Raw genomic sequence first — 50807 nt, 5'->3', positions numbered from 1 at the left:
CAATAATATATTAAATGTATCAATGGAATGAAAAACAAAAAAGCTTCTGATCTCTCAGAAGCTTTTTTAGTGCGGATAATAGGACTCGAACCTACACGCCTTGCGGCACCAGATCCTAAGTCTGGCATGTCTACCAATTTCACCATATCCGCTCAATTGTGAGCGCAAAGATAATCATAACTTCTAATTTTCAAAATCCGATAGCGTGGAAATTCTTTCCGTGCCCACTATAAATAAAACAGAAAATTAGCTAAGATAGACCAACACAAAGCTTTACGCATTTTGCGCTTAAAATGACTAATCAATAAGAAAAAGACATAAAAAGACCATTTGATGATTTATGAAATAAAAATCCTATTTTTGAAAACAAATAAACACTGCCATTTATCAAACATATCGACCCAATTTAGTGTAGGTAAGACAGATATAGTCAGACATATATACAAGTCAGCACCAATATTTACAAGAAATGTAACATTGAATCAAAATTTTAGCAAATACTAAAAAAATGAAAAAACTGATTTACGGAATTAGTATCTTATTCCTATTCTCTTCTTGTAAAACTACTCAAGAAATCAAAAAAACAGATCCGATAAACGATCCAAGCCTATTTATCGGAAATCATAAAGCGAAAGCAATGGTTTTAGGAGTTTTCCATTTTAGCAATCCACAATTGGACAGTTATAAACCAAAATTTCCCTTCGACATTTTAGAAAAACAAAGGCAATCGGAGTTGGATATCCTTTTGGAGAAAATAGCAGAATACAAACCAACAAAAATATTGCTGGAACTGAATCGCATTGAAATGGACAGTCTGACGAATGAAAGCTATCAAAGTTATCTAAAAGGCAAATTCCTCATTGACGACAAAACCAATGAAGTTTATCAAATTGGTTTCAAACTTGCAAAAAAATTAGGTCATCATCGAGTGTATTGTTCCGACGCAGATGCGAAATGGTTTGGAGTTAATTTAGACTGGAACAATTACGATGCAGAAGCCTATTTAAAATCCAAAGGACAATATGAAAAAACAACCCGATATGATTACGAATCACTTTATAAGCTTCAAGATTCATTAAAAACTATCCAATCATTAACCAAAACGCTCAACATGCTGAATAATCCAGCGGGCAGACTGAAAGATCATCAAGCCTATCTAACGAATATTTTAGAAGGAGCGGGTGATAACTATTTGGGAGCAGACAATGTGGGTCGGTGGTACAGACGGAATTTGAGAATTTTTTCAAATGCATACGATTTCACCAATTTTAATAAAGAAGAAAGACTTTTGTTAATTTATGGTTCAGGACACGTTTGGTTGCTACGACAATTTTTTAAGGACTCACCTGATTTTGAATATGTAGAAGCAAACGACTATCTGAAGGATTAATATTGTTGCTAACATCGCATTGGCAATAAGCAAACTTGTGCTTCACATTAAACTTTTGAGATCATTCTAAAGTCTCCCAACTTTTTATTCATAGTCTTATTCTCATTTGATTATTTTATATTCAGGAAACAATATTCTAAGAAATAAGTTAAGAGTTTGAACCTAATAAAGGTTATTCTACTGGGCAATCTTTTTGGGCAATATCCTAGACTTATTCTTCCCCCTAAAAACCAATAATTTACCCAAATTAAAAGCATAAAAAAAACCCTTAAAACTATGTTTTAAGGGTTTTTAAAGTAAGTAGTGCGGATAATAGGACTCGAACCTACACGCCTTGCGGCACCAGATCCTAAGTCTGGCATGTCTACCAATTTCACCATATCCGCTCAATTGTGGGTGCAAAGATAGTTATAACTTTGACATTACAAAGCATTTTTGAAAAAAAATATTAATTCTATTTTTCGTATTTTTGAAATTCTATAAAAATCAATTTAAATGGACACTATAAAAGCATACGTTCAAGAACACAAAGAACGCTTTATCAATGAATTAATAGAATTATTAAAAATTCCTTCAGTAAGTGCAGATACTGCATATTCACAAGACGTAATTGACACATCCGAAGCTGTAAAAGCAAGTTTAGAGAAAGCGGGATGCGATTTTGTCGAAATTTGCGACACTCCGGGCTACCCAATTGTATATGGAGAGAAAATAATCGACCCAAATTTACCAACCGTATTAGTTTACGGACATTATGATGTTCAACCACCAGATCCAATTGAGTTATGGACATCTCCACCATTTGAACCAGTTATCAAAAAAACCGAAATTCACCCTGAAGGAGCCATTTTTGCTCGTGGTGCTTGCGATGACAAAGGACAAATGTACATGCACGTAAAAGCATTAGAATATATGGTACAAAGCAACACTTTGCCTTGTAACGTAAAATTCATGATCGAAGGTGAAGAAGAAGTAGGATCTAAAAGTTTAGGATGGTTTGTAGAGCGCAATCAAGAAAAACTAAAAAATGATGTGATCTTAATTTCTGACACAGGAATGATTTCAAATCAGCAACCATCAATAACAACAGGATTACGTGGCTTAAGCTATGTAGAAGTTGAAGTTACTGGACCAAACCGTGATTTACATTCAGGATTATACGGTGGCGCAGTTGCAAACCCAATTAATATACTTGCTAAAATGATTGCTTCACTTCATGATGAAGACAACCATATTACCATTCCAGGATTCTATGATAACGTACAAGAATTATCACTAGAAGAAAGAGCCGAAATGGCAAAAGCACCTTTTACCTTAGAGAAATATAAAAAAGCCCTAGACTTAAATGATGTTTATGGCGAAAAAGGATATGTAACCAACGAACGCAACTCTATCCGTCCAACATTAGATGTAAACGGAATTTGGGGCGGATACACAGGTGAAGGAGCTAAAACAGTTATTGCAAGTAAAGCTTTCGCAAAAATATCTATGCGTTTGGTTCCAAATCAAGATTGGGAAAACATTACTGAGTTATTTACAAAACATTTTACAAGCATTGCCCCAGCTGGCGTAACCGTAAAAGTGACTCCTCATCATGGTGGTCAAGGATACGTAACACCTATTGATAGCATTGGTTACAAGGCTGCAAATATGGCGTATACTGAAACTTTTGGAGTTCCTGCAATTCCTGTTCGTTCAGGAGGAAGTATTCCGATTGTGGCTTTATTCGAAAAAGAATTAAAAAGCAAAACAATCCTAATGGGATTCGGACTTGATAGCGATGCAATTCACTCACCAAACGAACATTTTGGAATCTTCAATTACCTAAAAGGGATTGAAACTATTCCGTTATTCTATAAATATTTTGTAGAGCTTTCTAAAAAATAAGCTAATTACAAAGTGAAAGTTTACCGCAAAGAACGCTACGTTTTTTCGCTAAGTTCACAAAGCTTTCCTAAATATTTTTAAAACCTGTTAGGTATAAAAATCCAAAATCCGTTCAGCAATGAGCGGATTTTTTTATGCGTTTACACTAAACCCATGACAAATCTTTGTCAAAATTCTAAACTTTGACAAAGACAACCCTCCTAATATACAATGTTATTAAGTTTAAGAATATTTCTGCAAAACTTTACTTAATAAATCTCTCGCTAAGCCGCAAAAGCACAAAGAAAACGTGTATAAACTTCATTCGAAAATTAATCGTTCAAAAACTTAACTTAATAACATTGCGTTCGCGTTAGCTAAAAAAAATTCCACGCTATCATTAAGATGCACTGCAGTGCACCTCTACAGAAAACCTTTGTCCCTTTGAACCTTTGTCCCTTTGAATCTAAAACCTTTTAACTCCTAAAAATCAAAATATTAAAAAATAATTTGCATATTAAAATTTTAACTCTACATTTGTAGAACACAATCTATAAACGTAGAACGATATGAATCACAAAATAGTTCTCTTAATACTACTTTTATCCTGTTTAGGCTGTAAGCCAGAACAGATCAATCAAAAAATCGACAAGAAAAAAGAAGGCAAATGGATTGATACGTATACACAAGACAAAACTCAATACAAATCAATTGAATATTACAAAAACAACGAACCCACTAAGAAATGGAAATCGTACATAAATGGAAAATTACATAAAACCGAGAAATATAAAAACGGAATCTGTTATACGAAGAACTATTATGAAAACGGAAAAATCGAGTCAAAAGGAAAAACAAAAATAGATTTCGATTCAAAATTAGCACATTGGTATTATTTCGGAGATTGGAAGTATTATTCAAACAAAGGAAAATATGTAGCTACAAAAGAATACTTTGAAGGAAAATTAATATCAGAACGATTCATTACACAAGAAAAATAGATTGCATAAAAAATATTTAAAACAAAAAAACTAAACCTTATATTTTATAAAAAACCTAAAAACCAATACGGATAATGAAAAAATTAAGTCTTTTTATTTTAATAGTAATCAATTGTACAACATTACAAGCACAAAGCTACGTTCAATATATCCAAAAAGCAGATTCATGCTACAAAGCAAAATCGAACAAAGCTTCTACAGAATATTATGAAATGGCATTTAAAAAAGAACATAAAAACCCAACCCATCTTTATAACGGAGCCTGTGCAGCAACGCTCGCTAATGAAACAAAAAAAGCATTTAACTGGCTCAATTTAGCCATTGATAATGGGTACGAAAATTTCAGTCATCTAAAAAAAGACAACGACCTAAGCCAATTACACCCTCAAAAAGAATGGCAAAGATTAATTCTTAAGATTCAAAAAAAACAAGATATACTCGAAGCCAATTATGACAAACCTCTACAAAAAGAATTACTATCGATTTACGAAGACGACCAAGGCATTCGAAAAGTCTTTATGGAAGTATATAAAAATCCAAAATCTAGCAAAAACAAAATTGACAGTATAGGCAAAATAATGAATCGCAAAGACAGCCTAAACTTAATTAAAGTATCAAAGATTCTAGATGAAAAAGGATGGGTCGGAAAAAACAGCATTGGCTCACAAGCCAATCAAACATTATTTCTGGTAATCCAGCATTCCGATTTAAAAACACAACAAAAATACCTTCCTATGATGAGAAAAGCAGTTAAGGAAGGAAACGCAAACGCAAGCTCAATTGCTTTACTAGAAGATCGCGTTGCCTTAAGAGAAGGACGAAAGCAAATTTACGGAAGTCAAATTGCAAAAAATCCAACAACAAAAAAAGAATACGTTTCGCCCCTGGAAGACCCCGACAATGTAGACAAAAGACGCGCAGAAGTTGGTCTAGGATCATTAGCTGATTATGTAAAAAACTGGGGTATAACCTGGGATGCAGAAGCTTACAAAAAAGAGCTACCCGAATTAGAAAAATTAGAAAAAAAATAACTCATGATGCAACTAACCAACTCCGAAGAACAATTGATGCAACACCTTTGGCAACTCAAAAAGGCGTTCATGAAGGATTTGCTTGAAGCATATCCCGACCCAAAGCCAGCAACAACAACAGTTGCTACTTTGTTAAAGAGAATGATTGATAAAAAATTCGTTGCTTACAACGAATTTGGAAACTCTAGAGAATATTATCCATTGGTTAAAAAAACAGATTATTTCTCAAAACACGTAAACGGATTAATTAGCAATTTCTTTAACAATTCGGCATCACAATTTGCTTCATTCTTTACAACCGAAACCAACTTATCAACTTCGGAATTAGAAGAACTCAAAAAAATAATTGACTCACAAATTCAAAAAAAGAAAAAATGATAACGTACATCCTAAAATCGTCAGTACTGCTTCTTATCTTGTTTGTAGTATATAAATTATGGCTAGAGAACGAAAAAATGTTTCGTTTTAATCGCGTTTATTTATTAGGCAGTTTGCTGTTTAGCTTGATTATTCCGTTGCAGCTATTCTCCTTTGATACAAAAATAGCAAAGGCAATAAACAGCATCCAATTACCAGAAATGGTACTTAACAACAATTTACAAAACCCGAACACTTTTAACAATAATCAAACAATAATTTACGGAATATCAGGACTGTATCTTTTCATAGTTCTATTATTAACTATTCGTTTTGTATTGAATTTATACGCGTTTCACAAAAAAATAAAATACAACGAGTCGCTAATCATCAATAACCAAAAAGCAGTTTTGATACAGGAATCCATCTTACCACATTCGTTTTTAAATACCATTTTTATAAACGAAAATGACCTGAAAAACGATTTAATTGATCCGCAACTAATTACTCATGAAACGGCTCATATAGAACAAAAACATTCCTTCGACATCATCTTTATCGAGCTAATCCAAATTCTATTATGGTTTAATCCAATCATTTTACTTTACAAAAAAGCAATCAAATTAAACCATGAATTCCTAGCTGATGAAGCGGTAATAACTCAATTAGACTCTGTTTCTTATTACCAAAATTTATTACTAAAAATGGCTTCAAACCAAAGTCAGATTGCTCTTGCAAGTGCTATTAATTTTCAAATAACCAAAAAACGACTACTTATGATGACAAAACAAGAATCCCGATTAAGAATACTATTAAAAACGGCTGCAGTAGGCTTTGTATTCGCTATGTTATTTTTCGCTTTTAGCAATACTACAATTGCACAAGGAAACAACAGAAAAGCAGAAAATGAACCTCAAAAATTTCTTTCTAATTCAATTCAAGACACAACACAACCAGAATATCCGGGTGGAATAAACGAATTTTACAAATTCATTGGAAAGAATTTCAAAGTTCCAGAAGAGGTTACAAAAAACAAAATCAAAGGCAAAGTGTACATACAATTCTTTGTTGAAAGGGACGGCTCATTATCCGATTTTACAATCAAACAAGATTTAGGCTACGGCTTAGGCGATGAAGCTATTCGTGTAATAAAACTTTCTCCTAAATGGAAACCAGGTACAATAAATAACGAACCCGCAAAAGTAATGTACGATTTACCAATAACAGTTCAATCAGCACCAGAATAAATAAACTGATTTTAATTAGAGAATGATTCTAAAAAAAAACATAGCATTTCTCTATTGAAAACATAAAATAGTGAAAAATAAAAAAATCCGCTTCTGTTCTAGAAGCGGATCAAATAAAAAAAACTAAAAAAAATTCTAAAAAAAATTTTCAAAAAAAGGTTAACTAAGAAGTTTATCAGGATTGTATCCAAAATAAGGCATTGCCTGCTCATGAAATACAACACCATATTCTTCTAATTCTTTTAAAATAGGCAAATACACTTCTTTATTTATCGGTAATTGAACTCCAGGAGTTGTAATCTTGCCATTTAATATCAATAAGGTAGCCATAGCAACAGGCAATCCTACCGTTTTAGCCATTGCCGTATAAGTTTGATCATCACCAATACAAACCATTTTGGAATCTATTTGCGTGTCAACACCATTTAAAACATATCCAAATTTGTGATACATTACAATCATATCTTTATCATGAGGTTGCAATGTCCAATTATCCGAAAGTATTTTTTCTAATATTTGAGCAGGAGTAGCCTCTTTTAATCCAACAAATTTATTAGGATTAAACAAGTCAAGCTCAACAAGCTTATCCCACATAATATCATCTTGATCTATTTTAAGAATCAAACGCATTTTTATCTCAACAGAATCTGTAGGATGATAAGGTAAAAAAGAATTCACAAACTGACGATAACTCATTGTCTCAGAATTCTCCATAACATAACTATCATCAGTCATTCCTAATTGCACAAACATATTCCATGCTTTAGAGAATCCAACACGTCTAATCGTTCCACGGTATAAAGTAAGAATATCTTCAAGACCGTAAATCGTTCTATATTTTAAGGAATCTCTATTAGAATACGCTTCAAATTTACCGTAGCCCTCTACTTCTAAAAATTCGGTTCTACGAAACAAATTACAATACGGAATGTATTTATACGTTCCTTCCTGAATAAATTTAGCGGCACCACCCTGCCCTGCCAAAACAACATTTCGGGGAGCCCAAGTAAATTTATAATTCCACAAGTTATTATCTGATTCAGGAGCTACAAGTCCACCACAAAAAGATTCGAACAACAGCATATTACCACCTTTCTCTCTAATTTCATCAATAACTTTCATGGCACTCATATGATCAATACCAGGATCTAGCCCAATTTCATTCATAAAAATCAGATTACTGGCTTTTGCCTCCTTATCTAATTCCTGCATGGCATCACTTATATATGATGCTGTAACCATATGTTTTTTATAAAGCAAACAATCTCTGGCAACTTCTATATGCAAATGAGCGGGCAACATCGATACAACAATGTTTGCTTGCTGTATAGCCAGTCTTCGCTGTTCTTTATCAAAAATATCTAGTGCAATAGGAGTAGCATTAGGATGACCATTCGTTTTCTTTTCGGCAAGTGCCAAAGACAAATCTCCTATAATAAGATGCAGGTTTTCTTTTTCGGACTTATCTAATAAATACCGTATTAATGACGATGCCGATCTACCTGCTCCAATGACCAAAACTACTCTCATATTTTACATATATAACACAAACATACAATATTGTTATATTCATAACAATAAAATAATGTTAAAATATTGAACTAAATATTATTTTAAACCAAAAATAAGCAGAATTTATCTTTTTAAAAACAACATAAATTTTTTCAAAAAGTTCTCTTAATTTTTTTCAGATTGAAAGTATTAAGCCTATTTTTGTAAAGACTAATCTATTTTTGTGATGAATAAAAAAATAATTGCAACGGCTGCTTTTTTAGGAATGATAGCTATCATTTTAGGAGCGTTTGGAGCACATGCTCTAAAAAAAGTTTTATCTGTAGAGGAGTTAGTTACCTTTGAAACTGGGGTTCGCTACCAAATGTATCATGCCTTCTTTTTGTTTTTTGTAGCTACACGAAAAGAACTTTCTCAAAAAACGCTTAAAGTTATTTATAATCTGGCTGTGGCTGGAGTGTTATTATTTTCAGGTTCTATTTACCTACTAGCGACGAATAACCTTACATCTTTCGACTTTAAAATTATAGGATTCGTAACTCCAATAGGCGGACTCCTATTAATTCTTGCCTGGAGCGTTCTTTTTGTTAAAATTATTAAACAAAAGTCATAAAATTAGTTATATAAATCTATATCTAAAATATAATATCTAATTTTACAGTCTATAAAATAAAACACAACAACTTAAAAAATTTATGGACAATCAAACGTTATCTACGCAATCGATTTCGCTAAATGAGTTAGGGATTAAAAATGCAACAATACATTATCAGTTATCGGCTGACGAATTACACAACATCACGATACAGTCTGGTCAAGGTGTAGAGGACTCAACGGGTGCATTAGCAATTAATACTGGTACATTTACAGGACGTTCGCCTCAAGATCGTTTTATTGTAAAAGATAGTATTACTGAAGACCAAGTATGGTGGGGAAAAGTAAATATCCCTTTTGAACCAGCTGCCTTCGAAAAATTATATGACAAAGTCACTCAATACCTTTCTAACAAAGAAGTATTTGTTAGAGATTCATATGTTTGCTCTGATCCTAATTACAGATTAAATGTACGTGTTGTAACTGAAACAGCATGGTCTAATTTATTCTGCTACAATATGTTCTTGAGACCAGAAGCAAGTGAATTAGCAAACTTTACTCCTGAATGGACAGTAATTTGTGCTCCAAGCTTCATGGCTGATCCAGCTGTAGACGGAACAAGACAAAGCAATTTTGCAATCTTAGATTTTACAAAAAAGATAGCTCTTATTGGCGGAACTGGATATACTGGGGAGATGAAAAAAGGAATTTTTTCAGCTTTAAATTTCATCTTGCCTGTATTTAAAAACACATTACCAATGCATTGTAGTGCTAATGTTGGTAAAGATGGAGATACAGCTATTTTCTTTGGTTTATCAGGAACAGGAAAAACAACCTTATCTGCTGATCCAGACCGTAAATTAATCGGAGACGACGAACATGGCTGGACAAATGAAAATACGGTATTCAATTTTGAAGGTGGTTGTTATGCTAAAGTAATTAACCTAACTGAGGAAAACGAACCAGACATTTTTAGAGCTATTAAAAGAGGAGCCTTACTAGAAAATGTTGTTTTCAAACCAGGTACAAATGTGGTAGATTTTGATGATATCTCAATTACACCAAATACAAGAGTTAGTTACCCAATTACCCATATTGATAACATTCAACCGGGTTCTATAGGTAAAAACCCTAAAAATATTTTCTTCTTAACAGCAGATTCATTTGGTATTTTGCCTCCTATCTCGAGACTTACTCCAGGGCAAGCTGCTTACCATTTTATTTCTGGATATACTGCTAAAGTTGCTGGTACAGAAGCAGGTATAGACGAACCTCAACCAAATTTCTCAGCTTGTTTTGGAGCGCCATTTATGCCGTTACACCCAACACGTTATGCAGAAATGTTGAGCAAAAAAATGAAAGATGCCAACGTGAAAGTTTGGCTTATAAACACAGGATGGACTGGTGGAGCATACGGAACAGGAACACGTATGAAACTAAAATATACTCGTGCTATGATTACTGCCGCTTTAAACGGAGAGTTAGACAACGTAGCATACGAAAATCATGTTGTTTTTGGAATTGCAAAACCACAAACTTGTCCTAATGTACCTAACGAAATCTTAAATCCTAGAAATACTTGGGCAGATCCAAAATTATACGATATTAAAGCAGTAGAATTAGCAGAGAAATTCAAAGCTAATTTTGCAAAATTTGAAGAGTTTGCTAATGCCGAGATTATGGCAGGAGCACCATTAGCATAATAAAAGTCTTACTTACTAATTCAAAAAAGAAAGAGCTGTTCAATTGAACAGCTCTTTTTGTATTTATACTCGGTTTTAATATCAGTATACAGCCAGTCTTCACTCTCAGTGTACTCACTACTTTTAAACAGCAAGCTGTAACTTAAGTGTAACGGAAAACTGAAACTGCAACTAAATATTTATTTCTTCACTTGCTCATCAATACGTTTCTGCACAGAATCCCAGCTATAATAATGAAAAGTCATTCCGTTACTCATTGCCACAAAAAGACCATTTTTATAAGGGCCTCCTAAATTTACATTCGTCACATCGGCACCATCACACTCTATTGTCGAAGTAGGTATTTCAGCAAGCAAAGGATAACTATTTAAATCACCATTAGCTCCCTCACGTGGATAAACCATGAAAGTATTTGCTTGTTGGTTAGAAACCAAAATATATCCTGTTGTTGCCGTTTTTTTATAAATAGCAATTCCTTCATTGTCTGCTTTAAAATCACCTTTACCAAAAACAGCAAGTTCAACATCGCTATGGTTACTCGCTGGATCGGCTACGTATTTTCTAATTCCAAATTGTTCATCGCAATAATAAACTACGCCTAGCTCATTATCTACAGCAATAGCTTCTATTTCTTTTTTACCACTATAAGAGCCGAATTTACGAACCACTTTCCCACCAACTACTCCGTTTCCTGCATCAGATAACTCATATTGCCACAAATAGCTCCCCGATGGTCCTGATTTTCTTCCTACAATAGCAAATATCGCATGATCACTAGGTCGGGTGTACAATGCAATTCCCATTGGATCACGTAACAACTCGCCATCAAATACAGAAATCCCTCCATTGTCTATAGGCTTTAAATCCGGTAAGCTAAAAACTCTGATTTTATTACTTTCTCTTTCCGTAGTAACTGCCACATCAACTTTTTTTCCATTAATAAGTAAACCATAAGCTATATCAACATTGTTTGGTCTTTTTAATGTTTCAGATTTAACTAAGATTTTACCATTTAAATCAAAAGCATACAATGCTCCATCGGTATCTTTATCTGTACCTACAATAATACTTTTTGATGGATCTGTAGGATGGATCCAAATTGACGGATCATCAGTATCATGCGGAAGTGGTTGTGTTACAACTATTGGTTTTAAGGCATCTTTACGAACAGGGGCTAACTTGCTTCCACAAGAAATCAAAAAAGCACTCGCTATGAGTAGTATAAATTTATTTTTCATGTTATTGTTGTTTTTAAAAGAATTGACAGGAATGCATTATTCCTGTCAATCATCACTAAATTCATTGTAATTATATATTAAAAATCAAATTTCAATCCGAAATTGTAACGCGCTTGGTAATATTCTACCTGCTTAGTATGCGATTTTACACCTTGGTAATAACGTAACGGCTGATTAGTTAAGTTATTTGCTTCTGCAAAAACACGAATCTTTGGTGTAATTTTAAATGAAGCATTTGCATCTACAAAAAACTGCTTATCATAATAACTATCATTGTAATCATTTGATCCTAATTCATCTAAATAATCTGAAGTAAAGTTAGTCGAAACTCTTGCCGAAAAACGCTTATTCTCCCATGATAATGAACCATTAAACATATGTGGAGCTGTTCCCGGAAGACTTATATTACGTCTTTCATTTCCTTCGGCATCAGCAATACCTTTGGCAGTTGATTTTGTATAGGTATAATTTAAATAAATCCCAAATCCTTTCAAGAATGGACTTGTAAAGAAATCCAATTGGCGTTGCAATGCCACTTCAAATCCATAAACATCAACATTATCACCGTTTCTTTGTTGGATAAGTGTCCAATTATCAGTTGCAGGAATTGGGTTTTGTTGGTTAGGAAAGTCCGTTGCAAATTTTGCTGTCGTGTATTGATTATCACTATAGGTATAGATGAAATCATTTAAGTTTTTATAGAAAAACCCTCCTGAAATCAAACCAACTGATTTAAAATAATTCTCGGCCATGAAATCATAATTATATGAATAGGTCGCTTTAAGATCTGGATTACCTGCTAAGATTTGAGAATCGGTAGCAATATTATTAATATATGGAGCCAATGCATAATAATCAGGTCGTGCCAATGCTGTTGTCGCAGCAGCTCTTAACACCAAGTCTTTAGTAGCATTATATTTAAACGAAATTCCAGGCATTACGTTTGTGTATGAATTAGTCGTATTAATCTGTCCTTCTAATGCTTCTTCATCCAAAACACGATTCCCAGTATAATCAATATGCGTGTTCTCTACACGGAAACCTAAAATCATAGATAGTTTATCATTAAAATCCTGATCCCATCTTACGTAAGCCGCATAAATATTTTCTTTGGCTTTATAATTTACAGTCAAAAATTCAGCAGGATTAAGCTCTTTATTAAATAAAGCAGGATTATTTAAATCTAAACCTCCTAAATAAGAACTGGAAACAAATGTACCTGGTACATACTTGCTACCTGCATTAAAATCGGCACCATCATAATAGCTAGTTCCAACATCAGCAAGAGTTCCCATTCCACTTAATGGCTCATAAGAATAAAAAATATTATCTCTCGATTTATCTTTCATACGTAATCTAAGTCCCGTTCTCAATCTTCCTTTTTCTGAAGGGATTATTGTAAAAGGGAATCGAATATTTACTTTAGCTCCAAATTCACTCTCTTTAGTTTCATTAGTGTTTTCGGTTGCTGAATCAAATTTAAATTTATTTAAAGCTTCTCCAGTTGTTGTAACCAAAGGAAATTCCATATCCGACAAATCCTGAGCTGTGTTCAATCCTTTCTGACGGTATTCAATATAACGCTCTTGCGGACGGTACTCTCTTGCACTAGAATAATTTGCAGACCAATCTAAATCTAAATTAGAATTTATCAAATGCTCTCCACGTAATGCATAATTCTGTACACGTTGATCTTCAAGTCTTCGGTTTTTATTACGATTATCGTCAACTCCTCCTTTTGTCTGACGCTTTACTCTTCCTGTAAAACCCGAAATTTCTTCGCCATTGTAAATAGGTTTTATATCGTCATAAGTAGTTCGATAGCGATTTTCTCTATCATCTCTCCAATTGTAAATTGCATTAGCAAAAATAGTATTGTTGTCATCAAATTTATAATCTAAGGCAATAGCTCCACTTCTGCGAATACGTTGCACATCATATTTTCTAATTTCGGATTTGCTTAAATACTCATTTCCAAATTTGTCTTTCGTCCAAACAGCCTCCATGTTATCGGAGCCGTAATCTACATTATTATAAGAACCACTTACCACAGCACCAAGTTTATCATCAAGAAAACGGTTACCATATACTAATCCTGCTGTATAAATAGCTTTATCCCTAATTGGTGCATAACCACCCGCAACTGTTGCTGAGATTCTTTCGCCATTTGGTGTTGCTCTAGTGATCAAATTGACTGAACCTCCAATAGCATCAGCATCCATATCAGGAGTAAGCGTTTTGTTAACTTCAATTGTCGAGATCATGTCTGATGGAATAAGATCCATTTGTACATTTCTATTATCACCTTCGGCTGATGGAATACGATCTCCATTTAAAGTTACTGAGTTTAATGAAGGAGCCAAACCTCTAATAATTATATTCCTAGCTTCGCCTTGGTCGTTCTGCATGGTAATTCCAGGCACACGTTTTAAGGCATCACCAACATTTGCATCTGGGAAACGCCCCATTTGGTCAGCCGAAATAACATTACCGATGTTCTTATTCGTTTTTTGTTGGTTTAACGCTTTTGCTTGCCCTTTTAAGATATCTCCAACAACAACTTCATTCAATTCTGTTCCTGACGATTTAAGCGCAAAATCTATCACTGCATTCTTACCATCAGCAACAACGACATCTTGGATATTCTCTGTATATCCCATATATTTAACTCTAACTTGATAAGATCCTGACATTACATTCAGCAATTCATATCTTCCGTTGTAATCAGAAACAGTGTACTTATTCTGACCAACAATTTCAATCATTGCTCCTGGCAAAGGCAATTTATCATCTGCATCTAACACTTTTCCAGAAACAATTCCTTTTTGGGCATAACCAACTAAGGTTATTAAAAATAGAACTAATACTAAACAATTTTTTTTCATCTTGGTTTTGGTTGTTTTACTACGGTGCTAAACTAGTTTCTGCATATTAACTCTACCACCTAAAAAATTTAACATAACGTTATGCTTCTACTTTTTAAACTAGATTTTTTCACTTTAAAATAATACCAACCCTCAAAAAGATTGAGTAAAATTAACATTACTCCTATTTAAAAATGCTATAAAAGAGCTATTGTAAATACCAAAAACAATACTCTAATCAAAAACATATCAACTATTTATCTCTTTATTAATTTTTTGGCGTTAAATTTGCCTTATCAATCAATCAAAAACAATCAATCATGTTGAAACAATTTTTTATCCTTTGCTCTGGAGCAGATAAAAATCTCCTCGAGGACTGTTCAGAAAGTGAACAAACCAAGTATGTCGGTATTGGAGCTACCGTTTTTTTTACCGCAGTAATGGCATTTATCGCTAGTGCTTATGCCCTATTTACTGTTTTCGACTCTGTATATCCAGCAATGCTTTTCGGATTTGTTTGGAGTTTACTTATTTTTAATCTTGACCGTTTTATTGTATCTACAATAAAAAAAAGAGACCGTGTTTGGGATGAATTCCTTCAAGCAACACCCCGAATTATTCTGGCAGTTATTATAGCAATAGTAATTTCAAAACCTTTAGAAATCAAAATTTTTGAAAAGGAAATCAACACCGTTTTATTAAAAGAGAAGAATGCAATGGCTCTTGCCAATAAAAAAGAAGTTGGTAATTATTATAAATCCGATTTAGATAAGAACAAAGCTGAAATCGCTGGATTAAAATCGGACATCCTTAACAAAGAGAAAGAAGTAAACGCATTATATTCCACTTACATTACCGAAGCCGAAGGAACAGCTGGTTCAAAACGTTTAGGTAAAGGTCCTGTTTATAAAGAGAAACGTGACAAACATGATACTGCATTAAAGGAATATGCAACTTTGAAAGCTCAGAATGAGGTAAAAATAGCCGAAAAAGAAAAAGCTGCGCTGGTACTGCAAGCTGATGTAGACAAAAAAGTATCAGAAACTCAGCCTATCATTGATGGTTTTGATGGTTTAATGGCACGAATAAATGCTCTGAACAAGCTTCCTTGGGTTCCTTCTTTCTTTATTATGCTATTGTTTCTAGCAATCGAAACATCACCGATTATAGCCAAATTATTAGCTCCAAGAGGAGAATATGATTTTAAGCAAGAAGAACTTGAAACGGCATTAAAAGCTACTCTGGAGCAAAACAAATACCAACGTAGTTTATTAGTAAAAACTAGTGCTGCAATGCATGATAAAGTTTATGCCGATATTGCCGAAGATAAAGACATCTACAACTTACAGCGACAAAAAGCAAAAGAATTACTCGAATTACAAGCGCATCGCTTTGTAGAAAAACAGAAAGCGACTCTATAAGTCTTAAAGTTTAAAAGTCGAAGGTCTTAAAGTGACCAATATCATTTAAAAGAAAAAGTCGAAAATAGAAACTTTACTATTTTCGACTTTTTTATTTATAACCTAAATGGCTTTAAGACTTTTGACTTTAGGACATTCAGACTTACTTACATATAACTCAAGATCTCTTTTTTGAATGCATCATACTCTCCTTGCATAATCAATCCATTATCTAATAACTTCTTGTAATTCTGTAATTTTTCAAAAAGCTCATCTTGAGACATATCACTTAATCTTCTTTCGCCTGCTACAAATGAAGTTTCGTGAATTGGTTCGTTATAAACTGGTGTCGCTGGTATAATTTCAGCATAGTTTGTAACTTCTTCTGTTTCGATTTCTTCTACTTCTTCCTCTTCTATTGCCTCAACTTCTTCAGACTCTGCAACCTCAGCAACTGGAGCAGTTGCAAGAATTGGGTTTTTAAGTATATCTAGCTGTTCTTTTGCGTAAGTGAAAATTTTTCTTGCTTGAATTTTAGGAATATAATCTATAGAAAACTGAATATCAGTTTTGGTAGAAAAAGAAAACTCTGAACCTAGAATGTTTTCTTTTACAAATGTACCAACAATATCATCCCAAGTATAGTCAGTAAAATCCATCGAAAGACCTAAGTTTTTAGGCTTACATATTATAATTCTTTTGTTTGTTACAACAATACTATCAGGAAAAACAGTGATTGCCGGTTTTTTCTGAACTGCAATATATCCAATTTCTTCACCTCTCATCAATAAATCATTGAGTTTAGAAGTAATTTTTTCAATCGCTTTTGGGTCTTGTTCTTCGTTTAAAAACTTTTTAAATTGTTCTTTCATATTTTATAAGTTGCTAAGTTACAAAGTAACTGAGTTGCTAGTTTTTTGTCTTACGTTACAAATGTAATGCCTAATTTTTTAATTCAATAATTTCATTCTGAATTTTCTTCGTCAAACTTTTGAAAACCAAATCATACGAATGATCTATCAGTTCTTTTATAAAAGCAGTAGGCAAATCTACATTCATCGTAATCGTATTCCAGTGTACTTTACTCATATGGTACCCCGGTTTTATATCATCATATTCGGCACGTAATTCCTGAGCACGCTCTGGATCACATTTTAAATTTACCGAAGGAATCTCTTTTTCCCATTGGGTTAAAGATGACAATGCAAACATTTTTCCACCAACTTTAAACACCAATGTTTCTTCATCAAAAGGAAAATGTTCTGTGGCTCCTTTTTTAGAAAGACAATATTCATAATACGTTTCTAAATTCATATCATTTCTTATTTACCAATTTCACCTAAATGTGTGTACTTAAAACCTGTTTCATACTTTAATCCATAACCAAAAATTCGGTCCATCGAAGCATGAGAAAATAAAATAACTCCAACAAGTTGTAGTGCTTCTAACTTTAAATAGCAACCTAAAATATAAACAAAAACAGCAATTCCTCTATGATGAAATACATTATATAAAAAAGCACCAACTTTAGCATTAATTGCATAACCAAGCATGGAGAAATCGGGTGCTAATATCCAAACCAGAAACCACCACCACTGATAATCTAATTGACCATACAAATATATTCCGAGAACAAATAGACCTAACTCTTCTAGTTTTATAACTGTTTTCATAATACTACTTTTTCCATCATTTTCTCTGGGCTTTTTAATGCAGTAAATCCAAACTTGTTATATAAGAAATGAGCATCTGTAGTTGCTAATCTCCATATTTTAACATCTTTTAATGCTGGCTCATTTATCATTCTTTCAATTAGAATTGACGAATAACCTTTACCCCGATGTTCTTCGGTAATAAAAACATCCATTACATAAGCAAAAACCACATAATCGGTAATTACGCGGGCAAAGCCAATTTGTTTATTATCCAGAAAAATTCCAAAACAAAACGAATGATCAATCGTAATCTGAACTTCTTCCATGGTACGGCCTGCAGCCTAATAAATATCTTTTAAGAAATGCTGAATAAACGGAACATCTAATTTATTCGTATCAGTGCTGACTGTAATCATATTTTATACAAAATTGGTTTGCTTGGGCTTGCGTCATTTTCAAACGAAGCTATCTGCAAATTCAGTATATACCTCCCATCTTTTATTTCGTCATCAACATAAATCATTTCGGTAATTGTAGCATTTAATCTTGCATCAGCATTAAGCTTATTTACATCTTTTACATTCCAAAACCCTTTATGTGCCAAAAGTTTTCCTTCATCATGCTCTTTATCTACACTTGGTAAATCAATTAGCAAATGCTGAATTCCGCTTTCGCGAATAAAGATCGCAGCCTCTTCCGACAAATAAGGCGGATTTGTATTTGAATATTTTGCAGTTTTTTTAGTTTTTTGATTTGGAAACGTTCTGATAATTATTGCTTCGATTGTCACACCGATCGGATCCCGATAGCTATCGGGAGAGGTGCTCATGGCTTTTCGAACTTGCTCTTTAGTAATAACAAGATCTTCGCCTTGAAGTTCTGGTTCAATCGAAATCAATTCCGCCAAAAAGAAAAATGTTTTTAGAGAATCATTAATACTATAAAATTCTCGTGTAATATGCCCCAAGCATTCGGTGTGTGTACCATGCCCATGCGGATTAAAGAAAATATTATTAAAGTTGGTAGATGATTTCCCTTCTGAAACTTTTCCTATCCAATCACCAAAAACCACTGGTTCAATTACTGGCTTTTCGATATACCAAGCAATCGGGTTTTCATCTGTATTTGTAAGCGGAATCGAAATATCGATAGGTTTTGATAAGTCGATTTCGAATTCATTATTGATTTTTGCTTTCATATTCTTAAGCATATGTTTTTTTAACCGCAAAGAGCGCAAAGAAAATAAACCTAGCGAACTTTGTGGTTGAACTTATCATTCAAATTTAATCAATGCTTCGGGATTTGCAATATTTGTTGGATTACTATTGATATAATTAATTACATTCTCAAAAGCTTTCTCAAAATAGAGTTCGTAGCTATTTTTCTCAACATAACCTATGTGAGGTGTACAAACAACATTTGACATATTTAGCAATTCAAAATCTACATCATAAATAGGCTCTTCTTCGTAAACATCTATTCCTGCAAATCCAGGTTTTCCTTTTTTAAGTGACTTTAATAAGGCTCCTTTTTCTATTAATTCGGCTCTTGCAGTATTTATTAAGGCTGCGTTTGGTTTCATCAAATCTAAATCGGCTTCTTTTACAATCTCGAAGGTACTTTCATTAAGTCTAAGATGTAATGTGATAATATCACTTTGGGAGAAGAATTCTTCTTTAGAATCTGCTTTCTGATATCCATCAGCAACAGCCTGATTTCTTGAATTTTCACTTCCCCAAACTAAAACCGTTGCTCCAAATACATTTGCATATTTAGCTATTTGTTGGCCTATTTTTCCATAACCCCAAATACCTATTGTTTTGCCTCGAATAGTAGAACCAATATTAGTTTGCCATTTTCCTTCTTTCATTCCCTGAATAGCTTGAGGAATCTGACGAACTGTATTCATGATTAATGCCCACGCAAGTTCAGATGGAGCTACAGGCGAACCAATTCCCTCAGCAACAGCAACGTTATATTTTGTACAAGCAGCAATATCAAGGTGATTGGATTTTTTTCCTGTTTGGCTAATCAATTTCAATTTAGGTAATCTGGAAAGCAGGTCGGCTGAAATTTCTGTTCTTTCCCTAATTAAAACAATAATTTCGGAGTCTTTTAATAACTCGGCTAACTTTAAATTGTCTTTCTCGGTATGATTCAAAATAGTAACATCCAATCCTTTCAACATTTTGAAAGATTCTAGTTTTGTAACCGCATTTTGGTAATCATCTAATATGGTAATTCTCATCATCTTATTATTTTACCGCAAGGTTCGCAAAGATTTTTGCGCAAAGGACGCAAATGTTTCTCTTGGAGATTGTTGTGGTTAATTGTTAATTCCTTTTAATAATATTAATTACAGATTATTTACAACTCTTCGGATTCCATTTTTTATTAAAACAACATTAAAGTTTATTAGTAAACCTAATTTACAATTTGTCAATTTTAAATAAGTCAATAGCTGTGCAAAATGAATATCATTTAAGGCATCTACCGATTTTATTTCCAAAATTAATTTATTTTCTACTATAATATCCAGACGATAGCCAATATCTAACTTCACTTCCTCATAAATTAAAGGTAATGCTTTTTGTTTTTCAACTACTAAACCTGTTTTTTTTCAATTCATAAAACAAACACTCTTCATAAGCACTTTCTAAAAGCCCAGAGCCCAATGATTGATGTACTTTTAATGCACAATCAAATACAATTTCAGATAATTCATTCTCAGTCATAAGTTTTTATTTAAACGAAAAAAGCGTAAAATTTTACACAAAATTCGTAATATTAGAAGATGTAAATCTAATATTTAAACATAAAAAAATAAAACTATTCTTACATTAAAGTAAATTAACACTATTAACTAAAACTTTGCGCCCTTTGCGTATCCCGATAGCTATCGGGACTGCGAACCTTGCGGTTATCCCCCTCTTAATCTTAATTTAAATAAAATAAATCTGACGCAATCCCATCAGTCAGGAATTTTCCTTTTGCGGTTGGTCTTAAAATATTATTCTCGATATAAACCAATTCATCATTTAGAAACTTCTCTGCTTGTTTTTTTAGATAAACTAGATAATCTGTTCCAAATTCTTTCTCGATTCTATCTAATGAAACTCCCCAAATGGTTCGCAATCCAGTCATAATATATTCATTATAACGGTCTGAAACCGAAAGAACTTCTACTTCATTTGGCAATTTATTATCCTGAATTGATTTAAGATAAAGAGAATTATTCGAGATGTTCCAACTTCTGGAAACACCATCATAACTATGTGCCGAAGGCCCGACTCCAATATATTTTTTCCCCAACCAATATGCCGAATTATTTTTAGAAAAGTAATTCTCTTTTCCGAAATTTGATAATTCGTAATGAATAAAACCTTTTGCTTCAAGGGTTTCTACCAAAATCATAAAATGAGCCGAAGCCACTTCATCATTTGGTTTAGCAACTTTTCCTGTTTGTATTAGTTTACTCAAAGCTGTTTTGGGTTCTACCGTCAATGCATAACTCGAAATATGTGGGATTCCGAAACTCAATGCTGTTTCGATATTATCTTTCCATTTTTCGTTGCTCATTCCTGGAACGCCGTATATCAAATCCAAAGAAATATTATCGAAGTATTTAGTTGCTTCTTCCAGACATTTCTTGGCTTCCTCTGAATTATGAGCACGATTCATCATCTTTAAATCATCTTCAAAAAAAGACTGAATTCCAATACTCAAGCGGTTTATGGGACTTTTTGATAACTCAAAAATTCGTTCTGCAGATAAATCATCTGGGTTTGCTTCGAGTGTAATTTCAGGATTATCAACAACATTATAATTCTTATAAACTTCTGAAATTAAAAAGTTTATTTCGTCATTTGTCAATACCGAAGGAGTTCCGCCACCAAAGTAAATAGTTTCAATTTGATTGTCATTTCGAGCTGAATCGGGAAATTCAAGCTCATTTTTCCGCATAGCAATTTCTTTGGCAATAGCCAAAACCATGTCTTCTTTCTTCTTCATTGAAGTCGAAAAATGAAAGTCGCAATAATTACAAGCCTGCTTGCAGAACGGTATGTGAATATATATTCCTGACATAATTTTTAATTAGAGAATTTGTCAATTAGATAATGAGATAATTCTTGTTTATGAGAGCATTTTAATTTCATAAATAACATACTGATTTAAATTATTTTAAAATCGATACATTACCTAATTATCTAATTGACTCATCTTCTAATTAGCTCATTTCTTAACTCGTTCTTCATTTTGTTTTACAAATGCATCCCAACCTGTGTAACTCTTTGTTCCGATTACTTTTCCTGAGTTGAAAAAATGACAAACGGCAGCTGCCAAACCATCGGTACTATCTAAGTTTTTAGGTAATTCTTTTAATCCTAAAAGCTGTTGAAGCATTTTGGCAACTTGTTCTTTACTAGCATTTCCGTTTCCGGTAATTGCCATTTTTATTTTTTTAGGCTCATATTCTGTTATCGGAATATCTCTCGAAAGTCCTGCTGCCATTGCAACTCCTTGAGCTCTTCCTAACTTAAGCATCGATTGAACGTTTTTACCAAAGAAAGGTGCTTCAATTGCAATTTCATCCGGATTATGCGTTTCGATTAATTCGATGGTACGTTCAAAAATGATTTTTAGTTTCTGATAATGATTGTCATATTTGGACAATTGCAATTCGTTGAGTTGCAAAAATTCCATTTTTTTATTGACAATTTTTATCAATCCAAAACCCATAATAGTTGTTCCTGGGTCGATTCCTAATATGATGCGTTCTTTTGTCATTATTTTTTAATTCAAATAAGAGAATTTATTTTCAACTTCAGCTTTAGAAAGATTCTCTTTAATTATTTGATTTTTATTGTTTACTATCGAATATTTACCCTTTTGCAAAACATAAAATTCAGTTTCTTTCTTTTTTGAGAAGAAGCTTAAATCTGTATAAATTTTTTCATAAACAAAAGGAATTACTGTTTTGTTTTTAATGGTTACTACACCATATTTACCACTTTTAGATAGAATAATTGTGTTGTCGTTGTGGTAAAATAAACTGTCGTAAATAATTGGAATAACTATTTTTTCTTCTTTGGTAATCAGACCTTTCTTATTGTTTTTTGTTACAAAATGATAGTTAGAACCCGGACCATATTCGACCCAATTTGACATTTCACTATACTCAAATGGAATAATAATTCTTCCCATTTTATCAATAACACCATATTTATCATATTGCTTTGCGATAAATCTATTAGTATCATAATGACAAGGTGATAAATCTTGATAATCAAATTTTAATACTATTCTCAAGTTCTTATCAAGTATTCCTGCTTTTTGATTTTTATTAATAATGAAGTAATCTATATCTTTCCATGTATATATATTGTCATTATCAATAGGATAAACAATCTTGTTATTAGAACCAATTATACCAAATTTTCCTTTGTATTTAACAATAGTATTATTATCTCCGTGAAAATCCTGAATCTCATCGTAAATACACGGAATCAATGTATTTCCAGCGTCATCAATTACACCATAAGAACCACTTAAACTTTTAATCTGGTAAATCTTTTTATATTTATTCCCTAACTTACAGCCATCAAAATGAAATTCTTTTATTTGATCTGATACTTTGTTTCCTTTTTCATCAAATAATACAAAATAGTTGTTTTTTCGTCCTGCAAAAATATCAGAGTCGTTATAATATTCTGTTGGATGTTCTATTGTATCATACTCTGTTTTAATAATTTCCTTACCAAATTCATTTATAATTCCGTAATGATTTTTTTTAGATACAATAGCTAATTTGTTTTGATTGAATCTCTCTCCAGAATCATATTTTCCGAAAGGAACTAATTCTTTTAAATTTTTATCCAAATATCCTATTCTTCCATTTTTCCTAACCAAAATCAACCCATTTTTCCAAAAAGTGTTTCCTTCTTTGGCGTTTAATTTTATTTTGGATGTGGTGATTTCATCATATATAAAATCTGTTTTTTGTTTTCCAGTGTAATCAAAAAAAGCCCATTTCCCTTTTTTCTCCAAAGTAACTAAACTGTCAAATGTAGTCTCATCAGCATTTTGATAAATTATCTGAATTATTTCTTTTCCTTTTTTATTGATAAAACCATAAAGATTATTTTTCTTGACCAGTGCTAATCCTGTTTTTTGGAAATGACTTTCATTATCAAATTGAATAGGAATTATAATTTTTCCTCTTCTATTAACGTATCCAAATTTCTTATTTTTTTCCACTAAAGCCAATTCTTGTGAAAAAAGACCTATATCATCATATTCAAAAGGAATAATTATGTTTTCATGAATATCAATATAACCATGTTTATTTTTTAATTCAGCCAATATCATCCCTTTATCATCAATTGGATTTAAGAATTTATATTTTCCTAACGGAATGATAGCGTTTCCCTTTTCATCGTTGTATCCCCAAGAATTCTCTCCCATAATTCTAACATACATTTTAGGTTGAGTTGTAATATCAACTTTATTACATGAATTAAATAGAAGTAATAATAGAAATAATTTAAGGGGTAATTTTATCATATTTTGAGACGTAAAATAGTCGATTTTAATCATTGAAACGAATATCATTCATTTTCAAATTTTCAAATTGCCACATTTTCAAATTGATTACTTTTGCAGCATGATTTCAATTCCTCACAAAGCTAAACAATTCCTTGTTCTTGTAGTCAAACTTTTGATTGTAGGTGGCGCATTTTACTTTATTTATAATCAACTGGCGCAAAATGACAAACTCGACTGGCAAAAGTTTATCGTTTTGTTCAAAAAGAACCAATCGGTTTCGGGGATTGCATTCATTTTATTGTTCAGCGTTTTAAATCGGTATTTCGAAATCTTAAAATGGCAAAATCTTGCTCAGGTTATCCATAAAATATCAGTTTCTGAAGCTACAAAACAAGTTCTTGGCGCTCTAACGGCTGGACTTTTTACACCAAACGGTATTGGAGAATATGCTGGAAAAGCATTGTTTTTTGATAAAAAAGACACTAAAAAAGTGGTGTTTTTAAACCTAATCTGCAACGGAATACAAATGGTACTAACTGTTATATTTGGCATTTTTGGTTTGATGTATTTTAACTCTAAGTACAATGTGATTACGCCAACAACGGTTCTATTACTTTTTGGAGCTCTTATAGTTTTATTCCTAGTGGTTTTTGTATTAAAGAAAATCACTATCAAAGGATATTCTATCGAGAAACTAATTCATAAGATTAACGAAATTCCAAAATCAATTCATCAGAAAAACATCTTTTTAGGAATTTGTCGTTACCTTGTTTTTTCACATCAATATTATTTTCTGTTTCTCGCTTTTGATGTCGACTTGCCTTACATAACACTAATAGCAACAATCTCTTCTGTTTATTTCTTAGCTTCATCATTACCTACTTTTCAGTTTTTAGATTTTGCTGTAAAAGGAAGTGTTGCCGTTTATTTCTTCGGAATTCTTGGTGTAAACGAATGGATTGTGATTTTTATATCTACTCTGATGTGGTTCTTAAATGTAGTTTTACCTGTGGTTATTGGTAGTTATTATGTTTTAAATTTTAAAACCAAAACTACTAAATAATGACAATTCTATATGCTATCATATTTCTCTATTGTCTTGTTATTGCTTCGCTTAGTTATGGTTTCACCAAAATTAAAAAATATCAATCTAGCGAATTACCTCCTAAAACCCCTTTTACGATTGTAGTTCCTTTTAGAAACGAAGTAGAAAATCTACCCATTCTATTAAAGAGTATTTCAGCATTAAATTACCCAATAGAATTCTTCGAAGTAATTTTAGTTGATGATGATTCTGAAGAATCGTTTTGTATTCTCTCTCAGAAATTTAATATTCAAATCATGAAAAACATTCGTGTTTCGAATTCTCCTAAAAAAGATGCGATCACAACAGCAATGCAACATGCCACGAATGAATGGATTATTACAACCGATGCTGATTGTATTGTTCCTAAAAACTGGTTACAAACTCTAGATAATTACATTCAGCTTCATGATGTTTCGATGATTGCTGGAGCAGTGACATATGAATGCGATAAATCTTTTTTGCATCATTTTCAGCAATTGGATTTAACGAGCTTACAAGGCGCAACAATTGGAAGCTTTGGTCTAAATAACGGTTTTATGTGCAATGGCGCTAATTTCGCCTATACCAAATCATTATTTCAAAAACTAAATGGATTTGATGGAAATAATAAAATTGCCAGCGGAGATGATGTTTTTTTATTACAAAAAGCAATTGCATCATTTCCTAAGCAGGTACATTATTTAAAATCAGAGACTAATATCATAATTACAAAACCTACTTCTGATTGGAGAAGCTTATTTCATCAACGAATTCGTTGGGCGGCTAAAACTGGTTCCTATCAAAGTATGTTTGGAAAATCATTAGGCATTATTGTTTTCTTTGCTAATTTGAGTTTGGTCATAACCTGGATTTCATTCTTGACTTTACAGATAAACTACACTAATCTATTAAGCATTCTAATCCTGAAATTTATTCTGGACTCAGTATTACTTTACCAAACCAATTCTTTTTTGACTAATAAGCAAATGCGGTATTTTATTCTATCAAACTTATGGTATCCTTTTTTTAGTACTAGTGTCGCCATATATAGCCTATTAGGAAGTTATGAATGGAAAGGAAGGCAGTTCTCTAAATAATATTCTGATGAAAATGACTCTAGCCCTGATGGTAGTGGCATCCTTTTTATGGCTTTTTTTGCCATAATAAAGATATAGCGGACAGCAGGAATAGCTTCAAAAATTAACCCATACAACTCTTACAAAGGTTGTGATAGGAATTTTTTAAATACTTTTTCTGTCCCTAAAAATTAATCCTGTAAGAGTTAGTGCCAAAAATAGTGAAGAAATTACACTTACAACTATGCTTCCTATTTGTTTAAATGTCATTCCAAATGCAAAGCGTACACTCAAAATTATTATCGAAAAACCTATTACTGAGAGCCAATATTTCAGGCTGATTTTATTAGATTCTTCATTTTTTATAGGCAATTTATAAATATAAAAAAGGATTAATACCATCCCTACTAAAGAACTTAAATGCTGTGCAATTTTATAAACAGGAATTGAATGTAACTCTCCTCCCAAAAAAGATATTCTTTGTACAAAATATCCATTTATATGTGTAAATGAGTCCCAAAATATATGAGAAAGAATACCTAGTATAAATGAGACAATAACAATCCCGATATTAGACTTAAAGTAATTTAACCAGTTACTTTCTTTAAGAACAAATAGTCTTTCTTTAAAAAAATCAGGTAGATTATCTATTAATGGTCTTTTTATTATTTGATGAAATAGGAATGCTACTAAAACGCCTAAAGGAATATCTACGATAAACACACCTAAAAGAGTATGTCCGATATCGCCTTGCATTTTCATTCTAAAAAAATATTCTAAATCGGGAGACATTGAACCAATTATCAATCCTGTTGCTGAGAGTTTTTTATTCTTTAAAAATGGCAGAACAATAGCTGGATGCGAAAAAGTAAATGGCACTACTTATTCTACTTTTAGAATTACTGGTAATATAAATTGAGTTTTTACAGGAATTCCGCGTTTAATGGCTGGATTAACTTTAGGAAAATCAACTAAACGTGCACGCAAAATACTATCGATCTTTACGGTATCATAAGCCACTGAATCTTTTGGAAATTGTGGTTCGAATTTCATTGTAGCATTTGGGAAAATTGTCACTTTTACTTCAATAGTGTCCAGTTCCGGATAAAGAATTGCAAGTGTATCGCTGCTTAGTTTTTGTTGAATGAGCTGTGTCATTATCTCGAAAAAACACTGCTGGCGTTGCTTTTTATTTTCAATTTTCTCACACTCAACCACCGATGGAAACTCATCGACTTCTTTCCAATTAATTGACTTTAGTTCTTTTTGCAATAATTCTTTTTCAGAAGGCACCTGCTTCTCAAAGTATTGACAAGAGTTAAACAAAAATATTACTAATAAAAAAGAAAATTGCTTCAAGGGTTTTATTTTGAATTGAACTATAATTTATAAAAATACAACTATTTTTTTTGAGAAGCTTTGAATAACAAATAATCCTCATAACTTTCTGAAAGCCATTGTTCTTTGTTTTTTGCTGCTACTTCTTTTTGAGCAGGATACAGACTTGATAATCGATCTGAAAAAGTGGCAATCTGAACTGTATAATTATAAAACTGTGTTTTAGTTAAAATAACATCAGGGTTGCTTTTATCTTTAAAGAAATCAAAAAAAAGTGCATCAAAATCCTTCATTGAAAAATTTAATACTTTTTTCTTATTACTTTTATAAATGCTATCCTGTAGTAGTCGATCGTCTATTGAAAGTTTATTAGTTTGCGCATATGTAGTTGTATTGATTAAAAAAATCAAGAAACAAAACAACATTAATTGCAAAATTCTAGGCATAGATGAATTTACTAAAAGCTTGTATGCGCAAAATTACAAAAAAATTATATGGATTCACTATTATTGTTACTCGGTTTTATATGTATGATTATTGGCATTTTAGGTAGTTTTCTACCTGTTTTGCCTGGAATAAGTTTGAGTTGGCTGGGCTTATTGCTACTTTATTTAACAAAAACTGTCTCAATGAATTATTGGGTTTTAGGAATTACGCTGACAATCACAATTATCATTTCTATTTTGAATTACATCATACCTGCCAAAGGTACCAAGAGATTTGGAGGAAGCTCTTACGGTATTTGGGGAACTAATATTGGTTTAGTTGTAGGGATCTTTGCTCCGATTCCTTTTGGATTCATTATCGGCCCATTTGTAGGTGCCTTTATTGGAGAATTACTATACGATTACAAAGATCATAATCGCGCCTTAAAAGCAGCTACGGGTTCATTTATTGGCTTCTTAGCTTCGAGTTTTATAAACTTTATGCTTTGTATTATATTCTTTGGTTTGTTCCTTACAGTTGTATGGCAAAATCGTGTTGGATTATTTTAAATTTAAAAACTATTCCAAACCCTATTTTTAAACACATCAAATGTTTGTTTTAGATGCTGATTAATCCCTAAAAGAACCACTACAATTAATAATCCGTATCCAACAGCAGTAAAAATCTCCATATTAGATAACAAAATAGATTGCTTGGTTACTGAACCTAAAATTTGTTTCATCGCCAGAAGATTAGCTTCGTCGGGATTAAAACCTTTACTCACAAAACTTTGTGTTGTTTGTGCAATCCTATTTTGTGTTTCAGGATTTTCGGGTGCTATAAACTGAGTTAGCTTTGTAAAATGTGATTTCTGGAAAAACTTCTCCGCATTTTGCATGATACAAAAACCTATCGTGCTTCCCCAAAAACGGCCAGAAACTCCTATTGCTCCAGAATATGGCGCTAAGCCTGTAGGAACCGACGACATTGTAAACAAAACCAACGGTACAAATAAAACTCCAACTGCAACTCCCTGTAAAACATATGGAATTGCCATTGCCGATAAGGAGATATCAGGTACAAAAAGAAACGTAAACCACAAATGAAATACAGCTAGAATAAAGAATCCAAGCATAAAAATATATTTGGACGCGACAGTTTTTGCTAAAAAAACAGCTGCCAAGACCATTCCAATTATATTCCCTAACACATTCAGAAACTGAATATGCGCTACCCGTGATGGCTCCCAATTCCAGACACTAAACATCGTGCTATGACAAATATTAAGTGTTGCTCTACCTATATAAAAAAGAAAAAACAACAAGAAACCAATTCGTAGATTGGCATATCTAAAAACATTTAAATCAAAACAAGGTCGTTTTACATGCAACTGTCTAAAAATAAATAAGCCAGTCGAGATTAGTGATGCAATTAATGCAAATCGGATTTCGAAAGATTCAAACCAATATTTTTTCTCTGCATAGACAAAGAAATATGCTCCGCATAATATAGCTATCAGTAATAAAACAAAGCTCGTCCAGTCTATCTGATACAACGGGATTTTTCGATGAAGACGGCTATCATTAAAAGTTATCATTATCAGTAAAACACAAATAATCTGAAACAATGCTGAACCGTACGCCATATATTTCCAATCATAATTCTCCAAAAGCCAAACAGCAATATTCATTATAAAAGGCGACGACAATAACAATGCACCATAATTGAACGTGAATCCAATTATAATCGCATTTTTAGATTTAAATCGGGTGATTAATAATTGCCTCAACGGAACACCTGGTAATGCCATCAAAAAACCCTCTGCCATTCTTATCATAATAAACAACGAAAAGTTCTTGACATAAGCCGACAACATTATAGTAAAAGCAACCAAACAAAATACTGCAATTAAGTATTTTTTTGTTGGAAAAAATTTAGAGAATCGACTCTCTATTAATATTGTAGCAAGCAAAGTTCCATAAGTTACACACATCGAAAATTGTAAATCCTCTGGCTCGATATCTAAAAAACTGGATGCATAAGTAACATTCGAAGAGTAAACTCCCAACAAAATCATAGAATGTAACATGCAAAAAAACAAGATTACAATGATTGCCCAATTTGGAACCCATGACTTAAAAACGCTTGTATTATCTAACATTATGTTATTTGTGTTCTGCTACAACAGTTATATTCATTCCGGCACGAAGGAAGTCAGCTTGTTCACTTGTGTCTTTTAACTTTATTCTCACTGGGATTCTTTGCTCTATCTTTATAAAGTTTCCTGTGGCATTATCTGGAGGCAATAATGAAAATCGTGCACCACTTGCAGGCGATAGCGAAGATATTATCCCTACGAATTCTTTATCATTAAGCGCATCTGCGTGAATTTCAACTTCCTGACCAATGGTTAAAAACTGCACTTGAGTTTCTTTAAAGTTTGCTGTAATCCATTTTTCTTTACTAACCATCGATAATAAAGTCTGCCCTTCTTTTATCATCTGCCCTGGCTGAATTGTTTTTTTAGCAACCCATCCATCATAAGGAGCAGTAATTACGGTGTACGAAAGAAACAAAGCCGCATTATCTGCCAAAGCTTGTTTAGACTGAATTACTGTTTGCGCAGTCGGAACATTTGCCGCGGCTTGAGATGTGTTTAAAGTTGATGTTTCGATTCGGTTATTCATTTCTTGATAATGAGCCTGTGCCGATTCGTAATCTGCTTTCACTTTCTCTAGTTGTTGCTCTGTTGCAGCTTCTTCTTTTACTAAAGCTTTATATCGTTGGTATTCTAATTGTGTTTTCCAAAGATTTGTTTTGGATGCAGCCAATTGAGACTTCCCAATTGTAGTTGCGCTTGCAGTTGCTGCCACATTTTTTTCGACAACAAGACTATTTTTTTTGGCACTTTCTACATCTGCCAAAGCCACATCTAATCTTGATTTATATTCACGATTATCAATAACCAACAGCGTATCTCCCTTATGAACAAATTGGTTTTCTTCATAACGAACCTCTTGAACATAACCCGTAATTCTAGACATAATAGGCGTAACATATTGCTCAACCTGAGCATCATTAGTTTCTTCGTGGTTTTTATTAAAAACATAAAACCAAATTCCCAAAACGATTCCGCTTAAAACCAGCACGCATGCAATAACAGTTATCAATGTATGAAACGACTTATTAGCTCTTGTTTCATTTTTAATCTTTACCATAAAATTTTATTCTCTTTTTAAAATTTAATTATTTAATAATCCTGCTGTATGAAGCAATTCATAATGTTTCATCTCAGCATCAATTCTGGTCGCGATTTTATTAAATTTTGCCTGCAACAAAGCATTGTCTGCATCAACCATTTCGGTTATTAAAACCAATTGATTCAGGTATTTTAACTTCACAATGCGATAATTCTCGGTCGCTAATTCTAATGCTTTATCGACAACTTTAATCTTCTCAGTAATTTCCTGATATTGAGTATGATTTCTAAATAATTCATCCTGAACTTTATTCTTTACAATTTCCGATTGCGTTTTCTGCCATTCCACCTTCGAATTTGCAATATGTACTTTGGTCTTATTTTTATACAATCCCGACAAACTGAATGTTGCTTCAATTCCTACCTGCCCTAAACTATACAAATATGGATTTGGTGGAAAAAACATATAATTAGGATATTTAAAATTATAATCTCCAAAAAAGTTTATTGTCGGATAGTAATTCCCTTTTGCTAATTTTAGTTCCGTCTTCTTGATTTCAATTTCTTGATGTGCAATTCGCATCTCTTCATTTTGAAGCGTATTGTTTAAATAGAAACTATAATTATCCAACTTGGCATTCTCATTTAAACTGGTAGTTGTGTCGATAGCAATTTCTTGCTCTTCTGGCAACTGAAGAATTGTTTTTAACTCGTGAAGTGCAATTTTGATGTTTTTCGAATTTGTCAAAGCATTTAATTCACGATCCGAAAGCTGAAGTTCGGCTCTTAAGACTTCATTTTTTGTAATTGTCCCGTGGTTTTTCAAAGACTGAACTTCTTTTAGTCGACTTTGCTCCTCTTTAATATTCTCTTCTATAATTTTTTGAAGCTCCATCATTTTCTGAATCCCCAAATAAGTAGCAATTACTTCTAGCTGAATATCGCTTTCCGTTTTTTCGCTTTTTACCAAAGCTATTTTACTTTCCTGATTGGCAATTTCTATAGCATTGTTTATTTTATTCCCTGCATACAAAGGCACTTTAATAGTGGTACCCACATTATACATTTCAGGAATAGTATGCGTTACTTCTTTATCTTTTAAAAACCCACCTTTAAACTCTGTTAAGTTTGTAACACGAGAATAAGAAGTATTAAAATCTATTTCTGGCAAACGAAGTTCTTTGGTTTCTTTTATATTCTCTTTAGAAATATCTACCTCAATACGAGATTTAAGAATATTTTTGTTGTTTTCTTTTGCAATTTTTATTGCTTGTTGTAATGAAATCGGATTGCTCTCCTGCGCTTGTAGTGCAGTTACTCCTTGAAAAATAAGGATTAAAACCAAATTTTTAGAGAAATAACGTAATGTCGAAAACCTTTTTTTAAGGAACATGAATGTAGTGTGATTTATTCACTGCAAAGTTCTTTCATTTTATAATTGCCTGATAATTCTAAAAAGTCAATAACATATTCATTTCGGACAAATTTTAACAATTGAAAATCAGCTAAATCGAAGGAAATCGTTATAGTTAAGTGAATTAAACACATTATAACAAAGAAAAATTTGATGAACTATCTAATGAAGATTATAAACAAAAAAGCTAATTCAGAGCAAAACCAGCATGCTTCCTATGTTATACTTCCCATTTTATAATTAATTAAAATTATGCTCTCGCAGATTCAGCAGATTCAGCAGATTTAGCAGATAAAAAAATGATAAATTATTTAGAAATATAAAATTCGCATTAAAAAGAACAAACAAAATCCTTTTATAGACTCAAAAAAAATCTGCCGAATCTGCTAAATCTGCGTGAAAACATTTTACTCGTACAGATTTCGTTGAAAAAATTAACATCAAATAAGTAAATTACCTTTTACAACTTCCCTTTTCTTAAAATATTTTCTCCTTTAAGATAGTCTGAAGGTCGTTGTCCCAAAATTTTAAAAAATGTGTTGCTAAATGTAGGCACACTTGTGTAGCCTACTTCTTCTGCGACTTCTTTTACTGATAATCTTCTGTCGAGCAACAATTCAATTGCTTTCAATATTCTTCTAATAGTATAATATTGAATAAAAGACATTCCTAGATCTTTCTGAAACAAACGGTATAAAGATTTCTCACTATACCCAAATTGATGAGCTACCTCAGCAAATAGAATTGTCTCTCCTAGATTGTTTTCGATATACCGCAAAATTTTACCTAAACGAGGATCTTTTGGCAAAGGTAACTCTAAAGGCAAATTGGTTAAACAAATCTGAGGCAATATCGCTTTGATAGCTTTTGCAATCGCAAAATTTGGAGTTCCTTTTTTAAGATCACCATTCCACTGATTGGTAAAAAGCATCATTTGAAGCAATAAATTATTAACGGGATAGATACCTTCATTTTGATAGAAAGGGTCTTCTTCTTTTTCTACAGGAAAATAGAGGTTCCGCATCATCACATTTTCAGTCTTTGGATGAATACTATGTTCAATTCCACTAGGAATCCATATAAAATGCCGTGCAGGTAAGAAATAAGTCTTAGTTTCTGTTGTTACAAAAACCACATCCCCTTCTGCATAAAGAAATTGCGCCTTAGTGTGTTTATGGGTAGGAACAAACAATTCCCCCATCAAATCATGATGACAGTAAATACTCTTTTTATCAGCATCAACTTTTTTAATGTAATACTGGTCTAATTTATGTTTTGACTGCTCCATTGAAGTAAGTGAATATCAGCGACTATATTGTGATATATAAATATAATGAAGAAAATTTAAAAGAAGCGAAAGGTATTAAAATAAAAAAGCCTTTCCGTTAAGAAAGGCTTTCCCCAATATTGCGGTCTGGACGGGACTCGAACCCGCGACCCCATGCGTGACAGGCATGTATTCTAACCAACTGAACTACCAAACCTACTGCGTTTATTGTGGTGCAAAACTACAACAGAAGTTCTGATTCTACAAGCTTTTTCATGTTTTTTAAACAAAAAAAAACATTATTTTTTTAATGCATTGATTTCTATTAAAATAGAAAAACGAAAAAAGCTACAACTTCAAACAATTCTAACCAGAATGAGTAATCTAAGAAGAGTTAAACTCTTTTATACTTATAATTGGAATAAACTTATCGGATAAAAAATTAGAATTTAAGGTTTATACGAAAATTTACCGCAAAGTGCATAAAGTTAAAAAACGCAAAGGTTCGCAAAGCTATTGATTGAACTTTACAAACCTTTATGTATCCCGATAGCTATCGGGACTGCAGTCTTTGCCACTAATTCTTTTTCCACACAAACACTCATCCATCTTAACCAAAAAATCCACAAAACTTAATAAATCAAGCTTTGTGGACTTTGCGTATCCCGATAACTATCGGGACTGCGCCCTTTACGTTTAATTTTCAGGTTAGACACCTAAACCAAAATGGGCTTAAATCAAAAAAGCCATCCACAAAAGTGGAAAGCTTTTCATTGGTCTAACTACTAAACCCGGTCAGCTTACAAGGCCGACCAAACAACACAACTAATCTTAGATACCGTATTTGGGCAAAAAAGCCTTTCTATAAAGAAAGGCTTTTCCCAATATTGCGGTCTGGACGGGACTCGAACCCGCGACCCCATGCGTGACAGGCATGTATTCTAACCAACTGAACTACCAAACCTCTGCGTTATTGCGGTTGCAAAGATAGTATAGAATTTCGTTTCTGCAAGCCTTTTTGTAAATTATTTTAAATTATTTTTCGTCTTATTAGCCAAAGTTTTGTTTTTCAACCAAATAAGTAGTTAATATTTTTTCAAAATTTTCACCTACTGCAACAGGAACGTACTTAATTCGGTTTTGCGCACAGGTTAAAGCCAATCTTTTGAAATAGCTTTCTACCTCTTTTTCATATTCCACTTTCACATTATCTGCAAAAACAGCTACTTCCTCACCAGTTTCCAGATCTATAAATTTACGTGGCGCATTATCAAAGTCAAATTTAACCTCTGTTTCCTTATCTATCACATGAAACAAAACCACTTTATGCTTATTATGTTTAAGATGCTGTAGTGCATTAAACAACAGCTCTTCATTTTCTGACTGAAACATATCCGTAAAAAGAATAATCATCGAACGTCGATGGATTTTCTCTGCTATCTGATGCAAGTAGGTAATCGTATCTGTTTTTTTACTCGTCTTAGGTTTCTCCAGAAGCTCTTCTAATTTATTAAGTAGCATTCTATGATGGCGATCACTTCCCTTTTCAGGCGCATAATACTCATAACTATCTGAAAACACACTCAAGCCTACTGCATCTCGTTGTTTCTTTAAGATATTCATCAAAACTGCGGATGCTAAAACAGAAAAGCCTATTTTATTTTCATAAAAAGATTGACCTGAATTTAAATCCGGGTAATGCATCGATGCCGAGTTATCTATAATTAAATGACAACGCAAATTGGTTTCTTCTTCAAATCGCTTTGCATACAATCGATCTGTCTTAGCAAACAGTTTCCAATCGATATGCTTTGTACTTTCGCCAACATTATACACCTTATGCTCTGCAAATTCCGCTGAAAAACCATGAAACGGACTTTTATGCATCCCCGAAATAAAACCTTCCACAACTTGGTTAGCCAACATCTCAAGATGCTGAAAACTAGAAATCTTCTCTATTTGCGATTCAATCTTCATTCGGTTTATTTTTTTATTTTTTGAGCACGGTACAAGTCATCCGTGGCTTGCAATAACTTTCTCTTTAATATTGGGCTAAAGCTAGGATTTTCTTTCAAGAATGTTTCTACTACATCATAAGCATACCTTGACGAATATCTTCCAACTGTACCATTAAGCCAATCTTTCGGAAAAAATATATCTCCTGTACGCTGAATTTCCGTGACTAAATCCAAACAAAAACGAAGATGCTTTTTAGCACTTTCCTGACGTAACGGATGATGAATATTTGCTAAAGCCGACGAAACCCAAGTTTCTTTTTCTCTATTTTTATCCTCCTTTAAAGACAACATAAATGCATCCCTAACAGAATCATCTTTTGACAGGGAGGGAAGTAAAAACTCAAATCTCTTTTGCTTATCTGGATTACTAATAGCTAACTTTGCTTTACTTAGAATTTCATCTGCTTTTTGATGTTTAAATATAGCCAAATTCATAGCTATACCTGTATAATCATCTTCATTTAATTTTAAATTAGTGATAACATCTTCTTTATTCCATATTCGGTATAATTTTTCTTTTCCTGAATCTGAATAAGCAATAGAACTAAACAATCCAAATAGCGTCTTTTTGATGTTTTTTGGCAAATCCAATTGCAAGCGCTGATAAACAACCTCTTCAAGTTGTTCCTGACCAGTATTTTGCTCTTTTTCTGTTAGAAATTTCCAGAAAATAGTATTCAACTGATTTGACAAAATCTTAATAACTAATTCATTTTGTTCTACTTTAACTCCTTCAAGACAAGATTCAAATACTTTTTCAGGCACAACAACACCTGCTAACATATTCTCATAAAGATTAATATAGCTATATGCTCTCGCTACCTCATCTTTTATTACTGAAATATAATCTAAACTATTTACATCTACTGGAAAAACACCATATCCAAAACCATTATAATTATATATAATTGTAGTCGGCTTAGACAAGCCTAAAACATTTTCTACTTTGGTCACTCTATCCTTCACCGAAACCTTAATCACCTTAACTCCATCAGGATACACTAATCCGATATCAAATTTTTGCGGCCAAAGATTCTTAGATTTATCTTCCGCCTGTTGCTCAATTTCAAAATTCTTTATATTGTTTTTAGAATCATATTCGATATGACTAGTTAGAATTGGTCTTCCTGATTTATTAACCCATACATCACTCCATTTTTTCATATCTAATGGAGTTTCTGCATCCAGAATTTCAACTAAATCCTCCCAGTTTGCATTATCATTTGCATACTTCTGAATATATTTCTGAATACCTTTTCTAAACGCCTCCTCACCCATTGAAGCCTCTAACTGACGCATCATAATTGGCGCTTTGTTATAAATAATGCTCCCATAAAGCGATCCTGCATTTTTAAGATTTCCCAATTTTTGTTTGATCGGATGCGTTCCTGCAGATCGATCTTCTGCATAGGCACTAGGATAATGAGCCGTTAAAAACTGCAAACCATGATTTACTTTTGGAAAAATTGGATTCATAATTTTATCTGCCATGAAATTTGCAAAAACCTCTTTCATCCAAACATCATCAAACCACTTCATAGTTACCAAATCACCAAACCACATATGAGCCGTTTCATGAGCAATCAATTTAGCTCGATTTAGCTTTTCACTATCAGTAGCACTATTATCCAAAAACAAAGATGATTCTCTATATTGTATAGCCCCTACATGTTCCATTCCTCCATATTGAAACACAGGAATTGAAGCAAAGTCTAATTTTTGAAACGGAAACAAGTACTGCGTATAGTTCTCCAAAAAATTCAAAGACTGCTGATGCAAATTAAAGATTGTATCTGTACTTGCTTTTATCTTATCAGGATTATTCTCCCTATACAGCATTGTCATTTGTCTATTGCCACTCGGATTTTCGCTAACACGTTTAAACTCTCCAGCTACAAACGAAAACAAATAAGTACTCATTTTATCCGACTTTCCAAACTTATAAGTAACTATATCTCCACCTTCGATTTTCTCTTTTACTGAGCCACCTGCCAAAACTGCCCAATCTTTTGGAACAGTAAGAGTAAGCACATAAACTGCCTTAATATCGGGTTGATCAAAACAAGGAAACAATGTACTAGCTCTGTCTGGCACTAATAATGTATAAAGAAAATCATCATTCCTATTCAATGACAAATCCCCTGCTATAAAAGCAATTTCAATTTTATTATCACCCAATACCAAATTCTTTTCAGAAATAGCAATATGCTCCTTCTCATGTATAAGAGCTATATTTTTACCGTTTACAAGAATTGCCTTTAAATTTTGTGATTTCTCATTAAAATCCAAATACAACGGTCTACTTAAATCAGACAATTTAAACTCCACAACAAGATTTGAAACAATTTCTTTTGCCTTTTTATCAGGAATTACAAATGATAAATTATAAGACACGTTAGCAATTTGTTGTTTTCTAAAAATTGCTAATTCCTCCGAAACTCCTCTTTCTAATAAAAAATCATTCTTTTTTAGAGATTGAGACCAACAAGAACCAGACAAAACAAAGAAACCAAGGAGGCAATAAATAATTTTCATTTTAAAATAGGTATTCATATTCGTTAAAAATAAAAAAAGGTTTGACTTTCGCCAAACCTTTTCTATATAAATTAATAATCCGAATCGATTACAATAATGCGTCTAAACTATCTGCGTAAGTTTGTTTCGGAGCAACTCCTACTTGTTTACCTACTACTTCACCGTTATGAAAAACCAAAACAGTTGGAATATTACGTACACCGTATTTTGCAGCAAATTCTTGATTTGCATCTACGTCTACTTTTCCTACTACTACTTTTCCAGCATATTCATTGCTTAACTCATCAATGATTGGACCAACCATTCTACAAGGTCCACACCATGCTGCCCAAAAGTCAACCATAACTGGTTTATCTGATTTCAAAACTACTTCTTCAAAAGTAGCGTCTGTTATTGCTAAAGCCATTTTCTTTTTTGTTTAAAGTTTAACCCTCAGACATCTCTTCGGGGGACAATTTTTAATGAGTTTCGAACTCGAGTACAAATTTAGAAATTTAAAATCAATTCCCCTCAATTTATAAATTAGTTTTCATTATAAACGCATTGCAAATATTTATACTTCCTTTCATTTATGACAGTTTTCGAAGCCCTCTTCCTGCTATTCACTATATCTTTTACAGCTTAAAGAAAGCTGTAAAAGGATGTCGTTTCTATCAGGGCTAACCAAATCTTAGTAAAATCTTCTTTTTTCAAACAAATACAAATAAAAAAAAGGACATTCTTTCGAATATCCTCTTTTCTAAAAACTAAAAAAGTAAAAAATATTATAGGCTATATTTAAGACCTAAAGTTAAGCCCAATCCACTAATACCAACATAAGAACTTAGCTCGTCCATTGGTTTATTCGGATCAACTCCATTAGGATTTGTCAACTTATTATTAGAAGTTGTATTTAAAGAATTTCCGTAATTAGTATGAATCTGCGCAGTACTTCTTTTTGCCAAAGCATCTTGACCATTTATTGTAAACTCCGTAGTTTCTTTTGTTTTTCCATGTACTGTAAAGTTACGATACTCTAATTCCGCAAAAATAGAAATATTTTTACCTAATTTATACGATGTACCTAAAGCCGCAACAAAACCAACAGTTGGATTTGGTTTTACTTTATCCACACTATGAACATCTCCAAAAGCAGTCGGAGCACCATTCGAAGCAAAAGCAATTGGAGCAAAAGCATCGGTAGTTATTTCTAAATCTCCATGAATTGGCACCAAAATACCAACTTTTGTATACGGCTCAAAACCTTTGTGTTCTCCTAAAAACAATACTAAAGCAGGCGCTAAATCAAACGCAGTGATTTGTCCTACTGATTTAAAGCTATACACACCTGCTGGCGTAATAGGTACATCAGATCTTGTTTGTGCCATTGTCTTATCATTACTAGTATAATAATTAACACCCAACTCAACTCCTAAACGAGCATTAAATCTATACCCAGCTGTAATACCTGTTCTAAAACCTTCACCAAAAGAGCCTGTAACACTTTCTTCCGAAACTAATTTCCCTCCTACGTACGTTCTATCCAAAGGAAGATTACCTCCTACAGTTGGAAATTCAGTTGCAGCAGTTTGCAAGAAATAAGATCCGCCTAATTTAAAATACCAGCTTTCCGGTTTTTCTGCTTTTTCAGTTTGAGCTACCATTGTCATAGAACAAACCATCATTCCTAATAAAAAAAGACTCTTTTTCATAATTTTTTTCTTAAATAATTTATACAGTGTAAAATATTTTAACAGAATGTTCTCTTTTGCTCTGGGGCAATTGGAGCGCAATCGTTGTAATTAGCAACAATGATACTAAAAAATTAGTATGCATGCATAATTATACCGTTAAAAAAATACATTATTTAAAAATTTAACTATAAAACTTTAATTTAACTTGAAATTTATCTGCATTTTCTCTAATTCTTGCAATAGTTCAGTACAGATATTTACTTTCAACCTCCTACTTGGCATAGTCAATTTAGTAACTACGTTTATTTCCTCAACCTCAGTAACTTCTGCCGTTTTTGTGCTCATAACATCATCGCCATCCTGATCATCGCCTTCATCTACAAAAACTGCATCATCAGCTTCTTCAAACTCAGACGTAGTTTCAACTTGAACCAAACGCTTTATTTTCTCTAATTCCATGATTTCAAAAGTCACCGTATTATCTCCTTTATTTTCGCTAAATAAATGGCTCAACTTATGAATAAATTCTTCCTGTAAATCTTTTATATTTAATAACAAAATCAGTTTTTTAGCAAAAGCATCTAAAATATCTTGTAATTGTCTAATTTCTACAAACTGCAATCTTGGATCTGATTTTTTTCCAGTATCATGATTAACCCATCCGTCTTTAATTAATACTTTCAGAAAAGCAAAATTATTCTGAATCAGGAAATGTCTAAATTTCAAATATTCTTCCCCAAAAATTTTAAATTCATAACTTTCATCATATCCTTCTAAATTAAATATCGCCCAACCTTTTCCATTTTTTGCCACACGATGTTGTACGTTATTTATAATTCCTGCAAAATTCAAGTTTTTACCTACATATTCATTCATGCTTTTCAACGCTTCCAATCTAGCATTACAGAAGTATTTCATCTCAAATCTAAAATCATCAAGAGGATGCCCCGAAATATAAATTCCCACAACTTCTTTTTCTTTAGCAAGCTTTTCCATCGTACTCCAGTCTTCACAAGGAGGAACAATAGGCTCAGCAATTTGCACTTCGCTTGTTTCTCCAAACAAACTTACCTGCGATGAATTTTCATTTTCTTGAAACTTTGATCCATAACGAATTGCTTTTTCATAAAAAGTAATTCCGTCACCATCATCATGAAAATATTGCGCTCTGGTAGTCCCTTCAAACGAGTCAAAACCACCTGCAAGTGCTAAATTTTCGATTGCCTTTTTATTGGCTGCACGCAAATCTATTCGCTTAGCCAAATCAAAAATCGATTTATATCTTCCGTCTTTTCTTTTTTCAACAATTGTTGCCACAGCTCCAGAACCAACTCCTTTAATAGCCCCCATCCCAAAACGTACTGCATATTCATCATTAACCGTAAACTTATAAAACGACTCGTTTACATCTGGTCCTAAAACCTGTAATCCCATTCGTTTGCATTCTTCCATAAAAAATGATACTTGTTTAATATCATTCATATTATTAGAAAGAACCGCAGCCATATATTCTGCTGGATAATGTGCTTTTAGATAGGCTGTCTGGTATGCAATCCACGCATAGCAAGTCGAGTGCGATTTATTAAAGGCATAACTCGCAAATGCTTCCCAGTCTTTCCAAATCTTCTCCAAAACCTTAGCATCATGACCTTTTTTTGCAGCTTGTTCTACAAATTTAGGTTTCATTTTATCTAGTACGTCTTTTTGTTTCTTACCCATCGCCTTACGCAAAACGTCGGCCTCACCCTTAGTAAAGTCAGCCAGCGATTGCGACAAAAGCATTACCTGCTCTTGGTAAACTGTAATTCCGTATGTTTCTCCTAAATATTCTTCACAGGCATCTAAATCGTATTTAATTTCCTCTTCGCCATTTTTCCTTCTTACGAAAGACGGGATATATTCTAAAGGCCCTGGACGATACAAGGCATTCATTGCAATTAAATCTCCAAAAACCGTCGGCTTAAGATCTTTCATGTATTTCTGCATCCCAGGCGACTCATATTGGAAGATTCCAACTGTTTCCCCTCTCTGGAAAAGCGCATACGTTTCAACATCATCAATAGGAAAAGTATCTGGATCCAGATCAATTCCATTTCTATATTTCACCAGTTTAACGGTATCTTTTATCAAGGTAAGGGTCTTCAGACCCAAGAAGTCCATCTTTAGCAATCCTGCACTTTCTGCAACCGAGTTATCAAACTGCGTTACATATAAATCAGAATCTTTTGCCGTGGTAACAGGAACGAAATTCGTAATGTCCGATGGTGTAATGATTACCCCACAGGCGTGAATTCCGGTATTTCGCATCGATCCTTCAAGGATTTTTGCTTGTTGAATTGTTTCACCAGCCAAATCATCTTCATTGGCAATAGCAATCAATTCTTTTACATTATCAAATTCATCTGAACGAAGCGCTTTTTTAACCTCCTCTTCACTTTCAGAAATAAAACGCGCCAAATTCCATTTAGACGGCATCATTCCCGGAATCAATTTTGCAATTCTATCAGCTTCAAACAATGGTAAATCAAGCACACGAGCCGTATCACGAATTGCTGATTTGGTTGCCATTTTACCATAGGTAATAATTTGCGCAACCTGATTCTGTCCGTATTTATTAATTACATAATCCATAACACGTCCACGACCCTCGTCATCAAAATCGATATCAATATCGGGCATGGATACACGATCCGGATTAAGGAAACGCTCAAAAAGCAAATCGTACTTAATAGGGTCAATATTGGTAATTCCTAAACAATACGCTACTGCAGATCCGGCTGCAGATCCACGACCAGGCCCTACCGAAACGTCCATATTTCTAGCTTCGGCGATAAAATCCTGAACGATCAAGAAATAACCTGGATATCCAGAATTCGAAATCGTTAGTAACTCAAAGTCTAAACGTTCCTGAATAGATTCTGTAATTTCGCCATATCTTCTTTTCGCACCAACCATTGTTAGGTGTCGTAAATATTTATTTTCACCACGAACTCCACCATCTGCCTCATCCTCAATAACTACAAACTCCTCTGGAATATCAAATTTAGGAAGTAATACATCTCGATAAAGTGAATAAATTTCGACCTTATCTACAATCTCCTGAATGTTAATAATCGAATCAGGCAAATCAGCAAAGAGTTTTTTCATCTCATCTCCCGACTTGTAATAGTATTCCTGATTTGGTAATCCGTAACGATATCCTCGACCACGACCAATTGGTGTAGCTTGTTTTTCACCATCTTTTACACACAGTAAAATATCGTGCGCATTGGCATCTTCTTTATTTAAATAATAGGTGTTATTTGTTGCAATTAGTTTAACATCGTGCTTTCTGGCAAATTCTATCAGGGTTTTATTAACTCGATTTTCATCTTCCTGATTATGGCGCATAATCTCCAAATAAAAATCATCTCCAAATTGTTCTTTCCACCATATCAGAGCTTCTTCGGCTTGGTTTTCACCAACGTTTAGGATTTTACTCGGAATTTCTCCGTATAAATTCCCTGACAACACCATGATATCTTCTTTGTACTTTTCTACAACTGCTCTATCTATCCTAGGAACATAATAAAATCCTTGTGTAAAAGCAATCGACGACATTTTAGCCAAATTGTGATACCCTTTTTTATTTTTGGCTAATAATACAATCTGATTTCCGTTGTCCTTTTTACTTTTATCTAAGTGATTGTCGCAGATATTAAATTCACAACCTACTATTGGTTTTATTTCTGTTTCTGTTGGCTCTTCACCAGCTTCAACCAAAGCTTTATTTTTACCTGATGCTGCTTTATTATGATTCATTACGGCACTCACAAAGTGAAAAGCCCCCATCATATTTCCTGTATCTGTCATAGCAACAGCTGGCATACCATTTTTGGCTGTAGCCGAAACGATATTTCCAATTCCTATAGTCGATTGTAAAACTGAAAACTGGGTATGATTATGCAAATGCGAATATTTCGCTGTTTTAAAACCTTCTAAATCTGACTCTGAAACTGTTGCTTGCTTATCATCCGATTCTAAAGCTCTTAATTGCTCTCTAATTTTATCAGAAGCGGCTTTTAAATTGATATGTTTTAAACCAATAAGCTTAATCTCCTGTGGATTTTTATTCTGGAATTCTCCAAAATAGTCCTTCGGAACATCTAATTCTTCTTTTGTAAAAACTTCTCTTCTAATTAACTCTAAAAAACAACGTGTAGTTGCCTCAACATCGGCAGTTGCATTGTGCGCTTCTGCAAATGGCTTATTAAAAAGATAACTATGTAATTCGGTTAATGTAGGCAATTTAAATCTTCCTCCACGACCACCAGGTAGTTGCAATAACGAAGCGGTAACCTCAGTACAAGTATCCAAAACTGGCATAGTACTCATAGGCGAATCAACACCCATTCGGTGAAACTCTGCCCCCATAATATTAACATCAAAACCTAAATTTTGACCTACAATAAATTTAGTTTTGCTTAAAGCAATATTAAATTTCTCTAACACTTCTTGCAATGAAATCCCATCGGCTTCAGCCAATTCAGTAGAAATCCCGTGAATACGCTCTGCATCATACGGGATATTAAACCCTTCTGGTTTTACCAAATAGTCTTGATGTTCGATGAGTTTCCCCATATCGTCATGCAACTGCCATGCAATTTGTATACAACGAGGCCAGTTATCAGAATCGGTTATTGGAGCATCCCAACGTTTTGGTAATCCAGTAGTTTCGGTATCGAATATTAAATACATATATCTTGTAAAAAAATCAAATTTTAAAAATCCAAATTTCAAAACTTTCATATCGTAAAACACTGACAATATGAAACATAATGAAATTGAAATGAAAAATGGAGCAAATTCAAATTTACGCTTTTTTTCCGCTTCAAAAAACAAACAATCATAAAGATCTTTATTAAAAAAAAACAATATTTTTTCTTACAAAAAAAAGATATCTTTGGCGCTTTAAACACAATAAAAACACCAATTAATTCTATGAAAAAAATTTACTTTTTTGTATTTATTCTCTTAAATGTTCTTAATTCTTGTAGTAGCGATACTTCAGAAGAAACAAAATTAGTTGCCGCATTTAATTTATCATCGACAATAGTAAATATTGGAGATGAAATTAAAGTTACAAACTCATCGACATCCGATAAAGAAATAGTATCGTATGTATTTAGCTTTGGAAATGACAAAACATCTACCGAAAAGGAGCCTACTTTCTATTACTCTCAAGCTGGAGACTATGATGTCAAATTAGTCATTAAAGACATTAATGGTAACATTGCCTACAATACACTTCGAGTAAAAGTTACAGAAGAAAACTCTTTTTTGCTTGAGAATCAAACTACTGTAGATTCAGACGTAACTTCTCTTGAAATTGGCATTCATGACAATAAAATATTTTATACTGAAGCTTACAGACCAATACTTACATCGGGTTCTCGTTTTTACAGAAATGTACAATATGATGATGTTACTAAAACCTTCACTACTAAAGTTGTTGCTGAGAAAATTGTAAATTCAGGAAATACACAAACTACTTTTCTAAACAATGGAAATAGGATTGTAACTATGGTTGAGTCTATTAATTATCTTGGAGGAAGAGAAGCTGAATTGAACTCAGACTGGAGCCCTGTTCGACTTGTAAGTGGTCAAACGACTTACGGTTCTATTCCAAACAATGATCAGTTTTATTTTTATGGGGCTTACAACCATAATCCTTCAATCGAAATTAGAAATAGTGCCGGTCAATTGGTAAGCAGAAAAACCTACGAAAATGTCCTCAAAAATGCCTTTATCGGAGATTTAATCAAAACAGGAAACACTTATGTAGGTTTTGGAGGTAAATATGAAAATTCGACAACAGCAGATGCATTTCAAAATTACAAGCCAATACTTTTATTTTTTAATGAAAATCTTGAATTAATAAGTCAAAAAACATTTGAAAATAGCTCTTTACACTATTTATTAAAAAGCTGGAATGATCTAAATGGTTCGTTTAATCTGGTAAAATTATCAAATGGAAATTTGGCAATATACAGCCACGACGAATTGAGAATAACAACAGCACTAGGAGAAGAAGTAAAGCTTATTAAATTCAATAATTCGACAAATCTTCAAAGTCTTATTGAAGTTGAAGATGGTGTGATTGTTTCTAGTACCCGAAAATTAGAAAAATATAACAATAGTGGAAATTTAACTAAGTCCATTTCTTATATTGGATCTTTTAATACCGGTTTTGTCAAAAAAGGAGACCTAATTTATTTTGCGACGACATATTCGACTTCTTATCAGAATTATTCACTTTACAAAATAAAACTTGGAGCTATAGATTCTAATCTTGTCTTTAAAAAGATATAAATTTATTCCATAAATTAATGAAGAGGGTAAATAGTCGCAATGATTATTTACCCTCTTTTTTTGTATTGTTTATTCTAAAAAACACCCCAAGACATTCTCTTAAAAATGATCTCTTTTTTCCTTAAAAACTATAAAACATCATAAAACTATACTTCTTGCATGCCTAGTATTAAAACAACTTATTGATTCTAAATCACAAGCAAAAACTCTCTTTAAAATCAGTTACAAACCACTAAAGCACCTATTTCCATTGCTTAGGAAGTCCAGTAGTTTCAGTATCAAATATTAAATTCATAGTTTTTTTTAAAAAATTCCAAATTCCAATTATCTCTATTCTAAATCCCTGATAACAAGAACTAAATAAAAGCGCTGGATAAAAAATGAAGGAACTTCAAATTTATTCTTTTTATGAGTTATTAAAAAAGGAAGTTATCAACAAGGGAGAGTAAAATGACAACTTAAAAATAAAAATACACATCGCAACAAAGACAGATTTTTCTGTCCAAAACAGATAATATAGTATTGAAATAGAGTAAGAAAATACAACAAAAAAAATGTAGCACAAGTTACTTTTGACACCTTTGAACTCTAAAAGAAATTAATTTATATGAAAAAAACTTTAGTTTTATGTTTTAGTGTATTAATCACTAATTTTTTAATTGCTCAGCAATCAGTTACTATAAGTGGGCCAGCTTCTGTAGAAGTAGGAGTCCCTTATAATTATACCTTTGAATTTAAACCTGTTTACCCTTGGTTAAATGATGTTCAAGCAGATGGTTATATTATTACAAATTGGATTGTTTCAACAGGAACAAATGGTAGTACAGGCTCTATTCCTGGATACATTGGAAACCCTAGTAATCAAAGTAGTTATCTTAATGATGGTACTTATAACAATTCAAACCCAAAAACAATCCCAATCCAATGGGGAAACAGTACTTATCTGAGTAGCGATAAGATAACTGTAAAGTTAAGTGGTATCTATATAAAAAAAAGCACTGGTCAACATATTGGGTATTTTAATTTCCAACCACAAGCTGAACAATCGGTAACGGTGCAAAGGTTAATAAATCCTATTATTAGTGGAAATACATCTATATTAAACTGCAACCAAGCTCCTGTAACATATCTGGTGTCTAATGCAACCAATGGAAATAGTTTCCAATGGGAAGTAACAAATGGCGCCGAAATTTCGGGTTCTAGTACGGCTACATCGGTGATAGTAAAACCACCTTTAACTGGAGATTTTAATGTAGGGTGTACAGTTAAAAGAACAGCTGGAAACATCAATTATTATGTCGGTTCTGGTAACAAAATAACAAGGACATCACGTTCAGTAGTATGGTCAACTAATCCTGTTAATCAAACCTTTTTATGTAAAAGTTCTGGATTAATATTTTCAATCGACAATCAAACTGATATTGATAATGTGTTTTGGAATGCGCCAAATTGCGCCATTTCAGCAGAAACTATTGTTAATGGTAAACGACAAGTTACCATCACACCAAATAACTCTATAACTACTGGTTCAACATTGACAGTAAATGCAGTAGTTAATTTTACAGGTGGATGTTCGGTAACAACATCGTCTAAAACATTTAATATTTCTGACAGTACAGCTCCCCCAATACCTGACGGGTATATTGATGTTGAAGACTGGGACTGTTATAGTGATACTGCTTTAGAGTTAACATTTGTACCTACAACTCCCTTCACTAATGGAAGCATAAGAGTTACTCCACCTATAATGGCGCATCCTACCGTGCCAAGAAAAGTTAATGTAACTGTCACTTATACTAACTTCTGTACTGGAGCTATAGCTAGGGAAACATACTCCTTAGACACACCAACTCCTTGTTATGAAGCAAGATTAGCTCCAGAAAGTGCGATTTCAGAAATTATAATTTCACCAAATCCTACAAACGGAAATATTACAATAAAACTTCCAGAAGTACTTTCTGGCAATTATCAGATTTTTAATCAAAATCAGAAATTAGTTCAAGAATCTAAATTCTACAATCAAGATGAATTGCAAATTGAGCTTTCAAGCAAACTAAAAGGAGGGATTTATATTTTAAAAGTAATAACTGAAAAGAATGTCTTAACGGGCAAAATAATTTTAAACAATTAAGCATGAAAACTTAGTAATTGCCATAATCTTGAGTATTTCCTTTGCAGGAAATGCTCAAGATATAACTGATTGCCAAGTTGGAATAAATTTGAATCCTTTCTTTTTCACTAGAATAAATTCAAACTTCCCCTATAATAAAGACAAACAAGATTTGCCAAATGGTTTTGGTTTTGGACTCATAATCGGAAAAAACTGGGTTTGAATATTCGAACCAAAACGAAAAATACTTTTTTGATGTCGTTGGAGACAATACAAGTATAAAATCAAGTTTTGAGTATTATAAAACTCTCGTAAGTGTTCAATATTAATATCGCTTAAAAGAGAAATTATTTTTAACATTTAATCAATCCAAATTATCAAAAACATAATGAGTTTTAATAATTTGGATTGATTATTTTCTTTTATATTGAATGGTAGGTAAAATATCTTTTATTTATCCCTTGCTTTTCGCATACACCATCAAAGAAATTGCCAAATAAGGAATATCTTTCAAAATAAAAAAGTCTGTTACAGGAAAACCTTCAACCATTTTAAAAACGCCTGGAGTTGTAATTAGGAAACTTAAAGTTGTAATAAATATAACAGCCGAAGCTGCTCCTGCGTAGATTCCGATTTTTCTATAAAATAAAGAAAACAATAGCCCAACCCCAGTAAAGACTTCAAAAACTCCAATAACATTAGAAACAACTTGCACCGACATTACTTTATACATCCAACCCATAGCAAAATGATTTTCGACTAAACCTTTTATTGCACCAGCTTCAACAGCAGTAAATTTAAAAAGACCAACCCAGATTAAAATAATTACCGTTCCTAAAATACCTAATGTGTAAGCAATTTGATTCAAGTTCATAATTTTATATTTTTTATTATTAGAAACCTCAATATTAAGCCCTTATTCATTAAGCAAATGTCAGCTAACTGTCATTACTTCTCATTTTACATTTTACATTAGTATTCTCTTTTATTTTCATTCCAAAAGAAAAAAATTTTTCTTTTGGATGCCGTAGTATTTGAACAACAAATACATCTACAAAAACCTTAGTTTATTGATTTTAAAAAGACGTCTTATTACTAATTAAAAAAAGAGAAACAAGCTTATAATCATAACGATTTGTCCTTACAAAAAACACACAAAAAGCCTTAAAATCAACAAAATAGAATAAAATCACTAAATTATGAATATCAAAAACTATTAGAAGATTTTCAATTAAAAAAGAAAACAAAAAAAGAAAACAAAACACAAGTACAAAACCAAAAAACCACAAAACCAATTGGCTAGCAATGAGTAAAACAGTTTGGGTATCGTATATAATCAAATAAGCTAATTCTTGCTTTTGTTTCTTTTTCTAATTTTGTTATCCTCTTATAATTACATGGAAATTACAATTAAAAAATAGTTAAAAATGAGTACTACATTATTCGACAAAGTATGGGATTCGCACGTAGTGCGCAAAATTGAAGATGGACCAGATGTGTTTTTCATTGACCGTCATTTCATTCATGAAGTTACAAGTCCTGTTGCTTTTTTAGGATTAAAATCCAGAGGCATCTCGGTTTTATACCCAGAACGCACTTTTGCAACTGCCGATCACAACACACCAACTATAAATCAACATTTACCCGTACAAGATGCTCTGTCTGCCAACCAGTTAAAAGCTCTGGAAGATAATGCAGCTGAATATGGAATTTCTCATTGGGGACTAGGTCATCAAAAAAATGGAATTGTTCACGTTGTAGGTCCTGAAAATGGAATTACACTACCTGGCGCAACTATTGTTTGTGGAGATTCACACACTTCTACTCACGGTGCTTTTGGAGCAATTGCATTTGGAATTGGAACTTCAGAGGTTGAAATGGTATTATCTACACAATGTATCATGCAACCTAAGCCAAAGAAAATGCGTAT

40 protein-coding genes, 4 tRNA genes and 1 pseudogene (1 of these 45 running past the window's edge) are annotated in these 50807 nt (G+C 32.8%); 15 read left to right on the top strand and 30 right to left on the bottom strand.

Annotation, left to right across the window (positions count from 1 at the left end; translation table 11 throughout):
* Positions 1-70: 70 nt before the first annotated feature.
* Positions 71-152: transfer RNA gene (locus tag LPB87_RS08965), tRNA-Leu, on the bottom strand.
* Positions 153-508: 356 nt separating this feature from the next.
* On the opposite strand from LPB87_RS08965, the gene LPB87_RS08960 reads away from it, so the two are divergent.
* The gene (locus LPB87_RS08960) at positions 509-1390 is read left to right on the top strand and encodes a DUF5694 domain-containing protein (protein WP_230727677.1); all 882 of its coding nucleotides are present in this window, start codon (positions 509-511) and stop codon (positions 1388-1390) included.
* 304 nt (positions 1391-1694) lie between these two features.
* Here the strand turns inward: LPB87_RS08960 and LPB87_RS08955 are convergent.
* A tRNA-Leu gene (locus LPB87_RS08955) sits at positions 1695-1776 on the bottom strand.
* A 109-nt stretch (positions 1777-1885) separates the two neighbouring features.
* Between LPB87_RS08955 and LPB87_RS08950 the strand changes: the two genes are divergently transcribed.
* From LPB87_RS08950 to LPB87_RS08930, 5 genes are all read left to right on the top strand, one after another.
* Complete coding sequence (locus tag LPB87_RS08950; protein ID WP_230727676.1) at positions 1886-3277, top strand: dipeptidase; 1392 nt, start codon at positions 1886-1888, stop codon at positions 3275-3277.
* A gap of 548 nt (positions 3278-3825) precedes the next feature.
* Positions 3826-4257 (top strand): hypothetical protein, encoded by a 432-nt coding sequence (locus LPB87_RS08945; protein WP_230727675.1) that lies wholly within the window; start codon positions 3826-3828, stop codon positions 4255-4257.
* 74 nt (positions 4258-4331) lie between these two features.
* Positions 4332-5288, top strand: coding sequence for a DUF6624 domain-containing protein (locus tag LPB87_RS08940; protein WP_230727674.1), 957 nt, complete (start codon positions 4332-4334; stop codon positions 5286-5288).
* 6 nt (positions 5289-5294) lie between these two features.
* Positions 5295-5666 carry a BlaI/MecI/CopY family transcriptional regulator gene (locus tag LPB87_RS08935; RefSeq protein ID WP_039116310.1) on the top strand — a complete coding sequence of 124 codons (372 nt, stop codon included), beginning with the start codon at positions 5295-5297 and terminating at the stop codon, positions 5664-5666.
* Positions 5663-6892, top strand: coding sequence for a M56 family metallopeptidase (locus LPB87_RS08930; RefSeq protein ID WP_230727673.1), 1230 nt, complete (start codon positions 5663-5665; stop codon positions 6890-6892). The genes LPB87_RS08935 and LPB87_RS08930 overlap by 4 nt, the downstream gene beginning before the upstream one ends.
* 159 nt (positions 6893-7051) lie before the next feature.
* Here LPB87_RS08930 and LPB87_RS08925 read toward each other — a convergent pair whose 3' ends face one another.
* On the bottom strand, positions 7052-8422 hold the full coding sequence (locus LPB87_RS08925; protein WP_230727672.1) for a saccharopine dehydrogenase C-terminal domain-containing protein: 1371 nt from the start codon (positions 8420-8422) through the stop codon (positions 7052-7054).
* Positions 8423-8630: 208 nt separating this feature from the next.
* Between LPB87_RS08925 and LPB87_RS08920 the strand changes: the two genes are divergently transcribed.
* Positions 8631-9017, top strand: a complete 387-nt coding sequence (locus tag LPB87_RS08920; protein ID WP_129540016.1) for a DUF423 domain-containing protein — start codon at positions 8631-8633, stop codon at positions 9015-9017.
* 82 nt (positions 9018-9099) lie between these two features.
* Positions 9100-10701: a phosphoenolpyruvate carboxykinase (ATP) gene (gene pckA / locus LPB87_RS08915; protein WP_230727671.1), complete on the top strand. Its 1602-nt coding sequence runs from the start codon at positions 9100-9102 to the stop codon at positions 10699-10701.
* Between the two features lie 179 nt (positions 10702-10880).
* Here the strand turns inward: pckA and LPB87_RS08910 are convergent, their stop codons facing one another.
* Positions 10881-11939, bottom strand: coding sequence for a phytase (locus LPB87_RS08910; RefSeq protein WP_230727670.1), 1059 nt, complete (start codon positions 11937-11939; stop codon positions 10881-10883).
* Between the two features lie 77 nt (positions 11940-12016).
* The gene (locus LPB87_RS08905) at positions 12017-14824 is read right to left on the bottom strand and encodes a TonB-dependent receptor (protein WP_230727669.1); all 2808 of its coding nucleotides are present in this window, start codon (positions 14822-14824) and stop codon (positions 12017-12019) included.
* Positions 14825-15123: 299 nt separating this feature from the next.
* Here LPB87_RS08905 and LPB87_RS08900 point away from each other — a divergent pair, with 299 nt between their 5' ends.
* On the top strand, positions 15124-16224 hold the full coding sequence (locus tag LPB87_RS08900; protein ID WP_129540019.1) for a DUF4407 domain-containing protein: 1101 nt from the start codon (positions 15124-15126) through the stop codon (positions 16222-16224).
* Between the two features lie 146 nt (positions 16225-16370).
* On the opposite strand, the gene LPB87_RS08895 is transcribed toward LPB87_RS08900, so the two are convergent.
* The 10 genes and pseudogenes from LPB87_RS08895 to LPB87_RS08850 all read right to left on the bottom strand — a co-directional run bounded on the left by LPB87_RS08895 (position 16371) and on the right by LPB87_RS08850 (position 24422).
* Positions 16371-17075 (bottom strand): PH domain-containing protein, encoded by a 705-nt coding sequence (locus LPB87_RS08895; protein ID WP_230727668.1) that lies wholly within the window; start codon positions 17073-17075, stop codon positions 16371-16373.
* A 70-nt stretch (positions 17076-17145) separates the two neighbouring features.
* A complete protein-coding gene (locus tag LPB87_RS08890; protein WP_230727667.1) occupies positions 17146-17517 on the bottom strand; it encodes an MmcQ/YjbR family DNA-binding protein in 372 nt (123 codons plus the stop codon).
* A gap of 8 nt (positions 17518-17525) precedes the next feature.
* A complete protein-coding gene (locus LPB87_RS08885; protein WP_230605822.1) occupies positions 17526-17876 on the bottom strand; it encodes a DUF4260 domain-containing protein in 351 nt (116 codons plus the stop codon).
* Positions 17873-18184, bottom strand: coding sequence for a GNAT family N-acetyltransferase (locus LPB87_RS08880; RefSeq protein WP_347349402.1), 312 nt, complete (start codon positions 18182-18184; stop codon positions 17873-17875). Before LPB87_RS08880 ends, LPB87_RS08885 begins: the two co-directional genes overlap by 4 nt.
* 86 nt (positions 18185-18270) lie before the next feature.
* Positions 18271-19056 (bottom strand): cyclase family protein, encoded by a 786-nt coding sequence (locus LPB87_RS08875; protein WP_230605820.1) that lies wholly within the window; start codon positions 19054-19056, stop codon positions 18271-18273.
* Between the two features lie 75 nt (positions 19057-19131).
* On the bottom strand, positions 19132-20109 hold the full coding sequence (locus LPB87_RS08870; RefSeq protein ID WP_230605816.1) for a D-2-hydroxyacid dehydrogenase family protein: 978 nt from the start codon (positions 20107-20109) through the stop codon (positions 19132-19134).
* A 105-nt stretch (positions 20110-20214) separates the two neighbouring features.
* Positions 20215-20593, bottom strand: a pseudogene (locus LPB87_RS08865) (GxxExxY protein).
* 202 nt (positions 20594-20795) lie between these two features.
* Positions 20796-21944: a radical SAM family heme chaperone HemW gene (hemW, locus tag LPB87_RS08860; RefSeq protein WP_230605813.1), complete on the bottom strand. Its 1149-nt coding sequence runs from the start codon at positions 21942-21944 to the stop codon at positions 20796-20798.
* Between the two features lie 147 nt (positions 21945-22091).
* On the bottom strand, positions 22092-22646 hold the full coding sequence (gene ruvC, locus LPB87_RS08855; RefSeq protein ID WP_129540026.1) for a crossover junction endodeoxyribonuclease RuvC: 555 nt from the start codon (positions 22644-22646) through the stop codon (positions 22092-22094).
* Positions 22647-22652: 6 nt separating this feature from the next.
* On the bottom strand, positions 22653-24422 hold the full coding sequence (locus LPB87_RS08850) for a WG repeat-containing protein (RefSeq protein ID WP_230605810.1): 1770 nt from the start codon (positions 24420-24422) through the stop codon (positions 22653-22655).
* A gap of 100 nt (positions 24423-24522) precedes the next feature.
* On the opposite strand from LPB87_RS08850, the gene LPB87_RS08845 reads away from it, so the two are divergent.
* Together LPB87_RS08845 and LPB87_RS08840 are read left to right on the top strand one after the other, a co-directional pair.
* Entirely contained in the window at positions 24523-25467 is a 945-nt protein-coding gene (locus tag LPB87_RS08845) for a flippase-like domain-containing protein (RefSeq protein ID WP_230605808.1), read from the top strand.
* On the top strand, positions 25467-26567 hold the full coding sequence (locus tag LPB87_RS08840) for a glycosyltransferase (protein WP_255673138.1): 1101 nt from the start codon (positions 25467-25469) through the stop codon (positions 26565-26567). The genes LPB87_RS08845 and LPB87_RS08840 overlap by 1 nt, the downstream gene beginning before the upstream one ends.
* A 144-nt stretch (positions 26568-26711) precedes the next feature.
* Here the strand turns inward: LPB87_RS08840 and LPB87_RS08835 are convergent, their stop codons facing one another.
* Genes LPB87_RS08835 through LPB87_RS08825 form a run of 3 tightly spaced genes read right to left on the bottom strand, consistent with a single transcriptional unit; the run spans position 26712 to position 28330 of the window.
* The gene (locus tag LPB87_RS08835; protein ID WP_230605806.1) at positions 26712-27425 is read right to left on the bottom strand and encodes a DUF4184 family protein; all 714 of its coding nucleotides are present in this window, start codon (positions 27423-27425) and stop codon (positions 26712-26714) included.
* Between the two features lie 3 nt (positions 27426-27428).
* Positions 27429-27905: a hypothetical protein gene (locus LPB87_RS08830; RefSeq protein ID WP_129540029.1), complete on the bottom strand. Its 477-nt coding sequence runs from the start codon at positions 27903-27905 to the stop codon at positions 27429-27431.
* Between the two features lie 41 nt (positions 27906-27946).
* Complete coding sequence (locus LPB87_RS08825) at positions 27947-28330, bottom strand: hypothetical protein (RefSeq protein WP_230605804.1); 384 nt, start codon at positions 28328-28330, stop codon at positions 27947-27949.
* A 48-nt stretch (positions 28331-28378) separates the two neighbouring features.
* Between LPB87_RS08825 and LPB87_RS08820 the strand changes: the two genes are divergently transcribed.
* Positions 28379-28879: a DUF456 domain-containing protein gene (locus LPB87_RS08820; protein WP_230605801.1), complete on the top strand. Its 501-nt coding sequence runs from the start codon at positions 28379-28381 to the stop codon at positions 28877-28879.
* A 2-nt stretch (positions 28880-28881) separates the two neighbouring features.
* Here LPB87_RS08820 and LPB87_RS08815 read toward each other — a convergent pair whose 3' ends face one another.
* The 11 genes from LPB87_RS08815 to dnaE form a co-directional block, all read right to left on the bottom strand.
* Positions 28882-30471, bottom strand: a complete 1590-nt coding sequence (locus LPB87_RS08815) for an MFS transporter (protein ID WP_230605798.1) — start codon at positions 30469-30471, stop codon at positions 28882-28884.
* A gap of 4 nt (positions 30472-30475) precedes the next feature.
* Positions 30476-31528, bottom strand: coding sequence for an HlyD family secretion protein (locus tag LPB87_RS08810; RefSeq protein ID WP_230605795.1), 1053 nt, complete (start codon positions 31526-31528; stop codon positions 30476-30478).
* Between the two features lie 24 nt (positions 31529-31552).
* Entirely contained in the window at positions 31553-32902 is a 1350-nt protein-coding gene (locus tag LPB87_RS08805; RefSeq protein ID WP_230605793.1) for a TolC family protein, read from the bottom strand.
* Positions 32903-33383: 481 nt separating this feature from the next.
* Positions 33384-34211 carry an AraC family transcriptional regulator gene (locus LPB87_RS08800; RefSeq protein ID WP_230605791.1) on the bottom strand — a complete coding sequence of 276 codons (828 nt, stop codon included), beginning with the start codon at positions 34209-34211 and terminating at the stop codon, positions 33384-33386.
* Positions 34212-34333: 122 nt separating this feature from the next.
* Positions 34334-34407, bottom strand: a tRNA-Asp gene (locus LPB87_RS08795).
* 673 nt (positions 34408-35080) lie between these two features.
* A tRNA-Asp gene (locus LPB87_RS08790) sits at positions 35081-35154 on the bottom strand.
* 86 nt (positions 35155-35240) lie between these two features.
* Positions 35241-36167, bottom strand: a complete 927-nt coding sequence (locus tag LPB87_RS08785) for a DUF58 domain-containing protein (RefSeq protein WP_129540036.1) — start codon at positions 36165-36167, stop codon at positions 35241-35243.
* A 5-nt stretch (positions 36168-36172) separates the two neighbouring features.
* Positions 36173-38743, bottom strand: a complete 2571-nt coding sequence (locus tag LPB87_RS08780) for a M1 family aminopeptidase (protein WP_230605789.1) — start codon at positions 38741-38743, stop codon at positions 36173-36175.
* Positions 38744-38831: 88 nt separating this feature from the next.
* A complete protein-coding gene (gene trxA / locus LPB87_RS08775; RefSeq protein ID WP_129540038.1) occupies positions 38832-39149 on the bottom strand; it encodes a thioredoxin in 318 nt (105 codons plus the stop codon).
* A gap of 358 nt (positions 39150-39507) precedes the next feature.
* The gene (locus tag LPB87_RS08770; protein WP_230605786.1) at positions 39508-40434 is read right to left on the bottom strand and encodes an outer membrane beta-barrel protein; all 927 of its coding nucleotides are present in this window, start codon (positions 40432-40434) and stop codon (positions 39508-39510) included.
* Between the two features lie 177 nt (positions 40435-40611).
* A complete protein-coding gene (gene dnaE, locus LPB87_RS08765; RefSeq protein WP_230605783.1) occupies positions 40612-45153 on the bottom strand; it encodes a DNA polymerase III subunit alpha in 4542 nt (1513 codons plus the stop codon).
* A gap of 243 nt (positions 45154-45396) precedes the next feature.
* On the opposite strand from dnaE, the gene LPB87_RS08760 reads away from it, so the two are divergent.
* Positions 45397-46767: a PKD domain-containing protein gene (locus LPB87_RS08760; protein ID WP_230605779.1), complete on the top strand. Its 1371-nt coding sequence runs from the start codon at positions 45397-45399 to the stop codon at positions 46765-46767.
* Positions 46768-47374: 607 nt separating this feature from the next.
* Complete coding sequence (locus LPB87_RS08755; protein ID WP_230605777.1) at positions 47375-48898, top strand: T9SS type A sorting domain-containing protein; 1524 nt, start codon at positions 47375-47377, stop codon at positions 48896-48898.
* Positions 48899-49331: 433 nt separating this feature from the next.
* On the opposite strand, the gene LPB87_RS08750 is transcribed toward LPB87_RS08755, so the two are convergent.
* Positions 49332-49751 carry a DUF417 family protein gene (locus LPB87_RS08750; RefSeq protein WP_230605774.1) on the bottom strand — a complete coding sequence of 140 codons (420 nt, stop codon included), beginning with the start codon at positions 49749-49751 and terminating at the stop codon, positions 49332-49334.
* A 553-nt stretch (positions 49752-50304) separates the two neighbouring features.
* Between LPB87_RS08750 and leuC the strand changes: the two genes are divergently transcribed.
* Positions 50305-50807, top strand: the 5' end (the start) of a protein-coding gene (gene leuC / locus LPB87_RS08745; protein ID WP_129540042.1) for a 3-isopropylmalate dehydratase large subunit. The gene runs 892 nt beyond the window's last position; 503 of the gene's 1395 nt are visible here — the first part of the coding sequence; it begins with the start codon at positions 50305-50307; its stop codon lies beyond the right edge, outside the window.

Source organism: Flavobacterium sp. EDS, from assembly GCF_020991525.1.
Classification (GTDB): Bacteria; Bacteroidota; Bacteroidia; order Flavobacteriales; family Flavobacteriaceae; genus Flavobacterium.
Note: the sequence above shows the minus strand (reverse complement) of the source record. Positions and strands in the feature narration are given on the sequence as shown.

What these genes read in the sequence shown, in the direction of transcription:
- trxA (WP_129540038.1), bottom strand. Translation starts at nt 39,149, where the DNA reads ATGGCTTTAGCAATAACAGACGCTACTTTTGAAGAAGTAGTTTTGAAA.
- LPB87_RS08920 (WP_129540016.1), top strand. Translation starts at nt 8,631, where the DNA reads ATGAATAAAAAAATAATTGCAACGGCTGCTTTTTTAGGAATGATAGCT.
- LPB87_RS08780 (WP_230605789.1), bottom strand. Translation starts at nt 38,743, where the DNA reads ATGAAAATTATTTATTGCCTCCTTGGTTTCTTTGTTTTGTCTGGTTCT.
- LPB87_RS08895 (WP_230727668.1), bottom strand. Translation starts at nt 17,075, where the DNA reads ATGAAAGAACAATTTAAAAAGTTTTTAAACGAAGAACAAGACCCAAAA.
- LPB87_RS08870 (WP_230605816.1), bottom strand. Translation starts at nt 20,109, where the DNA reads ATGATGAGAATTACCATATTAGATGATTACCAAAATGCGGTTACAAAA.
- LPB87_RS08945 (WP_230727675.1), top strand. Translation starts at nt 3,826, where the DNA reads ATGAATCACAAAATAGTTCTCTTAATACTACTTTTATCCTGTTTAGGC.
- LPB87_RS08880 (WP_347349402.1), bottom strand. Translation starts at nt 18,184, where the DNA reads ATGGAAGAAGTTCAGATTACGATTGATCATTCGTTTTGTTTTGGAATT.
- LPB87_RS08905 (WP_230727669.1), bottom strand. Translation starts at nt 14,824, where the DNA reads ATGAAAAAAAATTGTTTAGTATTAGTTCTATTTTTAATAACCTTAGTT.
- LPB87_RS08900 (WP_129540019.1), top strand. Translation starts at nt 15,124, where the DNA reads ATGTTGAAACAATTTTTTATCCTTTGCTCTGGAGCAGATAAAAATCTC.
- LPB87_RS08820 (WP_230605801.1), top strand. Translation starts at nt 28,379, where the DNA reads ATGGATTCACTATTATTGTTACTCGGTTTTATATGTATGATTATTGGC.
- LPB87_RS08960 (WP_230727677.1), top strand. Translation starts at nt 509, where the DNA reads ATGAAAAAACTGATTTACGGAATTAGTATCTTATTCCTATTCTCTTCT.
- LPB87_RS08755 (WP_230605777.1), top strand. Translation starts at nt 47,375, where the DNA reads ATGAAAAAAACTTTAGTTTTATGTTTTAGTGTATTAATCACTAATTTT.
- dnaE (WP_230605783.1), bottom strand. Translation starts at nt 45,153, where the DNA reads ATGTATTTAATATTCGATACCGAAACTACTGGATTACCAAAACGTTGG.
- LPB87_RS08825 (WP_230605804.1), bottom strand. Translation starts at nt 28,330, where the DNA reads ATGCCTAGAATTTTGCAATTAATGTTGTTTTGTTTCTTGATTTTTTTA.
- LPB87_RS08840 (WP_255673138.1), top strand. Translation starts at nt 25,467, where the DNA reads ATGACAATTCTATATGCTATCATATTTCTCTATTGTCTTGTTATTGCT.
- LPB87_RS08940 (WP_230727674.1), top strand. Translation starts at nt 4,332, where the DNA reads ATGAAAAAATTAAGTCTTTTTATTTTAATAGTAATCAATTGTACAACA.
- LPB87_RS08935 (WP_039116310.1), top strand. Translation starts at nt 5,295, where the DNA reads ATGCAACTAACCAACTCCGAAGAACAATTGATGCAACACCTTTGGCAA.
- LPB87_RS08750 (WP_230605774.1), bottom strand. Translation starts at nt 49,751, where the DNA reads ATGAACTTGAATCAAATTGCTTACACATTAGGTATTTTAGGAACGGTA.
- LPB87_RS08770 (WP_230605786.1), bottom strand. Translation starts at nt 40,434, where the DNA reads ATGAAAAAGAGTCTTTTTTTATTAGGAATGATGGTTTGTTCTATGACA.
- LPB87_RS08845 (WP_230605808.1), top strand. Translation starts at nt 24,523, where the DNA reads ATGATTTCAATTCCTCACAAAGCTAAACAATTCCTTGTTCTTGTAGTC.
- LPB87_RS08890 (WP_230727667.1), bottom strand. Translation starts at nt 17,517, where the DNA reads ATGAATTTAGAAACGTATTATGAATATTGTCTTTCTAAAAAAGGAGCC.
- LPB87_RS08760 (WP_230605779.1), top strand. Translation starts at nt 45,397, where the DNA reads ATGAAAAAAATTTACTTTTTTGTATTTATTCTCTTAAATGTTCTTAAT.
- LPB87_RS08885 (WP_230605822.1), bottom strand. Translation starts at nt 17,876, where the DNA reads ATGAAAACAGTTATAAAACTAGAAGAGTTAGGTCTATTTGTTCTCGGA.
- LPB87_RS08810 (WP_230605795.1), bottom strand. Translation starts at nt 31,528, where the DNA reads ATGGTAAAGATTAAAAATGAAACAAGAGCTAATAAGTCGTTTCATACA.
- ruvC (WP_129540026.1), bottom strand. Translation starts at nt 22,646, where the DNA reads ATGACAAAAGAACGCATCATATTAGGAATCGACCCAGGAACAACTATT.
- LPB87_RS08800 (WP_230605791.1), bottom strand. Translation starts at nt 34,211, where the DNA reads ATGGAGCAGTCAAAACATAAATTAGACCAGTATTACATTAAAAAAGTT.
- hemW (WP_230605813.1), bottom strand. Translation starts at nt 21,944, where the DNA reads ATGTCAGGAATATATATTCACATACCGTTCTGCAAGCAGGCTTGTAAT.
- LPB87_RS08950 (WP_230727676.1), top strand. Translation starts at nt 1,886, where the DNA reads ATGGACACTATAAAAGCATACGTTCAAGAACACAAAGAACGCTTTATC.
- LPB87_RS08875 (WP_230605820.1), bottom strand. Translation starts at nt 19,056, where the DNA reads ATGAAAGCAAAAATCAATAATGAATTCGAAATCGACTTATCAAAACCT.
- LPB87_RS08785 (WP_129540036.1), bottom strand. Translation starts at nt 36,167, where the DNA reads ATGAAGATTGAATCGCAAATAGAGAAGATTTCTAGTTTTCAGCATCTT.
- LPB87_RS08850 (WP_230605810.1), bottom strand. Translation starts at nt 24,422, where the DNA reads ATGATAAAATTACCCCTTAAATTATTTCTATTATTACTTCTATTTAAT.
- LPB87_RS08910 (WP_230727670.1), bottom strand. Translation starts at nt 11,939, where the DNA reads ATGAAAAATAAATTTATACTACTCATAGCGAGTGCTTTTTTGATTTCT.
- LPB87_RS08805 (WP_230605793.1), bottom strand. Translation starts at nt 32,902, where the DNA reads ATGTTCCTTAAAAAAAGGTTTTCGACATTACGTTATTTCTCTAAAAAT.
- LPB87_RS08925 (WP_230727672.1), bottom strand. Translation starts at nt 8,422, where the DNA reads ATGAGAGTAGTTTTGGTCATTGGAGCAGGTAGATCGGCATCGTCATTA.
- pckA (WP_230727671.1), top strand. Translation starts at nt 9,100, where the DNA reads ATGGACAATCAAACGTTATCTACGCAATCGATTTCGCTAAATGAGTTA.
- LPB87_RS08815 (WP_230605798.1), bottom strand. Translation starts at nt 30,471, where the DNA reads ATGTTAGATAATACAAGCGTTTTTAAGTCATGGGTTCCAAATTGGGCA.
- LPB87_RS08930 (WP_230727673.1), top strand. Translation starts at nt 5,663, where the DNA reads ATGATAACGTACATCCTAAAATCGTCAGTACTGCTTCTTATCTTGTTT.